This is a genomic window from Bradyrhizobium sp. WSM4873 (assembly GCF_055811355.1).
The window spans coordinates 55,947-112,843 of the sequence record NZ_JBVVPS010000007.1 but is presented as its reverse complement, the minus strand read 5'-3'; the positions used below and the strand labels follow the sequence as shown (position 1 = coordinate 112,843).

53 protein-coding genes and 1 pseudogene (1 of these 54 only partly in view) are annotated in these 56,897 nt (G+C 62.6%); 14 read left to right on the top strand and 40 right to left on the bottom strand.

What is annotated here, in order from left to right; genetic code table 11:
- On the top strand, positions 1–2,415 hold the 3' portion of the coding sequence (locus AC0L21_RS12880) for an autotransporter domain-containing protein (protein WP_473261873.1). The gene continues 1,032 nt to the left of window position 1, outside the view; only the last 2,415 of its 3,447 coding nucleotides appear in the window; its start codon lies off the left edge, out of view; it ends in the stop codon at positions 2,413–2,415.
- A gap of 29 nt (positions 2,416–2,444) precedes the next feature.
- On the opposite strand, the gene AC0L21_RS12875 is transcribed toward AC0L21_RS12880, so the two are convergent.
- The 5 genes from AC0L21_RS12875 to AC0L21_RS12855 form a co-directional block, all read right to left on the bottom strand.
- A complete protein-coding gene (locus AC0L21_RS12875; protein ID WP_473262138.1) occupies positions 2,445–2,648 on the bottom strand; it encodes a GspMb/PilO family protein in 204 nt (67 codons plus the stop codon).
- A 16-nt stretch (positions 2,649–2,664) separates the two neighbouring features.
- Positions 2,665–3,462 (bottom strand): enoyl-CoA hydratase/isomerase family protein, encoded by a 798-nt coding sequence (locus tag AC0L21_RS12870; protein WP_473261871.1) that lies wholly within the window; start codon positions 3,460–3,462, stop codon positions 2,665–2,667.
- 60 nt (positions 3,463–3,522) lie between these two features.
- Entirely contained in the window at positions 3,523–4,722 is a 1,200-nt protein-coding gene (locus AC0L21_RS12865; protein ID WP_473261869.1) for a pyridoxal-phosphate-dependent aminotransferase family protein, read from the bottom strand.
- Positions 4,723–4,834: 112 nt separating this feature from the next.
- Positions 4,835–6,118 carry an MFS transporter gene (locus AC0L21_RS12860; RefSeq protein WP_473261866.1) on the bottom strand — a complete coding sequence of 428 codons (1,284 nt, stop codon included), beginning with the start codon at positions 6,116–6,118 and terminating at the stop codon, positions 4,835–4,837.
- Between the two features lie 54 nt (positions 6,119–6,172).
- A complete protein-coding gene (locus AC0L21_RS12855; RefSeq protein ID WP_473261864.1) occupies positions 6,173–7,375 on the bottom strand; it encodes a pyridoxal-phosphate-dependent aminotransferase family protein in 1,203 nt (400 codons plus the stop codon).
- Between the two features lie 133 nt (positions 7,376–7,508).
- Between AC0L21_RS12855 and AC0L21_RS12850 the strand changes: the two genes are divergently transcribed.
- The 3 genes from AC0L21_RS12850 to AC0L21_RS12840 all read left to right on the top strand — a co-directional run bounded on the left by AC0L21_RS12850 (position 7,509) and on the right by AC0L21_RS12840 (position 11,751).
- Positions 7,509–8,246: a GntR family transcriptional regulator gene (locus tag AC0L21_RS12850; RefSeq protein ID WP_473261860.1), complete on the top strand. Its 738-nt coding sequence runs from the start codon at positions 7,509–7,511 to the stop codon at positions 8,244–8,246.
- Between the two features lie 105 nt (positions 8,247–8,351).
- Positions 8,352–11,330, top strand: a complete 2,979-nt coding sequence (locus AC0L21_RS12845; protein WP_473261858.1) for an FAD-binding and (Fe-S)-binding domain-containing protein — start codon at positions 8,352–8,354, stop codon at positions 11,328–11,330.
- On the top strand, positions 11,323–11,751 hold the full coding sequence (locus AC0L21_RS12840; protein WP_473261855.1) for a GlcG/HbpS family heme-binding protein: 429 nt from the start codon (positions 11,323–11,325) through the stop codon (positions 11,749–11,751). Before AC0L21_RS12845 ends, AC0L21_RS12840 begins: the two co-directional genes overlap by 8 nt.
- Positions 11,752–12,251: 500 nt before the next feature.
- Here the strand turns inward: AC0L21_RS12840 and AC0L21_RS12835 are convergent, their stop codons facing one another.
- The 3 genes from AC0L21_RS12835 to leuC are packed head-to-tail and all read right to left on the bottom strand — an operon-like array spanning position 12,252 to position 15,671.
- Complete coding sequence (locus tag AC0L21_RS12835) at positions 12,252–13,574, bottom strand: 2-hydroxycarboxylate transporter family protein (protein WP_473261852.1); 1,323 nt, start codon at positions 13,572–13,574, stop codon at positions 12,252–12,254.
- Positions 13,575–13,626: 52 nt separating this feature from the next.
- Entirely contained in the window at positions 13,627–14,250 is a 624-nt protein-coding gene (gene leuD, locus AC0L21_RS12830; RefSeq protein ID WP_473261849.1) for a 3-isopropylmalate dehydratase small subunit, read from the bottom strand.
- A complete protein-coding gene (leuC, locus tag AC0L21_RS12825; RefSeq protein WP_473261847.1) occupies positions 14,247–15,671 on the bottom strand; it encodes a 3-isopropylmalate dehydratase large subunit in 1,425 nt (474 codons plus the stop codon). Before leuC ends, leuD begins: the two co-directional genes overlap by 4 nt.
- 123 nt (positions 15,672–15,794) lie before the next feature.
- Between leuC and AC0L21_RS12820 the strand changes: the two genes are divergently transcribed.
- A complete protein-coding gene (locus tag AC0L21_RS12820) occupies positions 15,795–16,775 on the top strand; it encodes a LysR family transcriptional regulator (RefSeq protein ID WP_473261845.1) in 981 nt (326 codons plus the stop codon).
- A 450-nt stretch (positions 16,776–17,225) separates the two neighbouring features.
- Positions 17,226–18,179, top strand: a complete 954-nt coding sequence (locus AC0L21_RS12815; RefSeq protein WP_473261843.1) for a LysR family transcriptional regulator — start codon at positions 17,226–17,228, stop codon at positions 18,177–18,179.
- On the opposite strand, the gene AC0L21_RS12810 is transcribed toward AC0L21_RS12815, so the two are convergent.
- The 11 genes from AC0L21_RS12810 to trbB all read right to left on the bottom strand — a co-directional run bounded on the left by AC0L21_RS12810 (position 18,155) and on the right by trbB (position 27,686).
- Positions 18,155–18,394: a DUF2274 domain-containing protein gene (locus AC0L21_RS12810; RefSeq protein WP_473261840.1), complete on the bottom strand. Its 240-nt coding sequence runs from the start codon at positions 18,392–18,394 to the stop codon at positions 18,155–18,157. The genes AC0L21_RS12815 and AC0L21_RS12810 overlap by 25 nt on opposite strands.
- An 8-nt stretch (positions 18,395–18,402) precedes the next feature.
- A complete protein-coding gene (locus AC0L21_RS12805) occupies positions 18,403–19,611 on the bottom strand; it encodes a TraB/TrbI/VirB10 family type IV secretion system protein (RefSeq protein WP_473261838.1) in 1,209 nt (402 codons plus the stop codon).
- Positions 19,608–20,642 (bottom strand): P-type conjugative transfer protein TrbG, encoded by a 1,035-nt coding sequence (gene trbG / locus AC0L21_RS12800; RefSeq protein WP_473261836.1) that lies wholly within the window; start codon positions 20,640–20,642, stop codon positions 19,608–19,610. Before trbG ends, AC0L21_RS12805 begins: the two co-directional genes overlap by 4 nt.
- On the bottom strand, positions 20,639–21,322 hold the full coding sequence (gene trbF, locus AC0L21_RS12795; RefSeq protein ID WP_473261834.1) for a conjugal transfer protein TrbF: 684 nt from the start codon (positions 21,320–21,322) through the stop codon (positions 20,639–20,641). Before trbF ends, trbG begins: the two co-directional genes overlap by 4 nt.
- A gap of 99 nt (positions 21,323–21,421) precedes the next feature.
- Positions 21,422–22,651 (bottom strand): P-type conjugative transfer protein TrbL, encoded by a 1,230-nt coding sequence (gene trbL / locus AC0L21_RS12790; RefSeq protein ID WP_473261832.1) that lies wholly within the window; start codon positions 22,649–22,651, stop codon positions 21,422–21,424.
- Positions 22,648–23,004: a putative entry exclusion protein TrbK-alt gene (gene trbK-alt, locus AC0L21_RS12785; RefSeq protein WP_473261830.1), complete on the bottom strand. Its 357-nt coding sequence runs from the start codon at positions 23,002–23,004 to the stop codon at positions 22,648–22,650. Before trbK-alt ends, trbL begins: the two co-directional genes overlap by 4 nt.
- Positions 23,004–23,735, bottom strand: coding sequence for a P-type conjugative transfer protein TrbJ (trbJ, locus tag AC0L21_RS12780; protein ID WP_473261828.1), 732 nt, complete (start codon positions 23,733–23,735; stop codon positions 23,004–23,006). The genes trbK-alt and trbJ overlap by 1 nt, the downstream gene beginning before the upstream one ends.
- A complete protein-coding gene (trbE, locus tag AC0L21_RS12775) occupies positions 23,732–26,173 on the bottom strand; it encodes a conjugal transfer protein TrbE (protein ID WP_473261826.1) in 2,442 nt (813 codons plus the stop codon). Before trbE ends, trbJ begins: the two co-directional genes overlap by 4 nt.
- 10 nt (positions 26,174–26,183) lie before the next feature.
- Positions 26,184–26,447, bottom strand: coding sequence for a VirB3 family type IV secretion system protein (locus AC0L21_RS12770; protein WP_473261824.1), 264 nt, complete (start codon positions 26,445–26,447; stop codon positions 26,184–26,186).
- Entirely contained in the window at positions 26,447–26,770 is a 324-nt protein-coding gene (locus AC0L21_RS12765; protein WP_473261822.1) for a TrbC/VirB2 family type IV secretion system protein, read from the bottom strand. The genes AC0L21_RS12770 and AC0L21_RS12765 overlap by 1 nt, the downstream gene beginning before the upstream one ends.
- Position 26,771: 1 nt before the next feature.
- Entirely contained in the window at positions 26,772–27,686 is a 915-nt protein-coding gene (gene trbB, locus AC0L21_RS12760; RefSeq protein WP_473262134.1) for a P-type conjugative transfer ATPase TrbB, read from the bottom strand.
- Between the two features lie 441 nt (positions 27,687–28,127).
- Here trbB and AC0L21_RS12755 point away from each other — a divergent pair, with 441 nt between their 5' ends.
- Together AC0L21_RS12755 and AC0L21_RS12750 are read left to right on the top strand one after the other, a co-directional pair.
- A complete protein-coding gene (locus AC0L21_RS12755) occupies positions 28,128–28,379 on the top strand; it encodes a helix-turn-helix domain-containing protein (protein WP_027519217.1) in 252 nt (83 codons plus the stop codon).
- Complete coding sequence (locus AC0L21_RS12750) at positions 28,379–29,698, top strand: type II toxin-antitoxin system HipA family toxin (protein ID WP_473261819.1); 1,320 nt, start codon at positions 28,379–28,381, stop codon at positions 29,696–29,698. The genes AC0L21_RS12755 and AC0L21_RS12750 overlap by 1 nt, the downstream gene beginning before the upstream one ends.
- Before the next feature lie 10 nt (positions 29,699–29,708).
- On the opposite strand, the gene AC0L21_RS12745 is transcribed toward AC0L21_RS12750, so the two are convergent.
- The 12 genes and pseudogenes from AC0L21_RS12745 to AC0L21_RS12690 all read right to left on the bottom strand — a co-directional run bounded on the left by AC0L21_RS12745 (position 29,709) and on the right by AC0L21_RS12690 (position 40,312).
- Positions 29,709–31,043 carry an MFS transporter gene (locus AC0L21_RS12745; RefSeq protein WP_473261817.1) on the bottom strand — a complete coding sequence of 445 codons (1,335 nt, stop codon included), beginning with the start codon at positions 31,041–31,043 and terminating at the stop codon, positions 29,709–29,711.
- 111 nt (positions 31,044–31,154) lie between these two features.
- On the bottom strand, positions 31,155–31,583 hold the full coding sequence (locus tag AC0L21_RS12740; protein ID WP_027519220.1) for a ribbon-helix-helix protein, CopG family: 429 nt from the start codon (positions 31,581–31,583) through the stop codon (positions 31,155–31,157).
- Between the two features lie 6 nt (positions 31,584–31,589).
- Positions 31,590–33,572 (bottom strand): conjugal transfer protein TraG, encoded by a 1,983-nt coding sequence (locus tag AC0L21_RS12735; protein WP_473261815.1) that lies wholly within the window; start codon positions 33,570–33,572, stop codon positions 31,590–31,592.
- A 40-nt stretch (positions 33,573–33,612) separates the two neighbouring features.
- Positions 33,613–35,376, bottom strand: coding sequence for a relaxase/mobilization nuclease domain-containing protein (locus AC0L21_RS12730; RefSeq protein ID WP_473261813.1), 1,764 nt, complete (start codon positions 35,374–35,376; stop codon positions 33,613–33,615).
- A gap of 249 nt (positions 35,377–35,625) precedes the next feature.
- A complete protein-coding gene (locus tag AC0L21_RS12725; protein WP_473261811.1) occupies positions 35,626–36,522 on the bottom strand; it encodes a lytic transglycosylase domain-containing protein in 897 nt (298 codons plus the stop codon).
- Complete coding sequence (locus tag AC0L21_RS12720) at positions 36,519–37,031, bottom strand: S26 family signal peptidase (RefSeq protein WP_473261809.1); 513 nt, start codon at positions 37,029–37,031, stop codon at positions 36,519–36,521. The genes AC0L21_RS12725 and AC0L21_RS12720 overlap by 4 nt, the downstream gene beginning before the upstream one ends.
- Complete coding sequence (locus tag AC0L21_RS12715) at positions 37,028–37,492, bottom strand: DUF2840 domain-containing protein (protein ID WP_473261807.1); 465 nt, start codon at positions 37,490–37,492, stop codon at positions 37,028–37,030. Before AC0L21_RS12715 ends, AC0L21_RS12720 begins: the two co-directional genes overlap by 4 nt.
- A gap of 289 nt (positions 37,493–37,781) precedes the next feature.
- A pseudogene (locus AC0L21_RS12710) lies at positions 37,782–38,664 on the bottom strand (replication initiator protein A).
- Positions 38,665–38,685: 21 nt separating this feature from the next.
- Complete coding sequence (locus AC0L21_RS12705) at positions 38,686–38,967, bottom strand: helix-turn-helix transcriptional regulator (protein ID WP_018454787.1); 282 nt, start codon at positions 38,965–38,967, stop codon at positions 38,686–38,688.
- A gap of 132 nt (positions 38,968–39,099) precedes the next feature.
- Positions 39,100–39,540, bottom strand: coding sequence for a DUF2285 domain-containing protein (locus AC0L21_RS12700; protein WP_473261805.1), 441 nt, complete (start codon positions 39,538–39,540; stop codon positions 39,100–39,102).
- A 139-nt stretch (positions 39,541–39,679) separates the two neighbouring features.
- Positions 39,680–39,874: a transcriptional regulator domain-containing protein gene (locus tag AC0L21_RS12695; protein ID WP_473261803.1), complete on the bottom strand. Its 195-nt coding sequence runs from the start codon at positions 39,872–39,874 to the stop codon at positions 39,680–39,682.
- A gap of 165 nt (positions 39,875–40,039) precedes the next feature.
- Positions 40,040–40,312 (bottom strand): DUF2285 domain-containing protein, encoded by a 273-nt coding sequence (locus AC0L21_RS12690; protein ID WP_354202087.1) that lies wholly within the window; start codon positions 40,310–40,312, stop codon positions 40,040–40,042.
- Between the two features lie 209 nt (positions 40,313–40,521).
- Here AC0L21_RS12690 and AC0L21_RS12685 point away from each other — a divergent pair, with 209 nt between their 5' ends.
- Positions 40,522–40,749 carry a helix-turn-helix domain-containing protein gene (locus AC0L21_RS12685; RefSeq protein WP_219685726.1) on the top strand — a complete coding sequence of 76 codons (228 nt, stop codon included), beginning with the start codon at positions 40,522–40,524 and terminating at the stop codon, positions 40,747–40,749.
- 54 nt (positions 40,750–40,803) lie between these two features.
- On the opposite strand, the gene AC0L21_RS12680 is transcribed toward AC0L21_RS12685, so the two are convergent.
- The 6 genes from AC0L21_RS12680 to AC0L21_RS12655 all read right to left on the bottom strand — a co-directional run bounded on the left by AC0L21_RS12680 (position 40,804) and on the right by AC0L21_RS12655 (position 45,762).
- Positions 40,804–41,145, bottom strand: coding sequence for a DUF736 domain-containing protein (locus AC0L21_RS12680; protein WP_473261798.1), 342 nt, complete (start codon positions 41,143–41,145; stop codon positions 40,804–40,806).
- A 513-nt stretch (positions 41,146–41,658) separates the two neighbouring features.
- Complete coding sequence (locus tag AC0L21_RS12675; protein WP_473261795.1) at positions 41,659–42,018, bottom strand: hypothetical protein; 360 nt, start codon at positions 42,016–42,018, stop codon at positions 41,659–41,661.
- 133 nt (positions 42,019–42,151) lie between these two features.
- Positions 42,152–43,075, bottom strand: a complete 924-nt coding sequence (locus AC0L21_RS12670; RefSeq protein ID WP_473261791.1) for a DUF2493 domain-containing protein — start codon at positions 43,073–43,075, stop codon at positions 42,152–42,154.
- Between the two features lie 331 nt (positions 43,076–43,406).
- Complete coding sequence (locus tag AC0L21_RS12665; protein WP_473261788.1) at positions 43,407–44,468, bottom strand: DUF7146 domain-containing protein; 1,062 nt, start codon at positions 44,466–44,468, stop codon at positions 43,407–43,409.
- Complete coding sequence (locus AC0L21_RS12660) at positions 44,468–44,704, bottom strand: hypothetical protein (RefSeq protein ID WP_473261785.1); 237 nt, start codon at positions 44,702–44,704, stop codon at positions 44,468–44,470. Before AC0L21_RS12660 ends, AC0L21_RS12665 begins: the two co-directional genes overlap by 1 nt.
- 107 nt (positions 44,705–44,811) lie before the next feature.
- Positions 44,812–45,762, bottom strand: a complete 951-nt coding sequence (locus AC0L21_RS12655; RefSeq protein ID WP_473261783.1) for an ArdC family protein — start codon at positions 45,760–45,762, stop codon at positions 44,812–44,814.
- A gap of 1,622 nt (positions 45,763–47,384) precedes the next feature.
- Between AC0L21_RS12655 and AC0L21_RS12650 the strand changes: the two genes are divergently transcribed.
- Positions 47,385–48,494: a hypothetical protein gene (locus AC0L21_RS12650; RefSeq protein ID WP_473261780.1), complete on the top strand. Its 1,110-nt coding sequence runs from the start codon at positions 47,385–47,387 to the stop codon at positions 48,492–48,494.
- 48 nt (positions 48,495–48,542) lie between these two features.
- Here AC0L21_RS12650 and AC0L21_RS12645 read toward each other — a convergent pair whose 3' ends face one another.
- On the bottom strand, positions 48,543–49,325 hold the full coding sequence (locus tag AC0L21_RS12645) for an enoyl-CoA hydratase/isomerase family protein (RefSeq protein WP_473261776.1): 783 nt from the start codon (positions 49,323–49,325) through the stop codon (positions 48,543–48,545).
- A 134-nt stretch (positions 49,326–49,459) separates the two neighbouring features.
- The gene (locus tag AC0L21_RS12640) at positions 49,460–51,550 is read right to left on the bottom strand and encodes a molybdopterin oxidoreductase family protein (protein WP_473261774.1); all 2,091 of its coding nucleotides are present in this window, start codon (positions 51,548–51,550) and stop codon (positions 49,460–49,462) included.
- 226 nt (positions 51,551–51,776) lie between these two features.
- On the opposite strand from AC0L21_RS12640, the gene AC0L21_RS12635 reads away from it, so the two are divergent.
- From AC0L21_RS12635 to AC0L21_RS12620, 4 genes are read left to right on the top strand one after another with little or no spacing between them, the layout of a single operon-like run.
- Positions 51,777–52,757: a tripartite tricarboxylate transporter substrate binding protein gene (locus AC0L21_RS12635; RefSeq protein ID WP_473261772.1), complete on the top strand. Its 981-nt coding sequence runs from the start codon at positions 51,777–51,779 to the stop codon at positions 52,755–52,757.
- A 15-nt stretch (positions 52,758–52,772) separates the two neighbouring features.
- A complete protein-coding gene (locus AC0L21_RS12630) occupies positions 52,773–53,243 on the top strand; it encodes a (2Fe-2S)-binding protein (RefSeq protein WP_473261770.1) in 471 nt (156 codons plus the stop codon).
- Positions 53,240–55,378 (top strand): xanthine dehydrogenase family protein molybdopterin-binding subunit, encoded by a 2,139-nt coding sequence (locus tag AC0L21_RS12625; protein WP_473261767.1) that lies wholly within the window; start codon positions 53,240–53,242, stop codon positions 55,376–55,378. The genes AC0L21_RS12630 and AC0L21_RS12625 overlap by 4 nt, the downstream gene beginning before the upstream one ends.
- Positions 55,375–56,073: a molybdate ABC transporter substrate-binding protein gene (locus tag AC0L21_RS12620; RefSeq protein WP_473261765.1), complete on the top strand. Its 699-nt coding sequence runs from the start codon at positions 55,375–55,377 to the stop codon at positions 56,071–56,073. The genes AC0L21_RS12625 and AC0L21_RS12620 overlap by 4 nt, the downstream gene beginning before the upstream one ends.
- 10 nt (positions 56,074–56,083) lie before the next feature.
- Here AC0L21_RS12620 and AC0L21_RS12615 read toward each other — a convergent pair whose 3' ends face one another.
- Positions 56,084–56,890, bottom strand: a complete 807-nt coding sequence (locus AC0L21_RS12615; RefSeq protein WP_473261763.1) for an SDR family NAD(P)-dependent oxidoreductase — start codon at positions 56,888–56,890, stop codon at positions 56,084–56,086.
- Positions 56,891–56,897: the final 7 nt, after the last annotated feature.

Genomic DNA, 56,897 nt, shown 5'->3' with positions numbered 1-56,897 from the left:
GGGCTGTTCATTAGCAACGGCTCGACGGAATTTGCGGGCGTCATCCAGGGCACTGGCGGACTCGAAGTCGGCGCCGGCACTCAGACGCTCTCGGGCGTGAACACCTACAGCGACGTCACCCAGATCGACGCAGGCGCGACGCTCGCGTTGAAGGGCAATGGCTCGATCTCGAACTCGCTCTATGTCGCGTTCGCGGGCGCCGGCGCAATGCTCGATATCTCCCAGACCACGTCCGGTGCATCGGTGACGCGGCTGCTCTCGTTCGGCGCCAATGGCGTAGTCGCGCTGGGATCGAAGACGCTGACGATCACGGTCGGCAACTCCTTCGGCGGCGTGATCCAGGACGGCGGCATTGCGGGCGGCATCGGTGGCAACGTCGTGATCGCCAACGGCGCCACCCAGCAACTCTACGGCACCAACACCTATACCGGCACCACGACGATCGCGAGCGGCGGCGAGCTCGATCTCATCAACTCCGCAGGCAGCGACGGAAGCATCGCGACCTCGAGCAACGTCATCGCCAACGGCATCTTCGACATCGCGGCCTTAAGCGCCGGCACGTCGATCAAGTCGCTGGCGGGTTCGGGCAACGTCAATCTCGGCGCCAACACCCTGACCATCACCAACGGCAACAGCAATTTCGCGGGCGTGATCGACGATGCCGGCGCCGGCGGCGGTCTCACGCTCACCGGTGGCAAACAGACGCTGTCCGGCGCCAACACCTATACCGGGGCCACCACGATCAACGGCGGCAAACTGATCGTGGACGGCTCGATCCTGAGCCCGACCACCGTCAATGCCGGCGGCACGCTCTCAGGCGCCGGTACGCTGCCCGGCCAGGGCGTCGTCGGCAACGTCACGGTCAATGGTGGCACGCTGGCGCCCGGCAGCAGCACGAATCCGTTCGCGCCGCTAACGATCAACGGGCCGCTGAGCTTCACGGCGGCCTCGACCTATCTCGTGCAGGTCTCCTCCAATGCCAGCCTCGCCAATGTCAACGGCGCGGCCACGCTCGGCAACGCAACGGTGAGCGCGATGTTCGCCTCGGGCACGATCAAGAAGCAGTACACGATCCTGTCGGCGACCGGCGGCTTCGGCGGCACCGCGTTCAACGCAGCCGTCGTCTCCAACATGCCGACGATCAACGCGTCGCTGAGCTACGGCACCAACAATGTGTTCCTCAACATCGGCGTCAACTTTGCCCCCAGCGGCGGCGGCCTCACCGTCAACCAGCAGAACGTTGCAAACACGCTGACCAGCTTCTTCAACTCGACCGGCAGCATTCCGGCAGCCTTCGCTGCGCTGACGCCGGCCGGGCTGACGACGGCCTCGGGCGAAATCGGCACCGGCATCATCCAGTCCGCGATCAATGCCGACGGGCAATTCCTCAATCTGATGCTCGACCCGACCGTCATCGGCCGCTCGGGCGGTTTCGCCAAGGCGGGCAGCGTCGCGCAATTCGCCGAGAGCGACGACGCGGCCGCCTATGCGTCCATGCGCCCGGCCAACGCGCGCGAGCGCGAGGCTTATGCGATGGCGACCAAGGTGCCGCTGCTCGTCTTGCAGCCGGCCAGCCGCTGGAGCCTCTGGACTGCCGGCTATGGCGGCTCGGCACAAGTCGGCGGCAATGCGCCGGTCGGCTCGCAAGACCTGACCGCACGGGCCTGGGGCGGCGCGGCCGGCGCCGACTACAGGGTTTCGGTGGACACGCTGGTCGGCTTCGCGCTCGGCGGCGGTGGACTGAGCTACTCGCTCGCCAATGCGATGGGTTCGGGCTCGGCAGACCTGTTCCAGGCCGGCGTCTACGGCCGGCACAATTTCGGACCGGCCTATATCTCCGCCGCGCTCGCCTATGGCTGGCACGACGTCACCACCAGCCGCACCGTGGCGCCCGGCGGCTTCGACCAGTTGCAGGGCCGCTTCAAGGCCGACACCTTCTCGGCCCGCTTCGAGGGCGGCTACCGCTTCCCGACGCCGATGATCGGCCTCACCCCCTATGCGGCTGCGCAGGTCACGAACTTTAACCTGCCCAATTACTCCGAAGTCAGCCTCAATGGCGGCGGATTATTCGCGTTGAACTATGCCTCGCAATCGCTGACCGACACCCGCTCCGAGCTCGGCCTGCGCACCGACAAGTCGTACGCGATGCAGAACGGCGTCCTGACGCTGCGCGGTCGCGCCGCCTGGGCGCACGACTACAATCCGGGCCGCGCCGTCACCGCGCTGTTCCAGACCCTGCCGGGCACCAGCTTCGTCGTGAACGGCGCCCGGGTCGACGCCGACTACGCGCTCGCCAGCGCCAGCGCCGAGATGAAATGGCTGAGCGGCTTCTCCATCGCCGGCACCTTCGACGGCGAGTTCTCCGGAAACGTCGCCAGCTATTCCGGCAAGGGCGTGTTCAAGTACGCTTGGTGAGCCGGCGTCGTGAGTTGACGAGGTCCGCCCTACTTCCCCGCCTGCCATTGGCCGGGGACGACCAAGATCACCCTGACGCGGCCGGTTGCCGCATCACTCAGCGCCGTGGTCTGCGGCACATGGACGTCCAGCTGGTCGACGAACAAGAACGGCATGCCGGCTTCGCATAAAGCGAGAAGCGGGCAATTGTGGTTCCGACAGGCGGTACCACTTGAATAGTTGCACGGCGCAATCGGCAGAGGACCCGCGCTACTTGCCCTTCCAGTTCGGCGTACGCTTGTTGAGGAAGGCGTCCATTCCCTCGCGGAAATCTTCGCTCATATAGGCCTTGAGGATCAGATCCTCGCCTTCTTCGCGCGACAGCGTGCGGCGGATGCGGCGCACTGCCTCCTTGGTCGCTTCAAGCGTCAGCGGAGCGTGGCTCGCCACCAGCCTGGCGGTCTCGTCGGCGCGGCGCTGCAGCGTCTCGACATCGGGGACGACCTCGGTGAGGAGGCCGAGCGCCAGCGCCTCCGGCGCCTCGACGAGGCGCGCCTTGAAGATCATATCCTTGGTGCGGGCGGGGCCGACCAGCGAGACGACGCGGCTGATATTCGACATCGACAGGCAGTTGCCGAGGGTGCGCGCGATCGGAAACCCGATGCGCGTCGTTTCAGTCCCGATGCGGAGGTCGCAGCAAGCCGCAATTCCGGCGCCGCCGCCGGTGCATGCCCCCGCGATCGCCGCGATCACGGGCACGCGGCACTGCTCCAGCGTGCCGAGCACGCGGTCGATGCGGGCCTCATAGTCGAGCGCATCCTGCGCGGTTTTGAACGCACGGAATTGAGAAATGTCGGTGCCGGAGGCAAACGCCTTGTCGCCGGCGCCGGTCAGGATCAGCGCCTTGATCGAGCGGTCGGTGTTGATCTCCTGGCAAATATCCGCCATGCGCTCGTACATGGCGAATGTCAGTGCGTTGCGCGCCTGCGGGCGATTGAAAGTGAGCCGCGCGATGCCGTCCGTGACGGAGTAGAGCAGGTCTTCGTTGGCGGTCGTTGGTGCGTTCATCGCGCGCTCTCTTTCTCGAAGTTGGTTCAGGCAAGCTGAGCCTTCAGGCCACCTGAGCCTTTAAGCCACTTGAGCCTTGGTCATCGGCACCACGTCGCGTCCCTTCAGGACGTCCATGGCCGCCAACACGCCGCCGCTCCGGTGCGGGATCTTTGCAAGATCGAGGCCCATCTCGACGCCGGCGAGCGTGCCCATCAACATCAGGTCGTTGAAATGGCCGATATGGCCGATGCGGAACACCTTGCCCTTGACCTTGTTCAGGCCGGTGCCGAGCGACATGTCGAAGGCCTCGAGCACCACCTTGCGGAAGGCATCGGCGTCATGGCCGTCAGGCACGCGCACGCCGGTCAGCGCTGGCGAATGCGCGGCAGGATCGGCGCACTGCGTCTCCAGGCCCCAGACCTTGATTGCCGCACGCGTCGCCGCGCTGTGGCGCTTGTGGCGGGTCCAGACGTTCTCGAGCCCCTCCTCTTCCAGCATCTTGATCGCCTCGCGCAGGCCGTAGAGCAAATTGGTCGCGGGCGTATAGGGGAAGGTGCCGAGCTTGTTGAAGGAGATGACCTCCTGCCAGTCCCAATAGGAGCGCATGCCGGGGTTGGCCTTGGCCACCGCGAGCGCCTTCTCCGAGACGGCGTTGAAGCCGAGGCCCGGCGGCAGCATCAGGCCCTTCTGCGAACCGGCGACCGAGACGTCGATGCCCCAGGCATCGTGTTCGTACTCCATCGAGCCGAGGCCGGAGATGGTGTCGACCATCAGCAGCGCGGGATGCTTGACCCGGTCGAGCAGCTTGCGCACTTCCAGCGGCGGCGTCACGCAGCCGGTCGAGGTCTCGTTGTGGACGACGCAGACCGCCTTGATCGTGTGCTGCTTGTCGCCGGCAAGGCGCTTCTCGATCTCGGCGAGATCGGCGCCATGGCGCCAGTCGCTCGGGATGAAGTCGACGTCGAGCTTGAACTTGTCGGCGATGCCGCGCCACAGCACGGCGAACTGGCCGGTCTCGCACATCAGGACCTTGTCGCCGGGCGCGAGCACGTTGACCATCGCAGCTTCCCAAGCGCCGGTCCCGGACGAGGGGAAAATGATCACGGGCTGCTTGGTGCGGAACACCCGCTGCATGCCGGCGAGGACGGCGAAACCGAGTTCGGCGAACTCCGGACCGCGATGGTCCAGCGTCGGCATGTCCATCGCCCGCAGCACGCGGTCGGGGACGTTGGTCGGTCCTGGAATCTGGAGAAAATGCCTTCCAGTGTGCACGGTCATCGGCGTCCTTCCCGGTCTTGCCTTGATTTTGATGGCCGCCGAATAGCACCATTTGACCGCCTTGTCCCCTCTTCTAAAAGCGCCTCCCATGCATAACCGCTTAGCGGCCGCCCTACTCCGCGGCCACCACCTTGCCGGACGGCAGCCCGTCCTCCGCCTCCGTGAACGGGCGCTCCGGATGCATCAGGAAGGCGGAAAAGCCACCGAGCAGCAACAGGCCCATCGACATCAGGAACGGCAGGTACCAATTGCCGGCCGCGTCGATCACGAAGCCCGCGACCAGCGGGGATACGATGGCGGCAAAGGCCGAGCCGGTGTTCATGAGTCCCGAGGCGGTGCCGGAATGTTTCGGGGCGATGTCCATCGGGATCGACCACATCGGGCCGATCACCAGCTCGGCGCAGAAGAAGCCGGCCGACAGGCACAGCGCGACGATCGTGATGTCGTGGACGAATAGGATCGGAAACAGCGAGAGCAGCGCCCCGGCAAATCCCGTAACGGTGACGCTCAGCCGGGCTAGGCGGACATTGCCGGTGCGGTCGAGGATCTTGTCCGAGAGCACGCCGCCGACGCTGTCACCGATCACGCCGGCAAAGAACACGCCGGAAGCGAACAGCGCCGAATTCTTGATGTCGAGATTGTAGTTGTTCTTGAAGAACAGCGGCAGCCAGTTGAGATAGAGCCACAGGCACCAACCATAGCAAAAATAGGTCAGCGTCACCGGCCACATCCGCCCCAATAGCGGGCCCCATGGCACCTGCGGCCGCTCGCCGGTCGGGCGCGGCGGCAGTGCGGCGAGCTCGGCCTCGGTAATGGAGGCGTGCTCCTTCGGCTCGTTGCGGAAATACCAGACCCAGATGACGCCCCAGATCAGGCTGACGACGCCGAGCACGACGAACGCGCCGCGCCAGGTCAGCCAGAGGATCAGCAGCGCCACCACCGGCGGCGTCACGGCATTGCCGAGCCGGGCGAAGGAATGGGTCAGCCCTTGCGCAAAACCGCGGCGGTTCGCAGGCGTCCAATATTGCATCGCACGCGTCGCGGTCGGAAAGGTCGCGCCCTCACCGAAGCCGAGCGCGAAACGCGCGACGAACAGCGCGGCAAGGCCATGCACGAAGCCGGTCGAGATGGTGGCCACCGCCCAGATCATGCCGCACCAGAACAGCGTCTTGCGCGGCCCGAAGCGATCGCCGACCCAGCCCCCGATCACCTGGAACAGCAGATAGGGATAAGCGAAGGCGGAGAACACGAGGCCAAGCTGAGTGTTCGACAGACCCAGCTCCTTCTGGATCTCGCTCGCCGCGGTGCCGATGTTCACCCGGTCGACATAGGTGATGAAATACATCGCGCAGAGCATCGCCAGCACGACATGCGTGGCCTTGAACCGAATTTTCATCTCCACCCCTCCCTGACTATCTTTGTGGTCGTCGACCGCGTGTCCCCGCGCGGTTTAAGTGCCGACCACTTTCAGATGCGGCGACGTATTGCCCTGCGGGTGCTGCTCCAGCAGCTTCATCGCGGCATCGACGCCGCCAGAACGGTGCGGCACGCCCGCGACCGAAAGGCCCATCTCCACGCCGGTGAGCGCGCCGAGCAACGTCAGCGCGTTGCATTCGCCGAGATGGCCGATGCGGAAGACTTTTCCGGCGACCTTCGACAGGCCAGAGCCGAGCGACATATTGTAATTGTCGAGCACGATCTTGCGGAACTGATCGGCGTCATGTCCCGGCGGCATCAGCACCGCCGTGAGCACTGGCGAAAATTCCGACGGCTCCTGGCAAAGGATCTCGAGGCCCCAATGATTGACGGCGGCACGGGTCGCAGCCGCCAGCCGCTGATGCCGCGCGAAGACGTTGTCGAGCCCCTCTTGGAGCAGCATCGCGATCGCCTCGTGCAGGCCGTAAAGCAGATTGGTCGCCGGCGTGTAGGGGAAGAAGCCGTTTGCGTTGGGCTTGAGCATCTCCTCCCAATCGAAATAGGAGCGCGGCATCTTGTTGGTCTTCGCAGCAGTGCGCGCCTTCTCCGAGATCGCGTTGAAGCCGAGGCCGGGCGGCAGCATGAAACCCTTCTGCGAGCAGCTGACGCTGACATCGACCTTCCATTCGTCGTGGCGGTAGTCGACCGAGCCGAGCGAGGAGATGGTGTCGACCATCAGCAGCGCCGGATGGCCCGTGCGATCGATCGCAGCGCGGATCTCGGCGATGCGGCTGGTTGCCCCGGTGGAGGTCTCGTTGTGCACGACCATCACGGCCTTGATCGCGCGGGCGATGTCGTCGGTCAGTCTTGCCTCGATCACGGCCGGATCGGCGCCGCGGCGCCAGTCGCCGGGAACGAAATCGACCTCGATGCCGAACCGCCCCGCCATCTGACGCCACAGGGTGGCGAAATGGCCGGTCTCGACCATCAGCACCTTGTCGCCCGGCGACAGCGTGTTGACGATCGCGGCCTCCCAGGCGCCAGTCCCCGACGAGGGGAAGATCACCACCGGTCCCGCGGTCTGGAAGATTTTCTGGCTGCCCTCAAGCACGGCCCGACCGAGCTCGCCGAATTCCACGCTCCGGTGGTCGATAACCGGCATGTCCATGGCGCGCAGGACGCGCTCGGGGACCGGGCTCGGGCCCGGAATCTGAAGGAAATGGCGTCCCTGATGCATGAAAACCTCCCGGTCGGCGGATTCTGGCCAGCTGTGCGGTCTATTTTGCATTCATTTTTTGTGCTTTCAATCCATTTTTGGTATTCGATTGTGGAGATCGACGCGACAAAACGGGCAAACTACTGTGCTGCAAATGAAATCCACGATTCCCGACACCGGGGCTCCGATTGCCCCGCCCGCCGCAAATGGCGGCGACCGCCAGGAGGCCTCGCTTCATGGCGAGGTTCTGCTACGGCTGCGCGACTACGTGGTGGAAGGCAACATTCCCGACGGCGCGCGCGTTCCCGAGCGGCAGCTCTGCGAGATGTTCGGCATTTCCCGCACACCGCTGCGCGAGGCACTGAAAGTGCTCGCCGCCGAGGGGCTGATCGAGCTCCTGCCCAACCGCGGCGCGCGGGTCCGCCAGCTCAGCCAGCGCGACCTCGAGGAGCTGTTCGACGTGATGGCGGGGCTGGAAAGCCTGGCCGGGCGGCTTGCCTGCGAAGCCATTACGGATGCGGAAATCACCGCGATCGAGCAGTTGCATTACGAGATGTACGGCCACTATCTGCATCGCGACATGCACGGCTATTTCCAGATCAACCAGCGCATCCACGAGAGCATCGTCGCGGCCGCGCGGAACGAGACGCTGAAGACCGCATACGCCAACTTTGCGGGGCGGATCCGGCGCGTCCGCTACTCCGCCAATTTCGCCCGCAAGCGGCAGCGCTGGGCGGAAGCGATGCGCGAGCACGAGGCCATCCTCGATGCGCTGCGCCGCCGTGCCGAAAGCGAGCTCAGCGACATCCTGTTCCAGCACCTGCGCAACAAGCGGACGGCCGCGATCGAGCACCTGACCGAGACCCAAGAGGACGCTCCGGCCTCGCCCTGAGGGCAGCCGGCTTGCTCATTTTGAATTCATAATATAAGCGGTCAGAAATAAGAATGAATACTCCAGTCCGGCCACCCGCCTCGCTGGATCAGTCCGGGATCAGGGATGACAAACGCTTCCTCGCTCGAACGGCGCCTGCGCGCGGAAATGACCGGCGACGTCCTGTTCGATCGCTTCAGCCGCGGCCGTTACGCCACCGACGCCTCGTTCTATCAGATCGTGCCCGCGGGCGTGGTCGTGCCCAGGACCATGGACGAGGCCTTGCGGGCGCTGGCGATCGCCCGGGACGACGGACGGAAGGTCACCCCGCGCGGCGGTGGCACCTCGCAATGCGGCCAGACCGTCAATGACGGCCTCGTGGTCGATCTTTCGAAGCGCCTGAACCGGATCCTGTCGCTCGACGTCGAAGGGCGCACCTGCGTGGTCGAGCCCGGCATCGTGCTCGATGACCTCAACCGCCAACTGAAGAAACACGGCCTCTGGTTTCCGGTCGATGTCTCCACGGCGTCGCGCGCCACCATCGGCGGCATGGCGGGCAACAATTCCTGCGGCGGCCGCAGCTTGCGCTACGGCACCATGCGCGACAACACGCTGTCGATGGAGGCCGCGCTCGCCGACGGCACGCTGAGCCGCTTCGGCGAGGTGTCGCGCGATCTCTCCGATCTCGACGCGAACGACAGCGCGCGCGACCTGTTCCGCGACATGCTCGATCTCGGCGCCCGCGAGGCCGGGGAGATCGCCGCGCGCTTCCCAAGCGTGCAACGCCGTGTCGGTGGCTACAATCTCGATGCGCTGGTGCCGCGCAATGCGCGCAACAACATGGCGCACCTTCTCGTCGGCTCTGAGGGCACCCTCGCCTTCACCACCAAGGTCGAGCTGAAGCTGTGGCCCGTGATCCGCAACAAGGCGCTCGGCATCTGCCATTTCGGCAGTTTTTACGAGGCGATGAATGCGGCCCAGCATCTGGTCAAGCTGAAGCCGATCGCGGTCGAGCTGGTTGACCGCACCATGCTCGCACTCGGCCGCGACATCGGGATGTTCCGGCCGATCATCTCCGCCGCGATCAAGGGTGATCCGGATGCGGTGCTCGTGGTCGAGTTCGCCGAGGAGGATCAGGCGGACAACCTCGTGCGCCTTAAGCAGCTCGGCGAGCTGATGGGCGATCTCGGCTTCGGCTGGAACAACGACAAGCGCAAATGGGGCGGCGTGGTGGACATCACCGAGCCCGCGCTCCAGAGCGGGATCGCCGATTTCCGCGCCGCCGGCCTCAACGTCATGATGTCGATGAAGCAGGAGGGCAAGCCGGTCTCCTTCGTCGAGGACTGCGCCGTGCCGCTGCCGCATCTCGCCGACTACACCGCGCGGCTGAGCGAGGTGTTCGCCAAGCACGGCACCAGCGGCACGATGTATGCTCACGCCTCCGAAGGCTGCCTGCATGTGCGGCCGGTGCTGAATTTGAAGCTGGACAAGGACGTCAAGGCGATGCGGGCCATCGCCGAGGAAGCCTTCGCACTGGTGCGCGAATACAAGGGCTCGCATTCCGGCGAGCACGGCGACGGCCTGGTGCGCTCCGAATTCCACGCAACGATGTTTGGCGAGCGCCTCGTCGCCGACTTCCGCGAGGTGAAGCAGCGTTTCGATCCCGAGGGCGTGCTCAACCCCGGCAAGATCGTCGACGCACCGAAAATGGACGATCGTTCGCTATTCCGCTTCAAGCCTGAGTATCGCGTCGCTGAGCTCAAGACAAAACTCGACTGGTCCGCTTATCCCGGGGCCGGCGGCGGCTTTCAGGGCGCGGTCGAGATGTGCAACAACAACGGCGCCTGCCGCAAGCTCGAGGGCGGCGTGATGTGTCCGTCCTACCGCGCGACGCGCAACGAGAAGGACGTGACGCGGGGTCGCGCCAACACGCTGCGGCTCGCGATCTCCGGTCAGCTCGGCGCGGGCGCACTTTCCTCCGACGAGATGATGGAGACGCTAAAGCTCTGCGTGTCCTGCAAGGCCTGCCGCCACGAATGCCCAACCGGCGTCGACATGGCCAAGATGAAGATCGAGGTGCTCGCCGCGCGCGCGGCTTCGCATGGCCTGACCTTGCGCGACCGGCTGATCGGCTACCTCCCGCGCTATGCCGGCCTCGCGTCGCGCTTTGCGCCCCTGGCGAATTGGCGCAACCGCAGCCCGCTGCTGCGAAAGCTGTTAGAGCGCTTTGCCGGCATCAGCGCGCGGCGGGCGCTCCCCGCGTTCCGCAGCGACGTGTTCGTGCCGCCCGCCGAAGCGATCGGGCCGGAGACCGGCCGGGAGGTCGTGCTGTTCGCCGACACTTTCAACCGCATCTATGAACGCGAAAATCTCGAGGCCGCGCTGCGCGTGCTTTCGGCCGGCGGCTATCGCGTGCACATGCCGAAACCCGCAAGCGGCAGCCGTCCGCTGTGCTGCGGCCGCACCTTTCTGTCAGCGGGCCTCGTCGACGAAGCTAGATCCGAGCTCGATCGTCTGGTCGCCGCATTCGTGCCCTTTGCCGCGCGCGGCGTCCCGATCGTCGGGCTCGAGCCGAGCTGCCTTTTGACCCTGCGCGACGAGCTCGCCTCGCTGCGCAAGGACGATGACGCCAAGGCCATCAGTGCCCACGCGCTGACCTTCGAGGAATTCCTGGTGCGCGAGGCCGAGGCCGGCCGGCTGCAACTGCCGCTCGGCGCGATCGCTGACAAAGCCCTGGTGCACGGCCATTGCCATCAAAAATCCTTCGGCGCGTACAAGCCGGTCGAGCAGGTGCTGCGCCTCGTCCCTCGCCTTGAGGTCGAGACCATCGAGTCGAGCTGCTGCGGCATGGCCGGCGCCTTCGGTTATGGCGCGGACACCTACGATGCCTCGATCGAAATGGCCGAGCTCTCGCTGCTACCCGCGGTGCGGCGCGCGGACCAGAAGACAGTCGTCGTCGCCGACGGCACCTCCTGCCGGCACCAGATCCACGACGGCGCCCAGCGCGAAGCCCTTCACGTAGCGCGCGTGCTGGCGCTGAGCCTCGATCGTGCGAAGACCCAATCCACAACCCCTCCCATTGCAAAGGAAACCAGCCATGGCTGACCTCACCCTCGACACCGCTCGCAAGATCCTCGACGCCGCCTTCGCGAAATCCGCGGAGCTGAAGCTGAAGCCGCTGGTCGTCACCATCCTGGACGCCCGCGGGGTGCTCAAGATCGCCGCGGCGCAGGACGGCACCAGCCTGATGCGCGCCGAGATCGCGCACGGCAAGGCCTACGGCGCGCTCGCATTGGGCATGGGCTCACGCGCCCTCTTCCAGCGCGCGCAGGAGCAGGCCTATTTCATCGACGCCGTGAACACCATGGCCAAGGGCGCGCTGGTGCCGGTCCCCGGCGGCGTGCTGATCATGGACGGCATGACGCTGCTCGGCGCCGTCGGCGTCTCCGGCGACACCTCCGACAATGACGAGGCGTGCGCCTTGGCCGGCATCCAGGCCGCGGGGTTGAAGGCCAACGCGGGATAGCGATCGTCCACGCACCAGGAGCCCCACGCTCGCCAAGGCCGTTGGGGGCACGCCGGCTAGGAATGCTGATCGAGGGTTCGTGTTCCTAGACTGTTACGGGCTTAACCCGAGACAGAATATCCCAGCATTTCCAATCCAATGTTGAGAGGGAAACGAAGGCATGTGCGGAAGAGAAATCAATCGGCACTACACCTGTTCACGGGCGTTCCGCGTTTGCTTTCCTGCCGGGCCGATGAAGAGGCTCGTAAGGTTTCCACGCTGAACGAGAAACTTGGGCCGCTGGTTATCGCCTCATCTGTACTTTCGACCTTCGTATGGGAAAGCAGTTCGCGGCATTGTTTTCCTAAGTGCGACAATGATGCACTCAAGTAGAAACCTGCAAGTAACGGCTCCTTGGCTCCGGGCATGATGGACTAGCTATGACCCGACCGCGAGCCGACCAGCAGAAAAGCGGCGGCGCTCAGCGTGGTATGGCGAGCGCCGCCAGTCACAGGGAGAGGTCAGAACATCCACTTCATCAATAGTGTCGCCACAACGATCATGATTGCTCCTCCGACACGTGTGGCAATCTGAGCGAATGCCATCAGGTTCATTCGATCGGCTGCGCCGAGGATCGCGACATCTCCAGTGCCACCAAGTCCGGAATGGCACGCGGTCACGATCGCCGCCTCCACCGGGTACATGTTCAACCATTTGCCGACGAAGAAGCCAGACAAGATCATCGTCAGAACGGTCGCCGTGCAAATCCCGATATATCCGGGATTGAACGATGCGATGAGCTGTTGCCAAGAGACGAGTAGCGTTCCCATCGCGACCAAGATTGCGAACGTCAGGTTTGTCGACATGAACTTGTTGATTTGATAGGCGCCAAGTTCCATCTCGTTCGGCAATATCCGGGTCAGCTTCAGGACAATGGCAGCAATAATCATCATGATCGGCCCAGGGATGCCCGCGTAGGGGGCCAAAATGACGCCAAAAACAAACAAGCCGCACGACAACACGATACCCGCGCCGAGCAGAGAGAGATCGATTGGACGATCCGGCTGCGCCTCCCCGAGAAGGTCGTCGTCCCCGGTCTTGACCAGCGTTCCTCGACCACTAAGATCACGGCGCTTCTCACCGAGCCGTGCTAACAACCCGGCACTGACAATCGCAACAACGTTTCCGAGCAGCGCCGCCGGCACCATTTGCGCGACCAGTTCGGATTGCTGCCGCTGCAATATTTCTGAATACGCGATGGAAAGGGGCAACACACCTTCAGCGAGGCCGCCGCCGATGATCGGGATTACGATGAAAAAGAACGTGTCCTTCGGGCTGTGACCGAACAGTAATCCGACAGCAATGCCAGCGGAAACCGCCGCAACTGTGCCGACCGAAAGCGGGACGAACATTCGAATAAAGCCCTGAATCAACACGCGATGAGGCATCCCGAGGATCGAGCCTGCGACGAGGCAAGCGATAAAGAAGTACTGAAAATTGGCCGTGCGGAAAGTTGTCGTGATGGCTTTCAAGGCGGCGTCCGGTATCAGGCCGTAATTGACCAGAGCCGACGGGATGAAAAGGCAAAGGATTGCGGTGCCGCCAATCTGCTTCAGGACGGGGATCGTTCGCCCCAGCTTGCCCAGCAAAAACCCGAGCAGCATCAGAACCGAGAGTCCCCCGATCACGTCGTTTGGCAATTTTCCGTTGTAAACTGCCACCCCGGAGACAAATACCGCAGCCAGATAGATCCCGATCGGCAGCGGGCCGATGCTGATCGCGGCAATTCCTTTGAGCGCCGATTGTTCCGCCGTGTCCGCCACGCGATATGTGGTGTCAGCCAAGAATTCCTCCTTTATTTACGATCATTGGTCACCCGCATGAGAGTCCGCGACCTCAGATGCCATCCCGGTCAAAGATCCAAGGATTTGCCGCGCGATGCCGAGCTTCGAAGGAGCGGATGTCGTGGGCGAATAGCAGTGTGGAGCCGACGAAGTCGCGGCCCGTCAAAAACGCTTCCTTCTTCGCCTGCTCGATATCGAAGGTGATACTGCGGGCACCCCGATCGAGTTGGATCGATTGTTGCGCGAGATCGATCGAGAGACCGTTGCAAGCGGCCTCGCTGACGATGGAGGCGAGTTCATTCGCAAGTATCTCTTCGACACTGATCGTCAGAAGCCCGTTATTGTCGCAGTTGTCGTTGAAAATGCCCGCAAAGCTAGTGCCGATCAGGGCGCGAATGCCGAGTTGCTGCAGCCCCCAGACCGCATGCTCCCGACTTGACCCGCAACCGAAGTTCGGGCCAACGACCAGGAAGCGCGCCCCGCGGTAGCCCTCCCGGTTCAGGATAAAATCTGGATTGGGTTTTCCCTCCCTGAAGCGAAGCAGGTTGAAAGCGCCCTCGCCAAGCCCGCTGCGGTCGATGCGCTTGAGAAACATCTTTGGCATGATCACGTCGGTGTCGATGTTTGGCGCCATCATCGGCGCGGCCGCGCCCGTGACGCGATCGAACGGGATCATCGGCGCGGCTCCCCAAGCAGCCGGCGTACATCGGTGATGCGTCCGGTCACCGCCGCGGCGGCGACCATGGCGGGGCTCATCAGGTGGGTTCGCACCCCCGGCCCCTGACGGCCTTCGAAGTTGCGATTGGTGGATGAAGCGCAGCGTTCATCCGGCTTCAGCACATCGTCATTCATCGCGAGGCACATAGAGCAGCCGGACTGCCGCCACTCGACACCGGCGTCGGTGAACACCTTTGCAATCCCTTCCGCCTCGGCCTGTGCCCTGACCTGCGTGGAGCCGGGAACCACGATGGCGCGGACGCCATGCGCGACGTGACGGCCCCTGAAAATCTCGGCGGCATCCCGAAGATCTTCGATCCGCGAATTCGTGCATGATCCGATGAACGCGAAATCGATCGCGACGGACTGTATGGGAGTCCCGGGCGTCAGGCCCATGTAGTGAAGTGCGCGTACTGCCGCCGCCTTGCGGCCAGGTGAGCCCTGGCCCCCGGGATCGGGGACATTGTCGGTTACCGCAATCGCCTGATCCGGGCTGGTGCCCCATGTCACCAATGGCGACACATCGGCGACGTCGAGCGCTACCTCGCGATCGAACCGGGCGTCCGGGTCGGAGCCTAGGTTCAACCAGCACTTTGCGGCGCGCTTCCACATTTCGCCCTTCGGAGAACGCGGGCGGTCCCGCAAATACTCCAGCACCTTCCAGTCAGGGGCGATCACGACGCCCCGCGCCCCCGCTTCCACAATCATAATACACAGCACGATCCGCCCCTCAACGCTCATGTCGGACACAGCAGGACCACTGAATTCCACCGCATAGCCCGTGGCGCCGTCCGCGCCGATACGGCGGACGATGTCCATCACGATATCCTTTGGGGTTACCCCGAGCGGCGCGTGTCCGGTCAACGCGATCCGCATGGTCTTGAGACGGCGATAGCGGACCGTGGAGGTCGCAAGATAGTGCTCGATATCCGAGGTTCCGATGCCGTAGCCGAGCGCGCCGAATGCGCCGTACGCCGTACTGTGGCTGTCGCCGGCGGCGACTACCATGCCCGGCATCACCAAGCCCTGCTCGGGCGCAACCACGTGCTCGATGCCCTGGCGCGGATCGAGAATGTCGAAATACTCAATGCCGAAATCCCTGGCATTGTCCGCGAAGAATTTGACTTGTCGTGCTGCGTCGTGGTCTGCAATGTCACGGGTACGGTGCTCGGCGGTTGGATTGACATGATCCACGACCATCAGGGCCGCAGACGGCTTCCAGACCTTGCGTCCTGCTGCGCGCAATCCGGCAAATGCCTGCGGACTGGTGTATTCGTTGAGCACCGTACGGTCCACGTAAAGCAGCACGAGGCCAGAATCGTCGAGCTTCCGCACCACGTGCGCATCGACCAGCTTGTCGTAGAGCGTACGCGCGGTCATCGCAGCTTTCTCCTTTACCTCTTTTCGGACCGTGCCGCGCGCAATACTGGAAATCCAATGCCGGGATCTGATATCATTATGCATGACGTGCATAAGCGCACCCGATTGGCCGGGAGTTAGTTCATGGAGATAAATTTGCTGCACGACTTCATCGCGGTCGCCGCCACGCGCAGCTTTTCGCGTGCGGCCGAGCAGAGAAATTCCTCCCAGCCGGCCCTGAGCCGCCGGATCCAAACGCTTGAATTGTGGACTGGAACGCCACTGTTCGACCGAACCACGCACACCGTCAGTCTGACCTCGGCCGGCGAGGTTTTCCTGCAGACCGCCGAGGATATTTTGCGCCGGCTTGCCGCCGGGCGCCTCGAAGCCCAGGAGCGGGCCCGCGGCGCGTCGGACGTCCTGAAGTTTGCGTCAACCAATGCGCTGTCGCTGACGTTTTTTCCGGATTGGCTCCGCCGTGTCGAAACCAAGCTTTCGTTCGTGCCGAATGTGCAGCTTGTCGCCAACCACATGGATGCCTGCGAACGAACGCTCCTCGCGGGCGAGGCCCATTTTCTGCTTTGTCACCATCACCCATCCGCCGCGACCGCATTGATGCCGTCGCATTTCCGCTCGCTTCATGTCGGTAACGACCGCTTGATCCCCGCTTCGGTGCCGCTATCGGGACGAAGCCGGAAACCCCGCTTCAAGCTTCCGGGGACGGAAAATGCGCCGGTGCAGTTTCTCAGCTTCCGTCCGGAATCAGGTATGGGAAAGATTCTCGAAGCGGTCCTTGCGACCTCGCCTATGAAGGCGCATCTGCGCACCACGTTTACTTCGCATTTGGCCAAGCTACTGGTGACAATGGTGCAGGCCGGCCGAGGCATGGCATGGTTGCCCGAAAGCTTGATCGCCGATCAGCTTGCCTCGGGTGACCTAGTCGCGGCAGGCGGCCAGGAATGGCATATCCCAATCGAGATCCACGTCTTTAGACCTAAGTTTCGCCTGGCGCAGGCCCCCGAGTCATTCTGGCAACATGTCCTGAAGACTTTGGACGATGGCGGAGCCACGCCAGTACGCACTCGCACCTCGGGCACCCGGCGCAATAGCAAGACACCGATTTAGTGCCAGAGGACACGGCCCATTTTTGTGGCGCCTGATTCTCAGACCCATGCCTGACCAGTATCCATCCCCTAAGCCAGGGAAGTCCATACGGACGTACTCGCAGACCATGGCGATCAGTTTCTCGGAGCTCTGCACTCCGTCATTAAAGCGGCATCGGCACCATCACTTGTGTCGATGTCGCAATGTGCGATCAGCTCTTAATCTGGCGTTGGCAGGCCGCTTCGCGGTCGCACAACCTTAATGGGCCAAACGAAAATGCCAGGGCTTTAGGCGCCTTACGAGCCCCATAGCATCACTTCATGCTTACGAAAATCTCCGCCCGTGTCCGCCTGGTGCGCGCTTTCGATCACCTCCCCTTGATCTCCGGATCATTCTGATCTAAGTGCGCCATCCCGCGCGCAACCCGAAGTAGTCTTTTCCTTCCTTTCCGTGAGGGAGTTAATAGATCGCATGAACCATAGGAAGACAACGCGAACATTGAGGCCTACCCAAGCGGCTCGAATTGAACTGCATCATCTGCGCTCCGCCATTGCGGCAGCCGACCATGGAAGCTTTCGTGCAGCTGCGGAAAGTACTGCAGTGCGCCATTCTGCGCTAAGTCGATCTGTCAAAAGCTTCGAACATCTCCTTGGCGCCACACTTTTTATACGATCAAGCGCAGGACTTAGGGCCACGTCCACGGGACGAAATGTCCTTCGCATAGCCAAGTTAATCCTGGAGCAAGTGGAAGTACTTGCGACAATGGGGGATCCCAGCGCCGAAGCGGGTGGAGGAAAGCTTTCCATCGGTTTCTATACTTCGATGTCTGCGGGCAATTTGAGGGCAAGTTTGCTCGAATTCAAAAGACGCTTCCCGGAAATCGAACTCGCGACCGTCGAGCGTTCCCGAACACGTCTCATACATGCATTGAGGACTGGGACTCTTGACGCAATCATTATGACGGGAGCAATTCCGTTTCCCGCGGATGAGAAATTATCACTCTGGAGCGAGCGTATCTTGGTCTCGGTTCCTGAGGGACATCGGCTCGCTGACCGAGAGGCCGTCTTCTGGACCGACTTGCGCGACGAAACACTTATATTGAGCCACTACGATCCTGGCGCGGAATTTGAGGATTTACTCATCTCAAAGCTTGTGTCGCTGGAGCACCGTCCGAGGATTGAACGGCATGACGTTAGCCGTGGGATTATTAAGAGTCTCGTCAGCATGGGCTTGGGTTTGAGTCTCGTAACGGAATCGGATGTCGGCGCTAAATTTGCAGGCTTGATCTATCGTGAGCTGCGAGATGGATCGGGGCCAAGCCGCATCGGCTTTTCAGCGAGCTGGAGGCGCGACAACGAAAATATCGCGCTCAAACACTTTCTCGCGCTTCTGACCGAACGCTATCCCCCTCCGGCTCCAGACTGAGACGCGCGCCGTAACTTCGTAAATCCTCGATCCGCGGCCATGAACCGTGCCAGCATAGGTGCGACAAGCTTGGCCGGATCATTGATGGGTTGGCCAGATTCCCTCGCGAGGGCATTCGCATAGGCAACCAAATCTCGATGCACTGAAGCTGGCAATTCGAGATTGAGCTTGACAGGCTTGTCGTCGGGAAGCGTTCCAATCTTGAGCTTGGCCATAATTGTCGTCATCCTCCGTATGGCGCAAGAACGAGATCCCGGTTGACGATCACACGGACGGGAAACCCCGGACGGATGGTCAGCGTCGGCTGAATATTGAGGCTGCGCCGCACCACCTGCTGTCCAGTTTGGTTTACTGAGTCGGAGGCGCCGTGCCGTAATGCCTGAATGATTGCACTGTCGTTGTTATTGGATTCCGAACCAGCTCCCAACTCCGTCCCGAGAGCCAGAAGCGTCGATAGTGCCGCAGCCTTGAACAGCTCACCCCAATGGTTGTCGACTTGGTCTTCCACCCCCGCGTACCCTGCGCTGTCAGCACCGGGCTGCCGCTCGAGAATGATCGAGCGGCCGTTCGGCATGATGAGCCGGGTCCAGACCAGCAGCACTCGCGACTGACCGAACGAAACCTGGCTGTCATAACTGCCGATCAGCTTCGCTCCCTGCGGCACGAGCAAAAAGCGGCCGGTCGGAGTGTCGTATAAATTCTCGGTCACCTGCGCCGTGACTTGGCCGGGAAGGTCTGACCTGATCCCGGTGATCAGTGCTCCCGGAATCACCGTCCCGGCCTGCACAATGTATGGTGAAGCGGGCCTGCTGACGCGGTCAGGGCTCACCGTGCGGCGGTCCACAGAAGCGTTCACAAAGGCAAGTTTTCGGTCCTGCGCGTTTTGCGCAGGTCCTTCGTCGCTGGTGCTCGTGGCGTTCGGCGGCACGCGCTCGCCTCCAACAGCCGCAGCGGCGGGCGGACGCACCTCTCTCCCATTGGTCGAAGCGAACAGATGGCTGATACGGGCCGCCTCGCTCTCCTGATCGCGGCGCTGCTGTTCCGCATCTCCGCCGGTCATCGGCGACTGGCCTTGAGCCGCCAGAATGGGTCGACCGAGGTCGCCTGGGAGCGGCGGCCCAAGCTGCGGCACGGCTGGGCGTGAAGCGCCAGTGTAGTCCTTCGGCAGCGCCTCGATGCCGTCGGCGAGATTGTGATGATCGGTGCTATAGAGCTCGTCGGCCGCTTGGTTGCGGGAGCGATTGCTCTGGAGCGACCACAACACGGCTCCGCCGACGACAAGCAAGGCGACAGCGCTGCCGCCGGCGAGAACCTTGCGGGACAGTCGCGTGATCCGCGGAGGTTCGGCGCGCAGGCGGAAGCTCCTGGATTGCTCCTCCGGTGTTTGCGGCGGAATGGCCCCCTCAGGATTATTTTCGTTCTGCGTGTTCATGACGACGGCCTCCCGTCGGTCCTGACAATTCTGACCTTCTGCTGGTGCTCACCACCCAGCCGCAGTTCTGCTGCTGCAAACAGCCGGTCCACGATCAGCACATTGCGGTAGGCGCGATAGTTGACCAGTTCGGTCTTGCCGTCAGGGCCGATGACGAAGAGTGGCGGCATCTCGCCTTGGACGATCCCTTGCGGGAATTCGATATAGACCTTTCGGCCGTCGTCATACGCTGCGAGCGGCCGCCAGGGTGGACTGTCGCCCTCGATCGCATAGCGAAAGACACGCTGCGCTGGATCAGGAATGACGGGCCTGAGGGCGACCGAGCGCGATCGTTCGCGAACCGGCTCCGGATAGTACCAGGCCACAGACGGCATGTACGGCCGCTCCCGTGAGCGGAGCTCGATCAGGTAAGTGCGCCGGTCGGTATTGACGACAAGATTGGTCTCGATCGAGGCCCGGGTCGGCTTCACCAGAATGTGGACCTGACGCGTATCCCCGCTCCCGCTCTCAGTATCTCCCACGACCCAGCGCACGGTATCTCCGGCCGCGATCGGTCCAGATCCCGTTAGTTGTTCTCCCTCTTCCAGCGCGATGTCCGTGATCTGTCCGGGAGCGGCGTAGACCTGGTAGAGCGCCCCGGGGCTGAAGGCGTAAATCTGCGCAGCGTTGAAGTATCCCCTTTTGCGCGGCTCGACTCGCGCCGCGCTATTTGCGGTCTCAATCCGGCTCACGGGTTCAACCTCTTCCTTGGCCCCCGACTTGCCGCCGAGAACGGGTTTCCAGAGCGGCGGAACGTGCAGCGGCCGAGGTCGGTCGTCCAGAGACACTGGAGAGGCCGGCAGCGGTGGGACCTCGGCGTCATAGCTAATTTCCGGCGGAATGTAGGTCGCGCATCCACCAAGCACCGACGTGCCAAGCAGCAGAGCTGGTAAAAGGGCTCGCCTCAAAGCCGCGAGCTTGCATGTGCTCGAGCTAAACCTGCGGTATTGGATCGGACCGTTTGAACACATGTCACGCGTCGTCTTGATCACTGACCCAACTCCTTCGACCAGTTGATGGCGCGGACGTAGACGCCAAGGGGATTCTTGCGCAGGCGTTCGGCATTGCGCGGCGTCTCGATTGCGACCGTTAGAATCGCGGTCCAGCGCTCGGTCGCGCTCAATGAGCCGTTCTCGTAGATGCGTTGGGTCCACGCGACGCGGAAGCTCTCCGAAGACGCACGGATCACGCTTGAGACATCAACGGAGATCTGCGCCTTACCCAGCTTGGCAAATGGATCGTTGTTGCGTGCGAAGTCGTTGAGCGCGGCCGCGCCACGATCGGTCGTAAAATCATACGCTCGCAGCCAGTTCTGGCGCAGAACGATGCCGTCGGCCGGCAAGCCTCTGACATCCTCGATAAAGCGCGCCAAGTGATAGGCGATCTGAGCGTCCGTGGGCTGATAATCGACGTTGGCTGGCGCAACCCGTTGAGCCTGGCCCAGGCGATCGACCTCGACGACCCAGGGCGTGATTGATCCCTGTGCTGATTGCCAAACAAGTCCAGCGGCCAGCCCGCCCGAGAGCATGAGGCAACCAAAGGCCATCAAGCGCCAATTCCTGGCCTGCACGCGTGCCGATCCAATGCGCTCGTCCCAGACTTGCGCTGCTTTTTGGTAGGGCGTGACAGGTTCGGGCATGCGCCCGTAGTGAACGGAAGGTCGTCTGAACATGGATAGCTGCCCCTGAGATCGAGTGATTGGTTTAAAGTGTCGCAGTGTGCCGTTTGCGCCGCTGCAAAGCGCCCGGCGAACCAGCGGGTTGGCTGCCTCTCAGCGCTCTCCTTCCGAGAGATCGACAGAAGAGCCGCTGCCGCCATGATCGCCGGAGCGCACCGCATGACCGGCCGCCGACGCGCCGTGCCGAATGGTCTGGGCGCGTTTCATGCGCCTCGCCCAATCGGGTTGCCCGTCTGTGGACGTGCTTGCGGCCGGCTCGCTCGCTTGCCCGCTGCCGGCGAATGCGGCCGCGGCTCGACGCAATGGACTCATGGCAGCCCAGCCACCGGCCTCCGCGACACCAGCAAGGCCGCCGCTTCGATAAGCTGCGGATGTGCCACTCACGAAGGAAGCTCCGCCGCGCCCTGCACCTGCGAGCGCACCCCCAGCCAAACCAGTACCACCGGCGGCAAGACCTGCACCTGCCGCAACGACGCCGCCGGCAGCAAGGCCCGTCCCGATCGCGGCGCCGGCGCCGAGCTGGGGTCCGCCCGATACCAGGCCGTTTGCGATTCCGGGACCGAAGATACCGAGACCCAGCAAGGAGAGAGCCGCGAGCACGAGGGTCATCGCATCTTCGATTGTAGGCTGCGCGCCGCCAAAACCGGCCGTGAACTGTGAGAAGAGGGTTGAGCCAATGCCGACGATGACGGCCAGGACCAAGACCTTGATCCCGGAGGATATGACGTTGCCGAGGACCCGCTCCGCCGCGAAGGCCGTCTTCCCAAACAGGCCAAAGGGAATGAGCACAAAGCCGGCCAGCGTCGTCAGCTTGAACTCGATCAATGTGACGAAGAGCTGGATCGCCAATATGAAGAAGGCGAGCAGCACCACGACCCAGGCGAACAGGAGGACGACGATCTGCACGAAATTCTCGAAGAAGCTGATGTAGCCCATCAGGTTCGAGATCGAATCGAGCATCGGCCTTCCGGCATCGAGCCCGACTTGCGCGATCTTTCCCGGCCGCAGGAAGTCTGACGCGGAGAGGCTCGAACCGGACGCTTTCAGCCCGAGGCCGGCAAAGCTCTCGAAGACGATCCGTGCGAGGTTATTCCAATTTCCGATCAGATACGCGAAGACCCCAACGAATAGCGTTTTCTTCACGAGACGCGCGATGATGTCCTCGTCGGTGCCCCAACTCCAGAATAGCGCGGCAAGCGTGATGTCGATGGCGGCCAGCGTCGTCGCGAGATACCCGACCTCGCCACCCAAAAGCCCGAAGCCGTTGTCGATGTAGCGGGTGAATGTCTCAAGGAACTGGTCGATGATGCCCGTACCGGTCATGGCTTAGCTTCCTTGGGCACACCGGCGGCCGGATCTCCTTGCGGAATCCGGCTCTGGTCTTTTGGCGCGGCTGTCACGCCAGCTTCTGCAGCGGCAGCACCGTCCCGCTTACCAAAAAAACGAAGGCGGTTTTCGGCCCAGACCTTCTGGCAATGCTGATAGTCCGCTGCATCTTCCGAAGAGATGGTGCGGCAGCGGGCGAGGTCGGAAGGGTCAGCGCCTTTGGTCTGCTCTGCCTTGGGCGGCGAAGACATATCTTCTCCGCCACGAAGCTGAATCCCGCAGCCTGCGACAACCAGCACCCCGACCGACATGAGCAGCGACAACGCCTTGAATGGGCCTGTGTCGGTCATCAGTGAAACATCCGCACGTCCTGGGATTGATAGCCCTGCCCCGGCGTCAAAAACCGCCGGAGCTGTTCTCGCCCCTGGTCCTGGGCTGCCGCGCGCTGTGCTGCTTCGAGGCTCTGCGCCCTGCCCTGTGCCGCGACAGTGGCGGTGAGATCGGCAAGTTGCTGCGCCTGAAGCGCGAGCATCTGGTTGCCGGCCTGCGTCGCCTGCAGTGCGCCGCTGGCACCCTGGCTCGACGTCACGAGGGCCGATGTCTGGACGCGATTGGTATCGAGGTTGCCCACGACGCCGGCCTGAACCCGGAGCGCGTCCTGCAACGCCGCGACAGAATTCTGCCACCGTGATTGGGCATTGGTGATCAGCAGCTGGCTGGACTGGCTGCCGCTCGCCGGCGCATAGCTGGTCGAGAACGCGTGGTCGATCTGCTGGACGTCGTAGGCAATGCGCTGGGCCTGCGTCAGCAGTTGCTGAGTCCGCTGGATCGAGGATTGCAGTTGCTGGAGCGAGGAGTACGGCAGGCTTGCCAGATTCCTGGCTTGATTGATCAGCATCTGCGCTTCGTTCTGCAACGAAGTGATCTGATTGCTGATCTGCTGCAGTTCGCGCGCGGCGGTCAGCACGTTCTGGACGTAATTGTTGGGATCGAAGACGATCCACTGCGCTTGTGCGGGCGCCGCGACACAAAGCGTCAGCGCGATCGTGCCAGCGACGGCGAATAGACCGAGGCGCATCATTGTGACTTCTCCAGATTGAGGAGGCTGGGAATCAGGTCGGTAGCCCAGGTGACGCCGCGGTGCTGAAGCCAAGCCGGCACGAAGCCGTCAGGCCCGTGCTCGGCGAGCAGCCGCTCGATGGCAGCCGGGTCGGTCTTGGAAGTGGCCGCCGTAAAGGCGAGCGCAACTTCGCCAAGTCCGAGCTCGAACATCCGGTTGCCGCGGCGGGACTGGCAATAGTAGTCCCGCTTCGGTGTAGCCCGACTCAGTAGCTCGATCTGGCGGTCGTTGAGGCCAAAGCGGCGGTAGATGGCAGTGATCTGCGGTTCGATCGCCCGCTCGTTCGGCAGCAACAGACGCGTCGGGCAACTTTCGATGATCGCGGGCGCGATGGCGGAGCCGTCGATATCGGATAGCGACTGGGTGGCAAAGACGATGGAGGCGTTCTTCTTGCGAAGCGTCTTCAGCCATTCGCGGAGCTGGCCGGCGAAATCCTCGTCATCGAGGGCAAGCCAACCCTCATCGACGATGAGAAGTGTGGGACGGCCGTCGAGACGATCGCCGATGCGATGAAAGAGGTAGGCCAGCACAGCCGGAGCCGCGCTCGTTCCAATCAAGCCTTCGGTCTCGAACGCCTGGACGGAGGACTCGCCAAGGCGCTCGAACTCGGCATCAAGCAGGCGCCCGGACGAACCGCCGAGGCAATAGGGTTGCAGGGCGCGTTTCAGGGCATTCGATTGCAGAAGGACCGACAGGCCCGTCAGCGTACGTTCCTCCCTCGGCGCGGAAGCGAGAGACGTCAGTGCCGACCACAGATGGTCCTTGACCTCCGGGGTGATCTCGACCTTTTCGCGTGCCAGGATCGCGCCGACCCATTCGGTGGCCCATCCACGCTCGGACGGGTCATCGATCCAGGCCAGCGGCTGCAACGCGACGGGCTGATCTTCTCCGTCAGACAAGGCACCACCGAGATCATGCCAGTCGCCACCCATGGCGAGCGCGGCTGCCCGGATCGAACCGCCAAAATCGAACGCAAACACTTGGGAGTTCGGGTAACGGCGGAATTGCATTGCCATGAGGGCGAGCAGGACGGACTTGCCCGCACCTGTGGGGCCCACCACAAGGGTATGACCGACGTCACCGACGTGGAGCGAAAACCGGAACGGGGTTGAACCCTCGGTCCTGCCGAACAGGAGCGGCGGAGCGCCAAAATGCAGGTCCCGCGCCTCGCCCGCCCATACAGCCGACATCGGAATCATATGGACGAGGTTGAGGGTCGACACCGGGGGCTGCCGCACATTGGCATAAGCATGCCCGGGCAGACTGCCGAGCCAGGCTTCCACGGCGTTCACTTTCTCGATCATGCAGGTGAAATCGCGGCCCTGAACGACCTTCTCGATCAGGCGGAGCTTTTCATCGGCAGCATTGGGATCGGCATCCCAGACGGTGATCGTTGCCGTGACAAAGGCCTGTCCGATCTGGTCCGAACCAAGTTCCTGTAGCGCAGCGTCGGCATCCAGCGCCTTGTTGTGGGCGTCGGTATCGAGCAGTGTCGGCGCCTCGTTCGTCATGACCTCCTTGAGGATGGCGCCGATCGACTTTCGCTTGGCGAACCACTGCCGGCGGATCTTGGTCAAAAGCTTGGTGGCATCGGTCTTGTCGAGCATGATCGCGCGCGTCGACCAGCGATATGAGAATGGCAGGCGATTGAGGTCATCCAGAATTCCGGGCGTCGTCGCTCCCGGAAAGCCGACGAGCGTGAGGACACGCAGATTGGCTGCGCCCAACATCGGTTCGAGCCCGCCGGTCAGCGGCTGGTCAGCCAACAGCGCATCGATGTACATCGGAATTTCGGGCACGCGGACGCGATGACGTTTGGTCGAAATCGTCGAGTGCAGGTACGTCAGCGTGGCTTGATCATCGAGCCAGGTGCATTCGGGCATGAACCCTTCAAGAAGCCCGAGCACGCGGCCGGTTTGATCGACAAAACCGCGGAGCACTTCGCGAGCGTCTGCTCCGAGAGTGCGATCGCGCCCCTCATAGAGCAATCGCTCTGCCTTCGCTGTGCCCTCCTCTGGTGGAAGATAGAGGAAAGTCAGGAAATAGCTGGACTCGTAGTGGGCACCCGCCTCTTCGAACTGGGCCCTGCGTTCTGCATCGACCAGCGCGGATGCGGCATCCGGAAAGATGCTCGGAGGATAGGCTCCCGCAAAATGGCGCTGCGCCTCGACAAATACGGCCCAGCCCGATCCGAGGCGGCGCAGGGCGTTGTTCAGACGGCCGGCGACGGCGACGAGTTCGGCCGGCACTGCGCTGTCGAGGTCGGGGCCACGGAATTTCGCCGTTCTTTGGAACGAGCCATCCTTGTTCAGGACGATGCCCTCATCGACCAGGGCGGCCCAAGGCAGGAAGTCGGCAAGACGCGCGTTGGAATGACGATATTCGGCAAGGTTCATCATGACCGATAACTCAGAGGTTGAGATGGCCGGGAATGCGCAGATGTCGGCGCACCACGTGGACGAAGGCGGGATCGCGCTTGGCGGCCCAGACGGCGGCCATGTGGCCGATGAACCAGAGGACCAGACCCGCGATCCACAGTCGCAGTCCGAGCCCAAGCGCGGCGGCAAGCGTGCCGTTGACAATCGCGACCGATCGCGGCGCACCGCCCATCAGGATGGGCTCGGTAAGCGCGCGGTGGACGGGCACGACAAAACCTGCGACCGGCTCATCCATCAGATCACCACGCCGCCGCCGAAGGAGAAGAACGACAGGAAGAAGCTCGAAGCCGCGAACGCGATCGACAGACCAAACACGATCTGGATCAGCCTGCGGAAACCACCCGAGGAATCTCCGAACGCGAGCGTGAGGCCGGTGACGACGATGATGATGACGGCGATGATCTTGGCGACCGGCCCCTCGACCGACTGCAGGATCTGATTGAGCGGTTGCTCCCACGGCATGTTCGAGCCGGCGGCCCATGCCGGCGGTGCTGCCAAGAGCACCGCGCCGAAAGCCGCCAACGATGCCCCACGAAAAAAGCAAAATTGCAGACGCATGTCAGTCTCCTGCTGATGAAAGGCTGTAGTCACCGGCGGCTCCAAGCCCCGAGACGATGGCGAGCTCGGAGAGACGACGGTCGGCGCCGCGCCCCGCAAGGACGGCGACGAGGTTGATGGTTTCGGCGATCAGGGCACGCGGAACCGTAATGACGCCTTCCTGGATGAGCTGCTCAAGCCGCCGCAAGGCACCGAGCGCGGTGCCCGCGTGAATCGTGCCGATGCCGCCAGGATGACCGGTGCCCCAAGCTTTGAGCAGATCGAGTGCCTCCGCACCGCGGACCTCGCCAACCGGGATACGATCGGGACGCAGTCGCAGCGAGGACCGAACGAGATCCGATAGCGTCGCCACGCCATCTTTGGTCCGCAATGCTACAAGGTTGGGCGCCTTGCACTGAAGTTCGCGCGTGTCTTCGATCAGAACGACCCGATCGGAGCTCTTTGCCACCTCGGCCAGGAGCGCGTTCGTCAACGTTGTCTTGCCGGTCGATGTCCCACCGGCGACAAGGATATTCTTACGAGCGGCGACCGCACCCTTCAGGATTGTGGCCTGCTTCGAGGACATGATCTCTCTGGCGACGTAGTCGTCGAGCGTAAAGACGGCGACAGCGGGCTTGCGGATCGCGAACGCCGGAGCTGCCACGATGGGAGGCAAGAGACCTTCAAAGCGCTCCCCGGTTCCGGGCAATTCGGCCGAGACCCGAGGCGCGCCGGCATGCACCTCGGCGCCGACGTGATGCGCCACCAGGCGAACAATGCGCTCGCCATCTGCTGCGGACAAAGTTTCGCCTGTATCGATCAAGCCGCTCGACAACCGATCGATCCACAACCGCCCATCCGGGTTGAGCATCACCTCGATGATCGTTTCATCCTCGAGGTAGCTGGCAATCGCCGCGCCAAGCGCGCTACGCAGCATTCGCGCACCGCGCGAATTCGCTTCCGATTGGATGGAATGGATTGCCACCGACGTCCCCACCGAATGAGGACCTCCACAGCGGGCCCTCAGGTGGGGATGATTAGAAAAGGCACCAATGGGCTTGGCGCAACGAGCGCTTTCGGTGATCGTAGAATGGCGTAGAAAAAGAAAGTCCGAGAACCGATGTTTGAGGCTTACTCAATCGCATCGGGTCGCTTGCGAGTTGCTGCTCACCACTCGGCCTCATCATACGCGCTCATAGTATGACCGTGGCGCCGGCGCTATTCATTCAATCACTGCAACATCCGCCCGCGGTGTGATCGGGCCAAAGCGCTATACGCGATTGCGTATATTGATGTTCCATACGCGGGTTCGTATATTTTCTTTATATACGCATCCACGTATATTGACATTTTATACGCGTTCGCGTATCATACCCCAATGGATACGATCGCTCGCACCCCTCAGCAGCTTGGCGCCGCCATTAAGCGGCACCGCCGGCAAAAAAAACTCACCCAGGGCGGCCTAGGCGACAAGATGCACGCGCGCCAAGCGACAGTCTCGAAGCTGGAGGCCGGCGAACCAGCGACGCAACTGCGCATCCTCATGGATGCGCTGGCCGCGCTCGACCTGGAACTGGTCCTCCGACCACGCACGAAGGTGTCGGCCAAAGCCATCGAGGATCTGTTCTGATGGGACGCCGTCCTATCCGAGCGCCTCTCAACGTCTACCTGAACGCTCGTCTGGTCGGGCGGCTGCGGCGGGAGAGCAGCGGCGCCATCGATTTCCAATACGACGAAGCCTGGCTGGGATGGGAGAACGCCATCCCGGTCTCGGTATCGATACCTCTACGCGAAGACCGCTATATCGGTGACCCCGTCATTGCGGTCTTCGATAACCTGCTTCCCGATAACGACGACATCCGCCGGCGTGTCGCCGAACGCGCGCATGCCGGCGGAGCCGATGCTTACAGCCTGCTTTCCGCGATCGGCCGCGACTGTGTCGGCGCCCTGCAATTCCTTCCGGATGGAACGGCACCTGGAGCGGCGGGCGCGATTGACGCTCGCGTCGCGAGCGACCAGGACATCGCGGCGATCCTTGCCAATCTCGCCAACAATCCGCTCGGCATCGGTCCCGATCAGGAGTTTCGTATCTCTCTGGCTGGAGCCCAGGAAAAAACCGCCCTTCTCTACTGGAAGGATAAGTGGCACGTGCCGCACGGCACGACGGCCACCACGCACATCATCAAACCGCAGATCGGCAGGTTACCGAACGGCGTCGACCTGACCCACAGCGTTGAAAACGAGCATCTCTGCCTGAAGCTCGTCGCCGCGCTCGACTTGCCCGTCGCCAAGTCGCGCATCGTTGATTTCGCGGGCCGGCGCGTGCTCGCCATTGAACGCTTCGACCGCACATGGGCGCACGACGGACGGCTTTTGCGCCTGCCACAGGAAGATTGCTGTCAGGCCCTTTCTGTCCTGCCCGGGCGCAAATACGAATCGGACGGCGGCCCGAGCATCCGAAATATCTCTGATCTCCTCAAAGGCAGCGATACGCCGGCGGACGACCAGGCGACCTTCTTTAAGGCACACATCGTCTTCTGGCTTCTGGCGGCGACTGATGGCCACGCCAAGAATTTCAGCATCCGCCTCTCGCCCGGCGGACGATTCGTCCTCGCCCCGCTGTACGACATCATCTCAACGCAACCGAGCCTCGATGCCAAGCAGATCACGCAAAATCAGATGAAGCTCGCCATGGCGATCGGCAATAGTCGCCACTACGTGGTACACACGATTCTCGGCCGACATTTCGTCCAAACCGCAATGACTTGCGGCCTGCCCGACAGCGTGGTTCGCGGTATCATCGAAGAGCTCGCGGATACCGCTGGCACGAAGATCGACGCAACAATTGCGAAGCTGCCGAAGGATTTCCCACAGGCGATGGCAGAATCCATCGCGACCGGCGCCAAGCGACGCCTCAACAGCCTCGTCACGACGGAGAGTGGCGCTTAGGTCTCGCGGGTCACCACTCCACCTCGCCGTCCGATTGCTCGCAGAAAATGCTTGCTTCGACCACGTCGAAAGCACTGACCAGCATGGTGGAAGGGACTGAATTCATCCAGGAAGCAAAGGATTGGATCCAAGGTACCGCGAACCAAACCAACGCCGCGATCTGTAGTGCTACGTTGAGACTGAACGCGACTTGATAAGCCGTGATCGACCTATTGTCATGGTTCGTAGACCATTGCTCCAGGATCAGGCCGGTCGCATATTGTGCCAGAAATGCCCAACCAAAGTGCAAGACGTTCAAGGCGCCATTGGCACGGCCGGCAAGCTCTGGCGGAAAGTAATCAGCCATCACGGCAAAGCTGACCACAGTTGCCGTTCCGATGATTGCGACAACCGACCAGGGCAAGATGGACGGCAGAGGTACTCGCAGGATCAAGGCTAACTCGGCCGCGATAAACAGCACGGCCACCATCGCGAATATCGTCTCAGCCGTGAGGCCTGTTCGTTTGACGTGATGGATGGTCATACCGAACAACCAGGCACTGCCGCTGAGAAAGATCGACATGATGAACAGCTGTCTGACGAGGCCTGCGCGATCGAGCCCCTCCACGTCTGCAAGCCACGGTGATGCCCACAATCCCTGCAGCGACCAAGCTGAACCAACGCAAGTCGCCGATAACGGGGCTATCCGCCAGAAGCGCCTGTCGCTGAAAACCGATCCCAGGGTGGCGGAGACTGGTACTTTCGATAGGCTAACGCGTTGTTCTGGAACTACAACATAGATGAGGATCGCTGTGGCACCTGTCGCAGCCGCCAGGACCACAAAGAGCTGCCGCCAGCCCATCCAAGCGAGCAAGTGTTCGACCGGAACTGTGGCGGTCACCGCTCCTAGTGATCCCAGCATGATCATGTAGCCGTTCAGCAAGGCGACTCGTTCCCTGGGGAACCAAAGGATGATGGACTTAAGTCCTGCCGTCAGCGCCCCCGCCACGCCGAGCCCGATCATCGCACGCGCGATCAAAAACGACAGGAAGCCAGTCGATACGGCGAACAGTCCCGCGCCCAGTGCTGCGAACCAGAGCAGCGCGCGCTGGACCCGACGCGGACCAAAGCGGTCCAACAATATACCGACCGGGATCTGAGCGGCCGCGAAGACCAGGAAATAGACTGACGTAAGCAGTCCGAGGTTGGCTGACCCAAGCCCGGCATCCGAGCTGAGATCACTCACGATCAAGGCGTTGATCGTCCGAAACAGATACGAAAGATAGTAGCCAGCAGCAAACGGTAGAAATACGCGCACGGTGAGACGCCACGTCCTTGTAACTTGCATGCCGGCCTTCTTGCTCATCAGCTCATTCGAGCCGATAGCGCGTCAGCTTTTTATAGGCTCGGCTAAATTGCTGCGGTCGTAGGCTGGCGTAGAAAAAGAAGGGTTCGCGCGATGGCGCATTGAGAGCGATCAGTCAGGTCCGCCGGCGGGCTCCTGACGGACGATATCTTCCGGTATCTCACGCAGAAAGCTCTGCCCCTTTTGCAAACGACGCCCGAGCGCCTCGACAAATCCTTCAAACCGCTCCCGGCCTTTTGCCTGCGCAGCCGCCTGCGCGTCGTTCGGTAGCGGTGGCGTAACCGTCAGCCAGAAACGGACGAAGAGAGCCAGCGTCTCGGCCGTTAAACCGACGTCTCGCTCCAGTCTCTGCAGCTGACGCGACAGCCGATCCAGGCGACGGGTAAACGCCGCCTCCCGCCTGTCCGATCCATCCGGCGACAGAAACGAAGCAACGGCCGCCTCCACGATCGCAGACCGGGAGAGCTTCTGGCGATCGGCCAGATCCGAGATCTGCTTCAGAAGCTCTGGCGGGAAATACACGTTCATCCGGTCGCGCATATTGCCTCAGAGCTCCATGCCGTCATTCGGGTCCATGGCGGCTTGACGGGCGACGCCGCGCATTTGCTGACGGAGAAGCCGGGACTGGCGAACCGCGTCGTCGTCGTCAAGAACGACGGCAAATTCCTCGGCTGGCGTCGGTTCGGCCGTCTCCTTGGCGATCGCGACGTGATCGGGGAGTTCGGGCTCGCGACGAAGGCCGCTATTCGCCGAATCTTCCTCCGCTCGCCCCCTTTCGGTTGGAAGCGACGCCGGCTTGGGCGCTCCCAATGCAGACCATCCGTCCGTTCGCGGTGACCGGCCGGATGCGGCTGGATCGGGCGGCGGCAGGACCCGCTCGGTAAACCGCCGATCTTCATAGTACCGAGCCTTCCGAGCTCGAATCGGCGGCGTACCCGCCACCATGACGATCTCGTCCGACGGCGAAAGCTGCATGACCTCGCCTGGTGTCAGCAGCGGCCTTGCCGTCTCCTGCCGTGAGACCATGAGATGCCCCAGCCATGGGTTCAATCGGTGCCCGGCATAGTTCTTCATCGCCCGCATTTCGGTCGCCGTACCAAGCGCATCGGACACACGCTTCGCGGTCCGCTCGTCATTGGTCGCAAAGCTGACCCGGACGTGGCAGTTATCGAGGATCGCATTGTTAGGCCCATAGGCCTTCTCGATCTGATTGAGCGACTGCGCGATCAAGAAACTCTTGATGCCGTACCCCGCCATGAAGGCGAGCGCGGTCTCGAAGAAATCGAGCCGCCCAAGTGCCGGGAACTCGTCCAGCATCATCAGGACGCGATGCCGGCGGTCGCGGTCGTGCAAGTCCTCGGTCAGGCGACGACCAATCTGGTTCAGCACCAGGCGGATCAGTGGCTTGGTCCTCGAAATATCCGACGGCGGCACCACCAGATAAAGCGTCGTAGGGCGGCTATCTGCGATCAGATCGGCGATCCGCCAGTCGCACCGGCAGGTCACCTGCGCCACGACGGGATCGCGGTACAGCCCGAGGAACGACATCGCGGTGGACAGGACGCCTGAACGTTCGTTCTCGGACTTGTTGAGGAGTTCGCGGGCGGTCGAGGCGACCACGGGATGAGCACCCTGCTCGCCAAGATGCGCGGTGGTCATCATCGCCTTCAGCGTCGCTTCGATCGGCCGCTTCGGGTCGGACAGGAAGGCGGCGACGCCAGCCAGGGTCTTGTCGGCCTCCGCGTAAAGGACATGAAGGATGGCGCCGACCAGAAGCGAATGACTGGTCTTCTCCCAATGGTTCCGCTTGTCGAGCGAGCCCTCGGGGTCGACCAGGACATCGGCGACGTTCTGGACGTCGCGAACCTCCCACTCTCCCTGCCGGACCTCGAGCAGCGGATTGTAGGCTGAGGATTTCGGGTTGGTCGGGTCGAACAACAGCGCGCGGCTATGTCGCGCGCGGAAGCCGGCGGTCAGTTGCCAGTTCTCGCCCTTGATGTCGTGAACGATGGCCGAGCCCGGCCAGGCCAGCAACGAGGGAACGACAAGGCCGACGCCCTTGCCGGATCGGGTGGGCGCGAAACACAGGACGTGTTCAGGTCCATCATGGCGGAGGTAGTCGCGGTCAAGCTTGCCGAGCACCACGCCATCTGGACCGAGGAGCCCTGCCGCTCGAACCTCTTCCGCATCAGCCCAGCGCGCCGAGCCATAGGTCTCAACGTTCTTGGCCTCGCGCGCCCGCCAGACCGACATGCCGATCGCCGCCGCGATCGAAATGAATGTCCCCGACGCCGCGATGAAGGCGCCCTCGACAAAGACCTGTGGCGCATAAGCATCAAAGACGAACCACCACCAGAAGAAGACTGGCGGGTAATAGACCTTGAAGCCCAGCAACTCGAACCAGGGATGGCCAAGCTCCGGCTGCCAAGCGAGCCGCCAGGCCGTCCACTCGGTCGCACCCCAGATGGCCAGCAAGGCGATCAGGCCGACAACGATCACCTGCCCCCAGAGGATCTTGGTTCCGGACATCCCAGACGACCTTTGTGCAATTAAATTTGGCGAGTTCAAGCTAGAGGCCTAGGTCGCGCTTGCGACCAAAACCCCATTCGATTCCGCCGCCGTCTTTCACGACGCCAGTGACGTGTTGGCCGAGCTTCTGTTCGAGTTCGCGCGACCAGGGCACGAGTTGGAAACCGAGCCCATTATCAATCATGGCGAAGCGTCCCGAGGTAAGCGTCAGCCGCCGGCGATAGGTGCCCGCCACGTGCTCTCCAGAGGCGGCGTTCACATGAGGCAAGCCGGTGTCGGCCGAGACTTTTGCAGCCACCTCGTCAAGCTCACGCCGGCGCAACGTATTCAGGAGGTCACGCTGCAAGATGATGCGTTGGCCCTGCCGCCGCGCCAGGCCCTCCTGGATCAGGTGCTCCGTACGGGCTTCCATGGCATCGCGGGTCTCGCGGCCGAATCCGCCCATGGCAAGCGGTATGGGGTCGCGTTCGACCAGCCTGTGGTCGAGCCAGGTCGCGCCCTTTGCGGTGACCTGTCCACCCAGATCGAGATCGGAGCGGGTCGCGAGTACCACGGTCGGCCGCGGTTCGCCGGCTTGACCGAAGCGTCGGACTTCGACGATTCCGCCGATGGGCGGTGCATGTTCGAAGGCCTCGATCCCTCGCAAGCGGACGTGGTGCGCGCGTCCGTCAGTTCCGTCTATCAGGGCATAAGCCTCACCCGTCAGCTCGTCGTGCAATCCGCGATCGACCAGGCGTCCGATGATTTGGGACGAAGGCTGTCCGCTTTCGATGACGAAGTCGGCAATGCCGCGCGCTTCTCCACGCTCGGTAAAGGCACAGTGCATGGTCTTGATGATGTCGCCGCGCATACCGAGGTCACGCAGGCTACGCTCGGCCTCGAGCCCGACCATCCATTCCCCCGGTGCGGCGGATGCGGCAAGGCCCATCTTCTCCAGGTGCTGAAGGCGGCCGACCATCAGGCGCCGGATCTCGGGATCGGACTTGCCCGGATTCTCCGGGCGAAGATCGACATACCCCGCCTCATCGGCCGCCAGCCGGATCTCCCGATCGAGCCGTGTCCATCGTTCAGCCGAAACCTCCCTCTCCAGTGAATTGCGGATCTCGTGCTCGGGTTTTGGGCCCAGTTCGATGGCGACCAGTTCCTCGGCGCGCGAGCGCAGGCCCTGGCTGATATAGTCGCGGGAGATCACGAGATCCGCCCCTTCCTCATCTATTCCCCGCACGAGGAGATGGACGTGAGGATTGTCCGTATTCCAATGATCGACAGCCACCCAATCGAGCCGCGTGCCGAGATCGGTCTCCATCTGCTTGGCAAGGTCACGGGTGAACGCCCTCAGGTCGGTCATGTCGCCGGCGTCCTCTGGTGAGACGATGAACCGGAAATGATGCCGGTCGTCCTTGCATCGGTCAGCAAAGGCCGCGCTATCGGCGCGGTCGCAGCCCTCATCGAACATCTCGGCTCTCTCGCCGCTTCGAGTCACGCCGTCGCGCTTCAGATATGACAGGTGGGCGGTCAGGGGGGCTGAACGGAAGGCTCGCCCTTTGTGCCGGACAACACGCGCCTTCACCACAACGAGCCGCGTTGGGCTGAACAATCTGGCGCGGCTGAAACCGAGTCTGCCGCGGCCAAACGTCGAGCGCCCATAAGCCGCCGAACGCCTGCCGGTCACGCTCTGCCCCGAGGTGTGCCCGGCTTTCTTCGCCGCACGCAGCACCTGGTTGATGAAGCTCTTCGGATTCGGCGAGCGCGTGTTGCGAATGCGCCCAGGCCGAATACGCAGATCGCTGTCGCCTGTTGTCATCCCCAGCGCTCCGAGCGAGCAAAATGCCTACAGTGCCGAAAATCGTTCTGATTGCATTGTTGAAAACCGAAGGCGCGGCACGCGCCTCGACCGACCGGCACGCCAGGGCCCAAGCCATGTCAATGGCTTGCGGTTCGACCGGCGAGCCCCTTTTATCTCGCCGTCCTGCTGTCGTGCCTTCCCACTGCTCTCCCCATTCCCTCCATTCTTCTCCAGAGCACGCCAATGCATGCCAGCTTGCGCATTCAGTCATTGCGAGCCTCCCGCATCAGATCTCGCGACGAACAACCCTGCTGTCCGTGGCACAATGGCGGAGATGTCGTGAACCGAAGCGGCCGTCGGAGATAGGGTCGGCGAGCGCACAGGCTGCAGACGGGCAGCGGCTTTTGAGCTTTCAAGCCGCACAATGAAGATCGATCTCACCGATGGCCGCAGACTTGCAGCGCTGGAAATGGCAATGTCGCTGCCGATGCCGGGCACAAGCTTCTGCAAATAGGCCTGGGTCTCAGCTGGTAATGGACGGCCGGCGAGATGCTCTCCATAACGAGCAGGTCCCGCGTTGTAGGCTGCAAGGAAGCCTGGCGCACCGAAGCGGTCGCGCAGTTCGCGCAGGTACGCCGTACCTGCAAGGATGTTCTCTTGGGGATCGTAGGGATCGTTGCCCAGGTTGTACCGCAGACGTAGCTCCGCCCAGGTTTCCGGCATGATCTGCATCAGCCCCATGGCGCCTTTCAGTGACTTGGCACGCACGTTTCGGGCGCTTTCGACGTCTATGACTGCCAGTATCCAGCGCACCGGCATGCCAAAGCGACGCGAGGCCGCTTCAACGAAATCCGCAAATGAATTGTCAGTTCGATAACTCGCTGTGAGCTCTGCCGGTCGCGTCTCGACGACAGCAGCAGCGTTACTCACAGTCAGTGCCACGAACAGGGGCACGGCAGCGCACAGGCTCCTCTCGAAAAAATGCAAGAGTGCCGGCGTGCTCGCGCCCGTCCAGGGTAAAGCCGCTTCGCGCCGGCCTTTCGGCCGGGCTGGACCGCCGCTGCGCGCGTCGGGTCTGCAAGCTTTGGTCGGGACGGAGGAATGGTCCTGCACTTGTTCGAACAGAGGAATGACAGAACGGAAACGTAGAACACGCACGATCACTCCTCCCACGTCCACACCGGGAGGGCACGGCCGATCACGCCTGACGCCGGAAGAAATCCAAAATATCGGCCGTCAAGGGAGGCATCCGACTGCCAATTCATGAGAAAGAGCTCGCCCTCCCCGACGACTCGGCAGCCCTGCCATTTCGGCAGCGGCCGGCCGCGTCCGTCACGATCCCGGGCCTGGCCGACTTCAATTTCATTCACCGAAATAGTGAGACCGCTTCTGCAGACCGTCTGCCCCGGCAGCGCCAAGACCCGCTTGAGCATGGGGACGCCGACCGGCAGATAGCCGTTCAGGTCTAGAAAGGTCGCAAGTGGTTCCGGCGGCTGAATGGCGACCAGCTCTGTGACATGAAAGAGTTTTGCCGATCGCAAGCGATAGAGACCGATAGGTACGCTCGTCGATGCATTCCAGATGTAGAGCGGAAGCGGCTCCAGAAAGATTGTCGTGACAAGGGCGGCAGCAACCACGAACGTCGTTATCAGCATGATGAAACGGCACGTCATCGCATCACCTTTTGACGATTAAACCAGGCCTGATGGCGCGCTTTCGTATACGGACGCGGATTCTCGTTCACGGACAGACGGTTATGAACGTGATGCCAATGATCAGGAGCGACATCGGCGGGATCGATGCCGAGCGCTTCGACCGCATCGACCATCTGCAGCACTCGTTCGACCTTCGGCCAACCGGAGAGCCGCAGCAAAATCTCTCCGCCCGGCTTCACATACGGCACGGTCGAGCAGCGCTGTCCTGGCGCGACCGCGCGCAAGATGTCAATCCGCGAGATGATCGTGCCAAAGTCGCTGGAGGTCCAACGGACGAAGGCAAAGATGCTGCCAGGCGCGAATGACAGTACACGCCGGTGACCATCAAGCTTCCGTTCATTGACGACGCGACCGAACCGAATGCGGTTTTCGATGCGCTTCTCGAGCCACAACACTTCCACTTCCGTGAGATCGCTCATGCGGCGGCTCCCTGACGCTGGAGCTGGTAGCCGTGGGCTTGAGGCTCGACGGAGAGTGTGCGTGGCCTGCAAAGGCAGGCTGAACTGTCGGACTGCCGTTGCCGAGCGCCGCCAACGTGGCTTTCGGCCTGCTCCGTTAGAAGAAATCCGAAGGATTTCTGGTTAGTAAAGTTAGACCAGCGGGAAGGCGCTGAAAAACAAGCTCTTAAGCTCGATTTCGGTCCCCGATAGCACCAGTATCGTGTCTCCGATAGCACGAGGGTTGCGGTCCTCGATAGCACGAGCTGATTCACAGGTTGTCCTCCGAATTTGGAATGAGACCGCGGCGGCGCGAGCGTGCCGTTAAGGGATCAACAGGCGTAGGTGCGAAGTTCAGTCGCTCCGTACCGTTCGGATCGCGCGTGAGCGCGAGCTGATAGCCGCGCAATGTCTGGCGCTGGACGATCTGGCGGACGTCGTAAGCAAAGAGCTTGAGCGGCGAGATGATGCCGGACTTCGCATGGAGGGTGCACAAGATCAAAGCTCCAGCCGCCATCTTGGCATCCACCGTGCTTGCGCACGAGCCGGTAGAGCCACCGCTCAAGCCCGCCCGTGAGATCGAAATAGGCGCGATCGATCGTCAGAACGAGTGCGTCACCGATGACGCTGGCATAGAACCAATCCGGCAGGATCAGCTCGAGCCCAAACGGCCGGCCATTTGCATCGGCCGCTTCCTTCCACTCATTGATCCAGGAGAAGCGATGCCGTCGTCGTTCTGTCGGCTGTCGGATCGACGTCAGCACGGTCGTTGACTGCAACCTGTCGAGACCCGCCTTCAGCCGGTCATAGTCGCGCGCGCTGGTGCCGCGGCCGACAAACGTCAGAATCTCATAAGGCCTTGCAGCCATCAGGCGCGACGTCTTCAAACCGGCGTCACGTGCTTCGACGATCTGGGAAGCAGCCCAGATCAGAACGTCGGCGTCCCAGATTGTCGCCATGCCGTGTTCCGCCACGGCCTCGACCCGAATTGCGATCGCGCCGGCACGGAAGTCGATCGGTGCAATCCGCTTCGTTTTTGCAAGCGAGAAGAAGGGATAAGCCATCAGATCCTGCGCATCGCGCGGCGCGAGATCCCCAGGGACCGCCCGAAAGAGCTCCAGCTGGTCACGCTCGGAATGGTGTTTACGCCGCATGGTCACTGCTCTCGCCCGAGATCAGCGACGTTCCTGGCCCGCATATGGGCGCAGCACCGGATGCTTCTTGGCCGGCAGCACGGTCCCCTTCCCGGGGTCAGACGTCGACGTTTTGGCGCCGAGGTCAGCCCAGGCTTTCAGATCGTCTACGGCGTAGACGACGCGTCCGCCGATCTTCCGATACGTCGGGCCGGTGCCGTACGTGCGGTGCTTCTCGAGCGTGCGACCGGAAAGGCCAAGGTAACGCGCAGCCTCCGGTGTTCGCAGGAAGCGCGGAGGTAGACCGGCCGTCGAATCGGGCATTTGAGAACTCCAGGATGACAGCGCACCGCGGATGGCGGCGCCGGCGTGTGTGCGGTCATCATGGAGAAGCGCGATCTCGGACGGGGATGCCGAATATCGGTGGGTCGATTTTCGACACCCCAAGGAACGGCGCTACTTGACCCTGCGCCTGGGCCGAAGCAGCTTGCGATAACCTCCGTGCACAAATGCGAGGCCGCTTTGTACAAGGCGACGGGTTCGGCTGCGCAGATCATGTGTTTTCCAGCCACGATCCGATATGCGCGACTTGCCAAACAGAGCTTCTGCGATGCTGCGATAAGTCGCGCCGGCCAGATACGCGGTCACCGCGCGAAGGGCTGCGCACAGTCGTTCGCGCCGCTGTTTGGGCACGCGATGAAGCGGAGGTCCTGGCGTGTGTCCATTCATCGCGCGCCACAGCCGCGTGGCGGCATGCGCGCGCGCCTCCAAATCGCCGTCAAATGGCAACTCGGCCACATAGCGAGCGCCTGCGGTCAGCGGCTGTTTCGACCAGATGCGATGCTCCACCGAACCGATTTGCAGCACGGCATGCCAGCCGTCAGCGGCACGGCGCACCTGACCAGATGCAAGATCAAGCGGCGGCGGAGACGTTGGGCTTTGACCAGGCGTTGAAGCGGTTACAGTGACCGGGACGACGGTCGGGAGAACCTCGGGCGCCCAAAAGATTGTCTGCTCGTGGAACGACCCCTGCGGGTCATGGGCGAAAGCAAAGGCCCCACCTCCTCCTGAATTCCTCGGTCACCTCGCCATCTGAGTTGTTTGCGATGATCGCATCGTAGTCACGTTGGTAGTCCACGTTCATACGAAGACCTACCCAGGCGATTTCAGTGATCTCAGCATTCTCTAGGCTCTTAAACGAATCCGGCGACCGCCAGTCGAATTCAGGCATTGCTTCCGTCCCCATTGCACTTAACGAACAAGGATTGCGGCGCAATAACTATAAACGAGGGGGTTGTAGGAAGTCCCTAGTTTGGCACCACGTGGTGCATGAAAATTACCACCGGTAAGCGGAAGAAAATCATTCTGACTGCAATCTCCAGCCAGCGATTTCCTTCTAGTTTGAGCCGGCGCCGCGTAAAAGACGTCCCTGCTCGGTGACCCATTTTGCGCGTGCAAGATGACTCTGATATGCGGTCCGCGCACGGTCCGGCTCTCGCTCTGGATCGATATGCAGGACGATTCGAGTGACCTCCTGCCAGTCCGCTCCCTGACCCTCCGCCTGCAAAAGGCGAATGTACGTGACGACATGCTGTTCGTCATAGGCCGTAAGCACCGGGTCATTCGGCGCACAGTCCGCCACGTCTGGATCGAGGGAGGGTTTCTGCATCATACCCGCTTTAAAACTCCCAGAAACTACGCCATGGTTTGGTCGCAATCCAGACCTCCGTTGCCCGTTAGAATCCTGGATGTTCATTCAGTAGATCGGCAGCCAAGGGCGGCCGCGCTCATGGCGTTGGGACAATGGATAGCACGTTTTGATACGAATAGGAACGATCGTTCCTAGAACGATCGTTCCGGCTCAGTTCCCATATCGCCATGGATCTCAAAGAGATCATGGCTGTGAACCTGCGTCGGAAGCGCCACGATCTACAAATGACGCAGGAGGAACTGGCCGAGCGCGCATGTTTAAGCGCGCGTTACGTCGGCGCCATCGAGCGCGGCGATGTATCGGCAAGCGTCACCGTGCTCGGGCAAATTGCTGAAGCTTTGGGGGTCGAACCGGGAGACCTGCTCAAAAAGGTTGCGCGGCTTAGCAAATCGTAAGCTGGCTCAGGTCAGCGCCCCGCCCGGCGGACCGGACGGGGCTTGGCGGAGCGTCTATTCGCCGCTCTTGCGCGGCCGCGACCACAGGAGGGTGTAGCCTTCACCGCCTTCGTCATCGAACAGGTTCGCGTAGATCGGCGCGTTGAAGGAGGGATCGTCGAGCTTGAGCGAGAGGTAGTCGCGGCCTTCCTCCGAGCGCTTCGACCAAGCTGCACCGATCTCAGCCCGGCCCACATAGATGCGGTGGCTGGGAGCGTTGTCGTTGGAGCGGTTGGACTCGGCGACGATACGGACGCCCCTGGCTTGCAGGCTCAGGGTGACGATCTCGCCCTGGAGATCGTTGCCGACCTTCTTGAAGGAACCGATGTTCCTGTTGTGTTTCGAGCCCGCGACCACCGCGGCCTCGATGGCGATCTAAAGGCCGAGGACGATCGGCGACGCACCCGTTCGGGTCGGAGCGCAGCGGAGGACGCCGTTGTTGCGACTTTCTTGCCTCGCGAGGAATGGGCGAAGCCCAGGGGAAGAAAATCGCATCAAAGGCGTTGCGGCTCAGACGATCGAGGCGCAGCCGGTCTTTGGCCAGATCAAGCCATCAAAGAGGCCACTTGGTCTGCGTGCTGAATCGCAATCTTGAGGAGAAGACTGGCGAATCTCGGTTCTGCTGAACAAGGGGTTGGTAGGGTTCGGCGCAGAAAGAGAAACAATCTGCCGCAAAGGGCGGTATCGTCCCGGAAGGAATGATCGAACGGAGCGCCGCTCCGCCGCAGCTATGTGGGCCAGACAGAGACCGGTACGGCTTGCTTAAGCGCCCCGAGAGGGAACGCGGTTACCTCTCGCTCAAGCTCGTCGACCCCTCGTTCAACGTGACGCTCTGTGCCGTCTTGCTCGGCCGATGATGGCGACGAAGCCTCAACGCCCGTGCGCGGCGGCTGTGAGAACTGGTTCAGGCACATTCTCCAACACCCCGGCCGACTCAAAAATCACCTGATAGCCGGTGATCGCTGCGGGGACCGCGAATACGGTTGCCATCGCAACGCGCAAGGTCAAGGACGGACTAACGGCGACGGCGACCTGACCAGCGGCAAGCGTCAGCGTGCCAGAAGCAATTCCGATAAGCAGTGCGCCGAAGACACCCGCGCCATGACGAAATGCCAACATCCCGACACTGAGTGCGACGAAGAACGGTAGCGCATACACCGCGAGCGCAAAAATGGCCCAGCAGAACAAGCCAATGCCGAGTGTGTTGAGAACAAGCCCAAGCGCGAGCATGGCGGTGGCCCCATGTGCATGGATCTATCAATCGCGCCTTCCACCACCACCACGGCGCAGTTTGGATGTAAAAACGAAACGAGGCGGAGTTGCGGCGAGCAACTCCACCTTGGCGTCTTCGAGGCGACGGCGCTCATGCGCGGCCGAACTTCCAGACGGGAATGCCGAGCCGCTTCGCCTTATCGGCGAGATTGTCCTGAATTCCCGTGCCCGGGAAATGCATGACGCCGATCGGCAGGAGTTCGAGCATGGCATCGTTGCGCTTGAACGGCGCTGCCTTGGCGTGCGTTGTCCAGTTGGGCTTGAAGGCGATCTGAGGTACTTTGTGGTTGGTCGCCCATTTCGACGCGATCAGTTCGGCGCCTTTCGGGGAGCCGCCGTGTAGCAGGACCATGTCGGGATGCTTGGCATGAACCTTGTCGAGGCGATCCCAGATCAGGTGATGGTCGTTGAAATCGAGCCCGCCAGTGAGTGCGATTTTCGGTCCGGCTGGCAACATGACCTCGGTCTCGGAACGACGCTTTGCGGCGATGAAGTCGCGGGAGTCGATCATTGCTGCGGTGAGCGTTCGGTGATTGACCAATGATCCCGACCGCGGGCGCCAGGCTGAACCGGTGTGGACCTCAAATTGTTCGATGGCCTGGTCGCGGAAGAGCTCCAGGCAGTTGCGGCGCTCGATCAGCGTTATGCCTTCGGCCGTCAGGCGCTCGAGTTCGACCGATCGCACTTCCGAGCCGTTCTGCTCGCGTTGGCTCTTATGCTGCGCTTGTTCGTTGTCATCGAGTTGCCGTTCGATGCGTTCGACGGCCCTATGGAACAGGTTGACCGTCGACCAGAGCAGATCGTCAAGGTCGGGCTCAAGCCGCGTGTCGTTCAAGGTCGCAACAAGGGCGTCAAAGATATCCGCGACGGCGACGGCGATCATCTTGCCTTCCGGTAGCGGTCTCGGATCGGGCTGGTCGTCGAAGGGACGATAGCCGAAGAGCTGTAATTGGGTGAGCATGTGGTCGGTCGGAGACGAGGCGTGCTGCGGTTCGATGTCGTCATGGTCGGTCATGGGAAGAGGTCCTTTGCCGGATCGGCCGCGACCATCGCGGCCTTCGTGGCGATCCTCTGACGGCGGGCGGAACGGGCCAGCACCCGACAGGGCCGAAGCGGCAGCGGAGGATGGCGGAGGCCGGCTATTTTGCTTCGCGATGCAAAGCGCGCGGCCAACTGCATGATGTGTCTTCACATCTCTGGCGCGCGGCGGAAAATAGCCGGACGTTAGCCATTGCCGGCCCGGGCCGCTTGCCGTCCGATCGCCCCCTAGAAGGCCGAGGTCGCGTCCTCTTCCGGTATTGACCTCGCCTATGACCGGCCTATCAACGTCGATCGAAGACCGGGAGCTATTCCGCGGCCACCGTCGACGAATGCAGGAAGTGAACGACATCCTCTGGCACAAGCTGAAACCGCAGAGTTGCTCGGACGGCATCGAGACCAAAGACATGCAGATCTTCGTTGAAGTCGCCCAGCCGGGGCGACAGCGCGATCGCCTCAATGCCGGCCTCTGCTGCGCGCTGGCTGAGAGTTGCCAGCACCGCATCACCGGCGGCATCCGCATCGCGCACAATGTAGAGCCGGCGCAGGCTACACGGCAGCAGCATGGCTGAGAGGTGATTGGCCGAGAGTGCAGCAGCCATAGGCAAGGTCGGCAGCACGCAGCGCAACGAAAGCATCGTCTCTATACCCTCGCCGGCAGCGAGCACGTTGTCCACCACGCCGAACCGAACGGCATTGCCGAGAAGATCGCCCATGGCCCGTCGTGGCGTGTCGACCGGAGCCTTGCCGAGCCGAACACGATCGAATCCGTCCGGATCGAGCCAAGTCCGGTGCACGCCGGTGATCCGACCATCAAGATCCGTGACGCGGGCGATCATCGCCGGCCAGGTTTCAGTCGGCAAATGCTCGTCGGGCCGATAGTAGCAACGTGGGTGGAAGCGCAGGCTGCCATCATGGTGGACGCGGGTTATTCCGCGGCGCTGCAGGTACGTTTCAGCCAGTGTCCCCTCGATCGGGCTGGATATCGCAAAGAGCCGACTGGCGGCTAGCTGCGATCCGGGCGGTACGGCTGGGGGAATAGGTCGTGGGGCGGGTTTCTGCTCAGAACGAGGCAGGTTCAAAAAGCGCCTCGCCTCCTCGGCGACCTCACGAAAGTCTCGCAAAGCCAGAGTTTCCCGGATGATGTCGAGGAGATCACCATGCGCGCCGGTTGCAGCATCGGTCCACTTGCCCGCCGCTCCCTTCGGTGATTCCTGGAGCCGCACAAATAGTGAGCGGCCCGGGTTGTTGTGGACGTCGCCGACCACCCAATACCGCCCCGTCCGCTTGCCATTGGAGAGATAGTGTCTGCATACCGTCTCCGCCTCTCGCGCGAGGCGGCGTGCCAGTTCGCAAGGTTGGCGGGACATCAGGCCGCCTCCTGCCAACTGGCACCTTTGATCGGATACCGGTCGCGTACCTTCGACAGCATCTCTATGCCGCTTGCGTGCATCCCCACGCGGAGCTTACAAAAGGTGATCTCTCCAAAGAGGCCGTGGCCTCGCAAGCTCTTGCGCATCTTGGACTTGGATCCCGACACTTCGATGCGCTTTCCACGGATCATTCCGACATCGGCCGACTTAATTTTTTGGACAGCTTTTGGCATGCGATGCTCCACGACGGGCAGCCGGGAGCCTTTCTCTCGGCCTCCAACCCGTCACGGAAACGACCCTGCCCCTCTTACTCTTGTGCCCGCAGCCACCGAGCAGAGCCTCACGCCGCCTGCTGGTCCTCCGTCGGCATGACGCCGACGGGTTCTGGAAGAAAGCCAAGGAGATAATCGGCAACCTTGCTGGCCTTGGAGGCAGCCCGGATAATGGCGCGATTGTCCTCGCGCAAGACTTCAAGCCATGAGCCGATGTAGTCGGCATGCCGCACCGTCGGCACGATGCCGAGCGAGGCGCAACTGAACGCAGACGAGATTTCCGCAACCAGCTCCTCAAAGGCATACTTCTTGGTACCGTAGCTGCCTGACAGGTCACGATTGAGACGCGATGGATGGCCACTGGCATGCGCCAGCTCGTGGAGGGCCGTTCGATGCCAATTGATTGGTTCAAAATAGGCCTGCGAAGGCGGCACCTGCACATAATCTTCCGTCGGCATATAGAAGGCACGGTTGCCGCCGATGCGGAAGTCGATGCCGGTCGCCTTGATAAGGTATTCGACCTGCGGCTCGATCAGGCCCGGCAGCGGGGGTGGCGCCGTTGTCGCGATCTCTGGAGGCAAGCCGTTGCATTGATCACAGTTGAAGACTGTGAACTGCTTGAGGAACGGAATGGCCTGCGCTTCCTCGCCGGTCTCATGTACGCGGCGCTTTTCGCAGGCAGGCACGAATCGGTCGGCATAGACGACGGTCGTGCCGCGCTCGCCCTTGCGGACGTGACCACCGAGCGACAGCGCCTGGCGGAAGGTAAGCCAACTCTGGCCTGTAAATCCGTGTTCGGTCGCGGCACCCCATAGAACTAGAATGTTTATGCCGCTGTATTGGCGGCCGGACGCCGCGCTCTTCGGCAAAGCCAAAGGCGCCTTCGCCGCCGCGGTGCCCCAAGGCTGGACCCACGGCACTCGGCCAGCCTCCAACTCGGCGATGATCTTGTTGGTGATGTTGTCATAAAGGTTGGCCCGGTCCTTACCGGTGCGCGCGTGAGGATAATATCTGGACATCGCGGGTCTCCGCGACGGGGACCGCGAACCTCTCTCGCAGCCTGTAACCCGTCATGGCAAAACCCGGCCGACACTCTGACTCTCCTCCTACTTGAAGGAATGCGAGACCTGTGACGCAGCCCGCCTTCCATCGTATCTTCATGGGAATTGAGTTGAGCTACCGGGGCCGCAGGCCCCACGAGGCGTGCGCCAGGCGCGCATCGCCTCAACGGAAAATGGCACCCGGAGAGCGTGAGCATAGCGACCCGAAGGGGCACGCGGGTCCGAGTGCAGCGACGAGACCGGTTCAATAGCGGCACCCGGGAACGGGGCAGTGATAGCGGTCGCCGCAAGGCGAGCCCCTTTTCCGAGTGCCCCCGGCGAGGAGCTCCGCTATCCCTGCGCGAGGGATCGAAGCCGGATGGCCGAGACGCAGCGCGGCTCGGTTCACAAGAGCCCGTTGCGGCGCAGCCGCACGCGCGCAAGCGGGAGAACTCGCCAGGCTTGACCAGAGGACCTCGTTTCGTCGCTTGAATTCGTCGACGCGCAGAAAAGTCTCTTAGTCCCTATTTACCGATCCCGGCGCAGTTCGGGTTGCATTCCGCCTTGCATCATCCATCCGGCTCAAGTGCATCACGAGAGGCCTGCAGCTCACGGATATCTGCAACTATTCAGTCCCTATACATGAGCAATAATTGAACCACTCGAGCAATGGCCGGCCAATAGTACTCAGCCCCTCCGCGATCATAGCCTGCTGTGTTCAACCCGCACGTCCAAATTCCGACGCTCGAAAGCGATCGGAAGGCTTCGATACAAGTCTCCCATCGGACCTGTCGGATTGACTATTGATCTATCATCCAAAGCAGTTGCCTGCCTGCTACCGGCCCCTGCCAACGGAGCGCCGCAACTGTTCCCCTTTTCTTTCGCGAGCGACATTGGCGTTCTTGGAGAACTACACACCGAAGGCTTCCTTTTCGCGCGCCAATCCAGCCTTTTCCCGCCCGGCCGCGCTTCGCAGTAGAGGTGCAAACTCTTTGGCCGTAACACTCCGCTTAATCCGCGATCCGAACTCTCGCTCCCCCGATCAGGGGCGAAGGGCAATCTGGATCGACCAGATCCCGTCTCGCTCGTCAGTGAAATCAGCACATGTTACACCACGGGCATTCAGCAGTGAGATCAAACCGCTTAGGCTCGCCGCGCACCGCACGACCTGCCCGCTACCCTCTCGCTAGAACCTGGCCCACGATGATGAGGGCGGACATGGCCGCCGCCTACCTTGACTTTGTAGACACGAGCGAATTCATGCGCGCGATCAGTCGAGGAGACGCACCCCCACCAATCGGCTTTCGCGGAACAGGGCGCCAGCGCCAGCCAGTTTGGTCGAAGGCGACTATGGATCACTTCGCAGCGTCGATCGGAAAAGGAGATCTTAAGCAGGGGGAAGATCTCTTATGCCTGGTGTGATATCGCTTGGGAAGGCACCGCGTCTGCCTCGGTATTGTCGCCGCAAAATATTGGCGAAGAATAGAATAGCCTACTATTTCGAACCCCCAACTTGGGCCCGTCGACAGGGCTGCGATTTAAACCCTGAAGCTCTGGGCTGCGATTACGCAAGTGCCGTCGAGCGGGTAGAGAAAGTTCTCTTGCCGGCGTTCGACAGTTGGCACTCACGGGGTCTAAGCGACATCGTGCCGGCGACTATCGAACCCGGCACGTTCAATTGGCTGGTCGGCGTCTTCCAAGCTCACCAGAAGTGGACAGAAATCGAAAGCGCTACACAGCGGCACTACACAAAAAGTCTCGCGCTGTTCGCCAATCACGAGCTGAAAGATGGAAGTCGCGTTGGGTCTAAGCAGCTGTCCGATTTCACCAAAGCGTTCGTCGACGCAGTTTATCGAAAATTATTGTTCGTGACGAAAGTCGGAAACAGTGGAGAGGTCGTCGTTCGCGAGCGCCGTCGCTATGTAAATATGGCTATGGCGTCCTGCCGCCGGGCTTGGTTCGTTGGTCAGCGTGCTCAAGAAAGGATTGTACCGGCGACCAATCCGTTTTCCCGGATGGGATTAAAATCTCATCCGCCCGGGCGGCCGATAGAGCCCACACCGACCGCAACTTGGGATGAACTCGTCGCCTTCAGAGCTGCCGCGAGAAGACTTGATTACCGCTCGATCGCAACAGCTGCTCTACTGTCGTGGGAGTGGCTGCAACGAGAGCAGCACATTTTTGGTGCCTTCGACATTTCGCACTATCGCCCCAGCGAGCGGCCAAATAGCGTCAGAATCGTGCATCCGAAGAATGGAGAGGAGGCCTGGTGGCCCCTAACGGACGAAACTGGCGCCCCTCTCTTCCCTGAACTTATGGAGGAACTTGACGAGATCAAAAGGACCACCCTCTCCGGCCTGGTATTCCGGCGTGACCATGCGCATCGTCAGTCGGTAATCCCGCTACCATGGATTACCCCGCGCAAGGATCTCCGCTATCTACGTAGCGTGGTAAAAACAATTATCACAGAGGCTGGCCTACGTCAGGAGCTTTCTTTTCGGTCCTTCCGACACGGAGGATTTACTGAAGGCGCCGACAGCGATCTCACGGATGCAGAGTTGCGCGCGGCTGGCCGTCATAGATCAAGTCGCCAACTGCCAACCTATGCCAAGCGGACTGGCAGGCAGTTGATCATTGCCACAAAAAAGCGTCGCGAGGAGCGGGCAAGATCTCTGCTTATTCGGCTCAACGCCAATCTCTCCTCGGAATAAAGGCACGTCGGCCGACGGCAGCGCCGACGAATGCGCTGAAAGGATCGCCTATTTTCCCGTCCATACCGGCTTGCGCTTCTCGCTGAACGCCTTCAGCCCTTCCTTGGCGTCCTCGGTCATGGCGAGCAGCGCGATCTGGCTTTCGGTGTAGGCGATGCTCTCGTCGAACGACATCGAGGCGATCGCGCGCATCGCGTATTTGCCGCGACGGATCGCGGTCGGGGATTTGTCGACGATGCGGCCGATCAGCCAGTCGACCTTGGCGTCCAGCTCCGTCGCGGGCACGACGTAGTTCAGCAAGCCCGCTGCCAGCGCTGCCCTCGCGTCGAACGGCTCGCCGGTCAGCGCCCATTCGTTGACGAGGCGAGGTGGAGCGATGGACTGCAACAGGCTCAACACCTGCATCGGGAATACGCCGACCTTCACCTCCGGCAGGCCGAAGATGACGTGATCGGCGGCGACGGCCATGTCGGTCATGCAGAGCAGGCCCATGCCGCCTGCCATGCAGACGCCGCCAACGCGCGCAATCGCGGGCTTGGTCGCGTTCTGCGACAAGCGCAACAGATCGGCATAGTCGACATTCGGCTTCGAATGATCCATCGCGAAAGCCGCGCCGGAGTTCTGCAGATCCGCACCGGCGCAGAACGCCTTGTCGCCCGCGCCGGTCAGAACGATGACTCGGACGTCCTTGTCGTCATGCGCATCGCGATAGCCGCGTGCGATGCCGGCGATGACCTCGCCATTCAGCGCATTGCGCTTCTCGGGCCGGTTGATGGTAATCCAGAGCGCCTGCCCGCGCTTCTCGGTGATCACGGCTGTGGTGTCGGTCATGGCGCGCTCGCTTCCTTCTCCCGTTTGGCGGCCATTTGCGGCAGCTTGGGCGGAAGGTGCAAGGGCAATCTGCGGCGCGGCGCCGCTTTAGCGCCTCGACACAAACTCGCAGGTGATCGAAGTGCGTGCGCGGCTCAGGCCGCGACCGCTTTCCTGATCCAGACCTTGTTGTCGTGGAATGCGGCGCCGCCAATCGGCGCAATGGTGTCCGCGCCCGTCAGCATGTTGATGCCGCGGTCACCGATATGGTTCTTGTTGGGATGAACGGACTCCGCGATCAGCACGCCGCGCCGCACGCCCTCGAACAGCGTGGCTATCAGCGTGGTCTCGCCGCGGGTGTTGCCGAGCGTCACGGCATCGCCGTCGGCGATGTTGAGCGCGGCCGCATCCAGGGGATGGATCATCACGCTCGCCTTGCCCTCACGTGCCCGGGAGGACGGCGTCTCGTTGAAGGTGGTGTTGAGGAAGCTGCGCGACGGGCTGGTGGCAAGCCGGAACGGATGGGCCTGGTCGGAATGCTCGATCACCGCCCAATGATCCGGCAGAGACGGCATCTTGTCGAAGTCACCCATCGTCTGACCGAACGGCGGATGCGCCCAATCGGCCTTGAAATGGAATTTCCTGTCGGCATGGGCGAAGCCGTCGAGATAATGCGAGGTGCGGAAGTCCGGCTGCAGGTCGCGCCAGAGGTCGGCTTCGAGGCCGGCAATGTCGCCGTGGTCGCTGAGCTTCAGCGTCGCGTCGATCAACTCGCGCGGCGTCAGCTCGAACCCCGGATGGCTGGCGCCAAGCCGCGGCGCCAGCGCCTGCAAGACCTCGTGGTTGGAGCGGCATTCTCCGGGCGGGTCGATCAGCTTCGGGCCGACCGAGATGTGCTGGTGACCGCCGCCGTAATAGAGATCGTCATGCTCCATGAACATCGTCGCCGGCAGCACGATGTCGGCCATCTCGGCCGTCTCGGTCATGAACTGCTCGTGCACGGCGACGAACAGATCCTCGCGCGCAAAACCCTGCCGCACCAGTGCCTGCTCCGGCGCCACTGTCATCGGATTGGTGTTCTGGATCAGCATCGCCTTGACCGGACCCCTGCCGTGCAGGGCCTTGGAATCGCCGGTGAGGATGCGGCCGATCTGCGACTGGTCGAGCGCGCGGATGGTCTGGTCGATGGCGTCGTGACCCTCGATGATGGATTCGTTGAAGTGCCACAGCGCGTAATTGTTGAAGAAGGAGCCGCCGCCTTCATACTGCCAGGCGCCTGTTACCGCCGGAATGCAGTTCGCGGCATGCATCTGCGCCGCGCCGTTGCGCGAGCGGGTGAAGCCGTAGCCGAGCCGGAAGAAGGTCCGCTTGGTCTCGCCGACCAATTTCGCAAAAGCCTCGATCTCCGCCACCGGCACGCCTGAGATCGCGGACGCCCATTCGGGCGTGCGCGTCTTCAGATGCGCCTCGAGCTCATCAGGGCAATCGGTGTACTTGTCCATATAGGCGCGATCGGCATAGCCGTCGCGGAACAGGACATGCATCACGCCGCAGGCGAACGCGCCGTCGGTGCCGGGCCGCAGGATGATCTTGATATCCGCCTGCTTCATGGTCTCGTTGTCGTAGATGTCGACGGCTGCGATCTTGGCGCCACGCTCCTTCCGCGCACGGGCGGCGTGCGTCATCACGTTGACCTGCGTGTTGACGGGATTGGTGCCCCAGATCACGACGAGATCGGACAGTGCCATTTCGCGCGGATCGACACCGGCGATCTTGCCGGTGCCGATCGCGAACCCGATGCGGCCGACATTGGCGCAGATGGTCTGATAGAATCGCGAATATTTCTTCACATGCGTGAGGCGGTTGAGGCCGTCGCGCATCACCAGCCCCATCGTGCCGGCGTAATAATAGGGCCAGATTGACTCCGCGCAGAATTCGCGCTCGGCCTGGTTGAAGCGATCGGCGATCTCGTCCAGCGCCTCGTCCCAGCTGATCCGGGCGAATTGGCCGGAGCCCTTCGGCCCGGTTCGGCGCAGCGGATACATCAGCCTTTCGGGATGATGGATGCGCTCGGCATAGCGGGCGACCTTGGCGCAGACCACGCCGGCCGTATAGGTCTGCTTTTTCGAACCGCGGACACGACCGATGCTGCGTCCCTCGACCACCTCGATATCGAGGGCACAGGCCGACGGGCAATCATGCGGACAGGTCGAATGGCGGATTTCGATCTTGGCGTGCTGGTTCATGTCCAATTTGGTAACACCAAAATACCTGTCAGCCGAGGGTATTTATCCGGCAACGCCCATGCGATTTGCTCAAATCACGCGCCGCCGGTTCCTGCCGCGACCGCGAAGAGCGGCGCCGCCACACCGAAAACCACCCGATATTCCAGGCAGCATCGGTCTTGTGAGGCGTCGACAGTCCGCCTCCCCTGCCGCTACAGTGCCGGCCAACAAGAACGACATCAGGGAGATGGGTGTGACGGCCCGACAATTCATGCTGGCGCTGGCTGCCGGCCTGCTCAGCGCCTTCTCCGCAGCCCCGTCCCTGGCGCAGGACTATCCCAACCATGCGGTCCGGATCGTCGTGCCCTTTGGCGCCGGCGGTCCGGCCGATGTCGCAGCCCGGCAGATCGGCAATGCGCTCCAGGAGAGTTTTGGCCAGCCCTTCGTGATCGAGAATCGCACCGGCGCGGGCGGCGTCATCGGCACGGTCGAAGCGGCGAAGTCGCCCGCCGACGGCTACACGCTGCTGATGATGTCCAACACCCAGACCGCGAACGAATCCCTGCTGACGCCGGATAAACGCAAATACGAGCTGATGCGCGACCTCGCGCCGATCGCACCGGTGAACTCTTCCGATCTCGTCATCGTGGTGAACCCGCAAGTCGCAGCGAAGACGCTGCAGGAGTTCGTCGCGCTCGCCAAGTCGCAGCCGGGCAAGCTGAACTACGCCTCCTCCGGCCAGGGCACGCCCTATCACATGGCCGGCGAGCTGTTCAAAGCCATGGCCGGCATCGACCTTGTCCACGTCCCCTATCGCAACAGCGGCGAGGCGCGCAGCGGCGTGATCGGCGGGCAGGTGCAGATGATGATCGACGCCGTGCCGGCGATGGCGCCGAACATCGGCGAGAACCAGGTCCGCGCGCTCGCGACCACCGGCAAGCAGCGCTCAGCGGTGCTACAGAGCGTGCCGACAGCGATCGAGGCGGGCATAGCAGGCTATGAAGCCACGATCTGGCTTGGCCTGATGGCGCCAGCCGGCACGCCGAAACCCGTGATCGACAAGCTCAATGCCGCCGTGAACGCAATGGTGAAGCGGCCCGACATCATCAAGCTCTGGACTGCGCAGGGCGCGGTGCCGATGTCAATGACGCCGGAGGAATTCGACAAATTCCTGCGCGGCGACATCGAGAAATGGGCCGACGTGGTCAAGAAGTTCGACAAGTCTTGAGGCCGTAGAGCGACAATGCCTACCATTCAATTCCAGCTCAACGGCACGGCGGCGGCCCTGGATACTGATCCGGATCAGACGCTGCTCGATGTGCTGCGGGGACGGCTCGGCGTTACAAGTCCGCATTTCGGCTGCGGGGCCGGCGAGTGCGGCGCCTGCCATGTCATGGTCGACGATCGCGCGATGGCCTCCTGCGACATGCCGATGTGGTCGGTCGCGGACAAGGAGGTCGTCACGGTGGAAGGCCTCGGCACGGCGGAGCAGCCGCATCCGCTGCAACGTGCCTTTATCGCGGAACAGGCGATGCAATGCGGCTATTGCGTATCGGGAATCCTGATCAGCGCCGCGGCGCTGCTGAAGCGCAATCCGTCGCCGACGGAGGCTGAGGTCAGAACCGCGCTTGATCGCAATCTGTGCCGCTGCGGATCGCACAACCGCATGGTCCGCGCCGTGCTGCGGGCGGCCGCGGAGATGGCGGCATCATGAGTGCGCCGTCGCCTGCCCCGACACTGCCGGTCAGCCTTGCGGCCAATCCAAAGCTGTCATCCTGGGTGAAGCTCATCGGCGAAGGCCGTGTCGCGATCTCGCCCGGCAAGGTCGAGATCGGCCAGGGCATTGTCACGGCGCTAGCGCAGATCGCAGCGGACGAGCTCGACGTCGATATTGGCCGCATCGAGATGATCCGCGCCTCCACGGCGGCGAGCCCGAACGAGGGCGTTACCTCGGGCAGCCTTTCGGTCCAGCAATCCGGCCGCGCGCTGCGCCACGCCTGTGCCGAGGTCCGCCAGCGCTTCCTCACCGCGGCATCCGAACGTCTCGGTGTCGATGCGTCGCTGCTCGATATCCATGACGGCACGATCTCGGGCCCCGGCAATGTCAGGACCAGCTATTGGGAGTTGGCAGGCGACGTGTCGCTCGACCACGACGCCAATGCGGGCGCGACAGCGAAGATTGTCGCCAAGCGCACCGTCGCCGGACATTCGGTCCAGCGCGTCGACATTCCCGACAAGGTGTTCGCACGGCCGCGCTTCATTCATGACTGTCCGCTGCCGGACTTGCTGCACGGACGCGTGCTGCGGCCGGAGACCTCGGGCGCCAGGCTGATCGCGCTCGACGAAACGCCGACGCGAGCTGTTCCCGGCCTCATCGCGATCGTCCGCGACGGCGGCTTTGCCGGCGTGGTTGCCGACAGCGAGGCCGCGGCGGAAGCCGCGCTGAAAGCCTTGCGCAGGGGCGCGACATGGTCGGCCGGCGAGCCGCTGCCCGACGAAGATGATCTGACCGGATTCCTGAAGAGCCAGCCGGTCGAGACCACCGTGATCGACGCCAGGACCACTGCGGCAACGCTAGAGAAAGCTGCTCGCACCCTCCGCCGGCAATACATCCGTCCCTATATCGCGCATGCCTCGATCGCGCCGTCCTGCGCCATGGCACAATGGGCCGGCGACGATCGTGTCCATGTCTTGACCCACAGCCAGGGCGTCTACCTGCTGCGCGCCGATCTCGCGATCGTGCTCAAGCTGCCGGCAGAAAGCATTGTCGTCGAGCACATGGAGGGCGCGGGCTGCTACGGACACAACGCGGCCGATGACGTCGCGCTCGATGCCGTGCTGCTGGCGAAAGGGGCCGGCGGCCGTCCGGTGCGGGTGCAGTGGTCGCGCCACGACGAGATGTCCTACGCGCCGTTCGGCGCGGCGATGGCGATCGAAATCGAAGCCGATCTCGATGCCGACAACGAGATCGTCGGTTGGCGCCATGCGATCTGGAGCAACGGCCACGCGGCGCGGCCGGGGCGCGCGGCGCAGCCCGCGCTGCTCGCCGCAACCGAGATTACGAACCCCTGGCCGCGCATGATCTCGACCAATCCGCCCGCGGCCAATGGCGGCGGCGGCGACCGCAACTCCGTTCCGCTCTACGACCTCAAGGCCTGGACGATCACGAGCCACCGGCTGCTGACCATGCCGGTGCGGACCTCGGCGCTGCGGACACTTGGCGGACAAGGCAATGTGTTCGCCATCGAGTCCCTGCTCGACGAGATCGCCGCCCTGCGCGGCGAAGACCCAATCGCGTTCCGCCTGCGTCATCTGCGCGACGAACGGGCAAAGGAGGTCATTCGCGCCGGGGCGCGACGCGCGCAGTGGAAACCGCAGAAGCAGTCCGGCATCGGTCATGGCGTCGGCTTCGCCCGCTACAAGAACACGGGCGCCTATTGCGCCGCGATTGCCGAGATCGAAGGCACTGATGACATCCGCGTCAAGCGGCTGACGCTTGCGGTCGATGTCGGCGAGGCCATCAACCCGGACGGCGTCATCAACCAGATCGAGGGGGGCGCGATCCAGGCGACGAGCTGGGTGCTGAAGGAACGCGTCCGCTTCGACCGCACGCGCATCACATCGACGTCCTGGACCGACTATCCGATCCTCACTTTCAGCGAGGTGCCAATGGTGAATGTCGAGATCGTCCAGCGGCCGGAGATCGAACCGGTCGGTGCCGGCGAGGCCGCCCACGGCCCGGTGACGGCCGCGATCGCGAATGCCGTTTGCGATTGCCTCGGCGTGCGCATGCGAGACCTGCCGATCACCCGCGATAAGATCATTGCAGCCATGGAGCTTGCATCGTGACGACAGTGAGCATTTTGAGCGGGGGCGCGGCGCAAGGCCTGGTGCGCGGCCTCAGCGATCCCTTCAAGACGCAGACCGGCTTCGGCATCGACGGCGAGTTCGGCGCGGTCGGCATCATGGCCGACAAGCTGCGCGCGGGAACGCCGGCCGATCTCGTCATCCTGACGCAGGCGCTGCTTGCAAAGCTTGCCGAAGAGACGCTCGTCATCCCCTCCTCGATCTCGGATGTCGGGCGGGTTGAGACCGCGCTGGCGGTCCGCAGCCGCGATCCCAAGGTGACCGTGAAGACCGAGACTGATCTGCGCGAGGTGCTGCGCAGCGCCGACGCGATCTACGTGCCTGATACGAAAGCCTCGACGGCGGGACAGCACGTCGCAAAGGTGCTGGATCAGCTCGGCATCGCCTATGAGGTCGCTTCGCGCCTCAAGATCTTTCCCAACGGCGCGACCGCGATGCGGGAGCTTGCGGCGTCCACCGCCGCGCATCCGATCGGCTGCACGCAAGCGACCGAGATCATCGCAACCGACGGCATCGCGCTGTCAGGAGCGCTGCCGCCAGGCTGCGAGCTCGTGACGATGTACACGGCCGGAGTGACCACGCGGGCCGCACATCCCCAAGAGGCAGCCGCGCTGATCGCGTTGCTGACCGGCGCAGACCGCAGGGATCTGCGCCAGCGCGCAGGCTTCACCGGCTAGATAGCCAGCTTTATTTGTGCAGCTGGGTGAGGCCGGTCGGCGGCCCGTCGACGGCGGTCCAGCCGCCATCAACGAACAGCGTGCTGCCGCTGACATAGCTCGCGGCGTCCGAGGCGAGATAGGCGACGGCGGTGGCGACCTCGTCGGCGCTGCTCCAGCGGTTGAACACAGTGTGGCCGGCATAGAGATTGTAGATGTCCGGACGCTGCTTGAATGGGCCGGTCAGCGCGGTCTCGGCGATACTCGGCGCGATCGCGTTGACGCGCACGCCGGAACGTCCAACCTCCGAAGCAAAGCCCTTCACCAGCAGGCCGATGGCCGCCTTGGTCGAGCCGTAGACGCCGAGGCCCGGCTCGATGGTCACCGCGCGCACCGAGGAGCAGGCGATGATGCTGCCGCCCTTCTGCTCGACCATGATGCGGCCGAACGCCTGGAAGAACCACACCGTGCCCTTGATGTTGAGGTTGAGGACGCGGTCGAGATCCTCCTCGGTGTAGTCAAGGATGGTCTTGCGGATGTTGAGCCCGGGCGTCGTCACCGCGATGTCGAGCCGCGAAAACTTCTGCATCACGGTCCTGGCCAGCGCAGTGACGTCCGCAGCGCTCGCGGCGTCGCACCCAGCCGCCTCGGCCCAGCCGCCCTTCTCACGAATGCCGGCGGCGGTCGCTTCGGCGGCGTCAAGCGCGCGATCGGCGCAGACAATTCGGGCACCAAGCCCGGCCAACGCCTCGGCCGACGACTTGCCGATGCCCGAGGCAGCGCCCAGCACCACAGCCGTTTTGCCGGTGAGATCGAAGAGCTTGCGATAGTCAGTCACGGATAGA

What these genes read in the sequence shown, in the direction of transcription:
- AC0L21_RS12870 (WP_473261871.1), bottom strand. Translation starts at nt 3,462, where the DNA reads ATGAACGCACCAACGACCGCCAACGAAGACCTGCTCTACTCCGTCACG.
- AC0L21_RS12865 (WP_473261869.1), bottom strand. Translation starts at nt 4,722, where the DNA reads ATGACCGTGCACACTGGAAGGCATTTTCTCCAGATTCCAGGACCGACC.
- AC0L21_RS12860 (WP_473261866.1), bottom strand. Translation starts at nt 6,118, where the DNA reads ATGAAAATTCGGTTCAAGGCCACGCATGTCGTGCTGGCGATGCTCTGC.
- AC0L21_RS12855 (WP_473261864.1), bottom strand. Translation starts at nt 7,375, where the DNA reads ATGCATCAGGGACGCCATTTCCTTCAGATTCCGGGCCCGAGCCCGGTC.
- AC0L21_RS12850 (WP_473261860.1), top strand. Translation starts at nt 7,509, where the DNA reads ATGAAATCCACGATTCCCGACACCGGGGCTCCGATTGCCCCGCCCGCC.
- AC0L21_RS12845 (WP_473261858.1), top strand. Translation starts at nt 8,352, where the DNA reads ATGACAAACGCTTCCTCGCTCGAACGGCGCCTGCGCGCGGAAATGACC.
- AC0L21_RS12840 (WP_473261855.1), top strand. Translation starts at nt 11,323, where the DNA reads ATGGCTGACCTCACCCTCGACACCGCTCGCAAGATCCTCGACGCCGCC.
- leuD (WP_473261849.1), bottom strand. Translation starts at nt 14,250, where the DNA reads ATGATCCCGTTCGATCGCGTCACGGGCGCGGCCGCGCCGATGATGGCG.
- leuC (WP_473261847.1), bottom strand. Translation starts at nt 15,671, where the DNA reads ATGACCGCGCGTACGCTCTACGACAAGCTGGTCGATGCGCACGTGGTG.
- AC0L21_RS12820 (WP_473261845.1), top strand. Translation starts at nt 15,795, where the DNA reads ATGGAGATAAATTTGCTGCACGACTTCATCGCGGTCGCCGCCACGCGC.
- AC0L21_RS12815 (WP_473261843.1), top strand. Translation starts at nt 17,226, where the DNA reads ATGAACCATAGGAAGACAACGCGAACATTGAGGCCTACCCAAGCGGCT.
- AC0L21_RS12810 (WP_473261840.1), bottom strand. Translation starts at nt 18,394, where the DNA reads ATGGCCAAGCTCAAGATTGGAACGCTTCCCGACGACAAGCCTGTCAAG.
- AC0L21_RS12805 (WP_473261838.1), bottom strand. Translation starts at nt 19,611, where the DNA reads ATGAACACGCAGAACGAAAATAATCCTGAGGGGGCCATTCCGCCGCAA.
- trbF (WP_473261834.1), bottom strand. Translation starts at nt 21,322, where the DNA reads ATGTTCAGACGACCTTCCGTTCACTACGGGCGCATGCCCGAACCTGTC.
- trbL (WP_473261832.1), bottom strand. Translation starts at nt 22,651, where the DNA reads ATGACCGGTACGGGCATCATCGACCAGTTCCTTGAGACATTCACCCGC.
- trbK-alt (WP_473261830.1), bottom strand. Translation starts at nt 23,004, where the DNA reads ATGACCGACACAGGCCCATTCAAGGCGTTGTCGCTGCTCATGTCGGTC.
- trbJ (WP_473261828.1), bottom strand. Translation starts at nt 23,735, where the DNA reads ATGATGCGCCTCGGTCTATTCGCCGTCGCTGGCACGATCGCGCTGACG.
- trbE (WP_473261826.1), bottom strand. Translation starts at nt 26,173, where the DNA reads ATGATGAACCTTGCCGAATATCGTCATTCCAACGCGCGTCTTGCCGAC.
- AC0L21_RS12770 (WP_473261824.1), bottom strand. Translation starts at nt 26,447, where the DNA reads ATGGATGAGCCGGTCGCAGGTTTTGTCGTGCCCGTCCACCGCGCGCTT.
- AC0L21_RS12765 (WP_473261822.1), bottom strand. Translation starts at nt 26,770, where the DNA reads ATGCGTCTGCAATTTTGCTTTTTTCGTGGGGCATCGTTGGCGGCTTTC.
- trbB (WP_473262134.1), bottom strand. Translation starts at nt 27,686, where the DNA reads ATGCTGCGTAGCGCGCTTGGCGCGGCGATTGCCAGCTACCTCGAGGAT.
- AC0L21_RS12755 (WP_027519217.1), top strand. Translation starts at nt 28,128, where the DNA reads ATGGATACGATCGCTCGCACCCCTCAGCAGCTTGGCGCCGCCATTAAG.
- AC0L21_RS12750 (WP_473261819.1), top strand. Translation starts at nt 28,379, where the DNA reads ATGGGACGCCGTCCTATCCGAGCGCCTCTCAACGTCTACCTGAACGCT.
- AC0L21_RS12745 (WP_473261817.1), bottom strand. Translation starts at nt 31,043, where the DNA reads ATGAGCAAGAAGGCCGGCATGCAAGTTACAAGGACGTGGCGTCTCACC.
- AC0L21_RS12740 (WP_027519220.1), bottom strand. Translation starts at nt 31,583, where the DNA reads ATGCGCGACCGGATGAACGTGTATTTCCCGCCAGAGCTTCTGAAGCAG.
- AC0L21_RS12735 (WP_473261815.1), bottom strand. Translation starts at nt 33,572, where the DNA reads ATGTCCGGAACCAAGATCCTCTGGGGGCAGGTGATCGTTGTCGGCCTG.
- AC0L21_RS12730 (WP_473261813.1), bottom strand. Translation starts at nt 35,376, where the DNA reads ATGACAACAGGCGACAGCGATCTGCGTATTCGGCCTGGGCGCATTCGC.
- AC0L21_RS12720 (WP_473261809.1), bottom strand. Translation starts at nt 37,031, where the DNA reads ATGACGTGCCGTTTCATCATGCTGATAACGACGTTCGTGGTTGCTGCC.
- AC0L21_RS12715 (WP_473261807.1), bottom strand. Translation starts at nt 37,492, where the DNA reads ATGAGCGATCTCACGGAAGTGGAAGTGTTGTGGCTCGAGAAGCGCATC.
- AC0L21_RS12705 (WP_018454787.1), bottom strand. Translation starts at nt 38,967, where the DNA reads ATGCCCGATTCGACGGCCGGTCTACCTCCGCGCTTCCTGCGAACACCG.
- AC0L21_RS12695 (WP_473261803.1), bottom strand. Translation starts at nt 39,874, where the DNA reads ATGCCTGAATTCGACTGGCGGTCGCCGGATTCGTTTAAGAGCCTAGAG.
- AC0L21_RS12690 (WP_354202087.1), bottom strand. Translation starts at nt 40,312, where the DNA reads ATGCAGAAACCCTCCCTCGATCCAGACGTGGCGGACTGTGCGCCGAAT.
- AC0L21_RS12685 (WP_219685726.1), top strand. Translation starts at nt 40,522, where the DNA reads ATGGATCTCAAAGAGATCATGGCTGTGAACCTGCGTCGGAAGCGCCAC.
- AC0L21_RS12675 (WP_473261795.1), bottom strand. Translation starts at nt 42,018, where the DNA reads ATGCTCGCGCTTGGGCTTGTTCTCAACACACTCGGCATTGGCTTGTTC.
- AC0L21_RS12670 (WP_473261791.1), bottom strand. Translation starts at nt 43,075, where the DNA reads ATGACCGACCATGACGACATCGAACCGCAGCACGCCTCGTCTCCGACC.
- AC0L21_RS12665 (WP_473261788.1), bottom strand. Translation starts at nt 44,468, where the DNA reads ATGTCCCGCCAACCTTGCGAACTGGCACGCCGCCTCGCGCGAGAGGCG.
- AC0L21_RS12660 (WP_473261785.1), bottom strand. Translation starts at nt 44,704, where the DNA reads ATGCCAAAAGCTGTCCAAAAAATTAAGTCGGCCGATGTCGGAATGATC.
- AC0L21_RS12655 (WP_473261783.1), bottom strand. Translation starts at nt 45,762, where the DNA reads ATGTCCAGATATTATCCTCACGCGCGCACCGGTAAGGACCGGGCCAAC.
- AC0L21_RS12645 (WP_473261776.1), bottom strand. Translation starts at nt 49,325, where the DNA reads ATGACCGACACCACAGCCGTGATCACCGAGAAGCGCGGGCAGGCGCTC.
- AC0L21_RS12640 (WP_473261774.1), bottom strand. Translation starts at nt 51,550, where the DNA reads ATGAACCAGCACGCCAAGATCGAAATCCGCCATTCGACCTGTCCGCAT.
- AC0L21_RS12635 (WP_473261772.1), top strand. Translation starts at nt 51,777, where the DNA reads ATGGGTGTGACGGCCCGACAATTCATGCTGGCGCTGGCTGCCGGCCTG.
- AC0L21_RS12630 (WP_473261770.1), top strand. Translation starts at nt 52,773, where the DNA reads ATGCCTACCATTCAATTCCAGCTCAACGGCACGGCGGCGGCCCTGGAT.
- AC0L21_RS12625 (WP_473261767.1), top strand. Translation starts at nt 53,240, where the DNA reads ATGAGTGCGCCGTCGCCTGCCCCGACACTGCCGGTCAGCCTTGCGGCC.